Source organism: Hanstruepera ponticola (assembly GCF_002940745.1).
GTDB lineage: Bacteria > Bacteroidota > Bacteroidia > Flavobacteriales > Flavobacteriaceae > Hanstruepera > Hanstruepera ponticola.
Map to the genome: position 1 here is coordinate 1,787,816 of NZ_POTB01000001.1, position 57,671 is coordinate 1,845,486.

Here is a 57,671-nt window from a genome sequence, read left to right on the forward strand (position 1 = left end):
GGCTGATTCAATATAAATTTCTCTAGAAAATGGCACTTTTCTGAATCCAGCGCTTTCATCTTCTTGATTGTTTTCAGCTTCTAGCCATTCTTCTTTATCTTCAGGGTAATTGGTGATAACCACTTTCACAGGGTCTAAAACCGCCATAACACGAGGCGCAGTTTTATTTAAATCTTCACGAATGCAAAATTCTAAAAGCGATACATCTATTACATTTTCACGTTTTGCAACACCAACTTTTTCAATAAAGTTTCTAATAGATTCAGGTGTGTAGCCACGACGTCTTAATCCTGAAATAGTAGGCATTCTAGGATCATCCCAACCGTTTACAATGCCTTCTTCTACCAATTTTAGTAACTTACGCTTACTCATTATGGTATAGCTCAAGTTTAAACGCGCAAATTCACGCTGTTTTGGAAGCATTGGAAGTGCTTCTGGCTGATATTTATAGACTTGTTCCTTAAACCAATCGTAAAGCTCTCTATGCGGCTTAAATTCAAGCGAGCACAATGAGTGTGATATTTGCTCTATATAATCACTTTCACCATGAGTCCAATCGTACATAGGATAAATACACCAATCATTACCTGTTCTGTGGTGTGACTTTTTTAAAATACGATACATAATGGGGTCACGCATCAGCATATTCGGGTGCTGCATATCTATTTTGGCGCGCAACACATGAGTTCCTTCATTGAACTCACCATTTTTCATGCGCCTAAAAAGGTTTAAATTTTCTTCAATGCTTCTATTTCGAAATGGACCATCTACACCTGGTTGTGTAGGTGTGCCTTTTTGTTCAGCCATTGCTTCACTAGATTGCGAATCTACATAAGCCTTCCCTTCTTTGATAAGTAATACAGCCCAGTCGTATAATTGTTGGAAATAGTCTGAAGAATACAATTCATTAGCCCAATTATATCCTAACCATTTTACGTCCTGCTTGATGGCATCAACATACTCCTGCTCTTCCTTTGCTGGGTTGGTGTCATCAAAACGTAAATTTACAGGTGCATTATATTTTTCACCTAAACCAAAACTAATACCAATGGCTTTTGTGTGCCCTATGTGTAAATAGCCGTTAGGTTCTGGTGGAAATCTAAAGCGCAATGCTTTTTTATCTAGTCCGTTCGCTAAATCCTCTTCTATAATATGCTCAATAAAATTGAGTGATTTTATTTCTTCTGACATAATAATTTCTGCATCTAAAATGAGAGGCACAAAATTAGACAATTTTAGTGTAAATGTAACATAGTGATAGTTTTTCACACTAATAAATAAAACCTTTTCAATATGGAACATAGAAACTACGAATGTCCTAAATGTCACAATCGCACCTATCAAGTAGATCAGATGCAAGCTACTGGTGGTTTATTCACTAAATTGTTTAATATTCAAAATAAGCGTTTTACTTCGGTTACTTGTGAACGCTGCACATATACGGAGTTTTATAAAAGCAAAACAAGTGCCATTACCAACATCTTTGACTTTTTTACCAACTAGCCAACTTCTCGATACAAATTTCTTTTAGAAATTCACTCAAAGTGACGGCAGGAGTTTTATTTTTGCTTTATGGGAATTATAAAAGTCGAAAACATTAGAATATTCGCAAACCATGGTTGTTTGAGCGAAGAAACTAAAATTGGTAGTGATTATCGTGTGGATTTAGAAGTTAAAGCTAATTTACAGCCATCAGCTAAATCAGATTTATTGAGTGATACGGTGGATTATGTGTTTCTAAATCGCATAATAAGAGAAGAAATGTTAAGGCCATCACATCTTTTGGAAACCGTTGCTAGACGCATATTAAATCGTGTTTTTAAAGAAGATAAACTGATTAAAAAAGCAACTGTTTGCATAAGTAAATTAAACCCACCTATTGGTGGCGATGTAGAAATGGTAACGATAAAAATGACCGACAAACGAAAAAACTACAAGTAAATAGTGTGAAAACTATATTTTTTTTACATTTGCGAACGTTAGTTCTCTAATTAGAATTGATAAGATTCCTGCTTTCGTAGGAAGTTAGGGTGTCGTGGCCGAGTGGCTAGGCAGTGGTCTGCAACACCATCTACAGCGGTTCGAATCCGCTCGACACCTCTTAAAACCTTCAACATTTGTTGAGGGTTTTTTTATTTCTAATTTTTAAGAAAAATTAATTAAAAGAAACAACACCATCTACAGCGGTTCGAATCCGCTCGACACCTCAATAAGCCTTCAAACTATGTTTGGAGGTTTTTTTATATCTAATTTTTATAAAAAATTAATTAAAGATAACAACACCGTCTACAGCTAGTTCTCCCAAAGTTTCGGGACGCTCGACACCACCAAAAACCTTCAACATGCGTTGAGGTTTTTTCATTTTAAAATTTAAAGTGAGGTTGCCAGACTGTTCAAAAACAAAAACCTAATTATCAATCCAAAGGATTTATTTGTTCCAGTTTTTCTTTAAGAAGTTCTTTTTCTTTTGGAAAAAAACCTTGAATTAAGAGAAGAATACCAAATCCCATTATAACCAGAGAAACGATTTTTTTAGTTTTAAAAATACGCCTTGGTGTCAATTTATTTTTAAGGGTTTTAGCTGCTGCCATTTTTAATAAATCTACTAGGAAATAAACAGCTAATATAGTACCTAAAAACACCCAAAGATCTTTTGTTGTTTCGGTTAATGAATTACCGATAACAATAAAACCGAGCCAACCGAGTAATACACCAATGTTTATGAAATTGAGTAAAAACCCTTTGATAAAAAGTTTACCAAACTTCTTTTTAATTTCTACAGTGTGATAATCTCTAACTATTTCACGGAAGGATTTTGATGTTTTCACAAAAGAAATAAAGCCATAAACTGCTAACAAAACACCACCAAAAATTAAAAAACTTGGATCATCTTTTACCTTATCTAAAAGTTTAGTAGTACTGTAAAATGCTACAATTATGAAAAAAATATCAGCAAATATGACACCTAAATCAAATATAAAAGCGCTTTTAAAGCCTTTTGTGGCACTGGTTTCTAGTAAAACAAAAAAAACCGGTCCTATGGTGAAAGACAGAATAATTCCGAAAGGGATAGCCGCTAAAATTGCGTCAAGCATAAGTGGATAGCATTTCCACAAATTTATAAAAAATGCAGGTAATTAATTCTTTCTAACTATTTTACCGCCAAAAACAGTGTTTTCATCAACTGTTTCAGGATTTCCGTAAATATAAACGCTACCGCCTGCCCTAACTTTAGCAGTCACCTCTTTTGTAGCATAAACACTAGCTTCACCAGCTGCTCTAATTACAACGTCTGTTTTTTCAGTTTGGAGACTTTTTCCTTTATAGGTCCCACCAGTATTGATGTCAACATTTTGGTTTTTTGAGTTCCCAGTTACTTGTATAGAACCTCCTGTAATAGCTTTTATATTTAGAAAAGTTAGATCTTTTACTTGTAATTTTATTGAGCCACCTTCTTGTGCTCTTAAGTCTATTTCAAATTGCTCAAAAATATCATTAGATCCAATAAAGGTACCTTCATTAGCATCTATAATATCAATATTTTTGTAATATACTTTAACTTCAGTATCATCACCATTAAAAATTTTTTCTAGAGTCATTCTAATTTTCAAAGTTCCGTTTTTAATGACAAAAACAACGTCTTCAGTGTTTTTTCCTGAAACAACAACTTTATTCTCATCTGCTTTTACCAGCTCCACTTCTATCCTATCATAAACTTTAACTTCCTTGAAGTCACCTAAATTTTTTTCGGTTTGTGAAAACAATGCAGTTGTTAATAACATGGTCACTGCAACAAAAATATACTTCATGATTCTAAACTATTTATATAATTATTATTCGTTGTGCTTTCCAATTAAATGAAAATCTAAATGCTTTTTTACTAAATCCGTATCTTTTACTTTGACAACTACTTCATCACCAAGTTGATACATAATGTTAGAATTTTTTCCAATTAATGCAAAATGATCTTCATCAAATTGATAATGATCGTCTTTCATATCACGAACACTAACCATACCTTCACACTTATTTTCAATAATTTCTACATAAATTCCCCAATCGGTTACGCCAGAAATAACACCTACAAATTCTTCATCTTGATGGTCTTGCATAAAACGTATTTGCATGTATTTTATTGAATCGCGTTCAGCTTTTGTAGCTAAATATTCCATATTACTAGAATGGTTGCATTTATCTTCATAAACATCTTCATTAGCAGATTTTTCTCCATCCAAATACCGTTGTAGTAAGCGATGCGCCATAACATCTGGATAACGACGAATTGGTGATGTAAAATGACTGTAGTAATCAAAAGCTAGACCATAATGACCTATATTATGGGTCGTGTATTCAGCTTTACTCATTGTCCTAATAGTCAATGTATCAACCAAATTTTGTTCTTTTTTACCATTTACTTCACTTAATAAATTATTTAAAGAAGATGCAACACTTTTTCTGTCCTTAAAATTTAACTTATATCCAAAACGACCAACAACATTTTGTAAAGCTGCTAATTTACTTTCGTCTGGTTCATCATGAACCCGATAAATAAAGGTTTTTTGTGGTTTTTGTTTACCAATAAATTCAGCCACTTTTCGGTTTGCTAACAACATAAACTCTTCAATCAGTTTATTAGCATCTTTTGATGTTTTAAAGAATACACCTACAGGATTATTATCCTCATCTAAATTGAATTTTACTTCAACTTTATCAAAAGAAATAGCGCCAGAGCGCATACGTTTTGAGCGCATTATTTTTGCAAGCTTATCTAGTTTTAATACAGCGTCAGCTATAGCTTGATCTGCTTGATATTCTTTTCCTGTTAGGGATACATCTTGAGGAATGGTTGAATTAATTTGAGACCTCTCGACAGCGCTCGAGGTGACATTTGGATTATTTTCAATAATAGCTTGCGCTTCTTCATAAGCAAAACGCGCATCAGAATAGGTTACTGTTCTACCAAACCATTGATTTTTTACTTCAGCTTTATCATTCAATTGAAAAACAGCTGAAAAGGTATATTTTTCTTCATGTGGTCTTAATGAACACGCATTGTTAGATAGAATTTCTGGCAACATAGGTACTACTCTATCTACTAAATAAACCGATGTAGCACGTTCATAAGCTTCATCATCAAGAACCGTATCAGGTTTTACATAATGTGACACATCTGCAATATGAATACCAATCTCATATAATCCATTTTCTAATATTTGAAATGATAATGCATCATCAAAATCTTTAGCATCTTTTGGATCGATTGTAAAGGTTAAAACATCACGCATATCACGACGTTTAGCTATTTCTTCTTTAGTAATAGCAGTATTTATTTTGTTAGCGTAATCTTCAACTTCATGCGGAAATTCATATGGTAAACCATACTCTGCTAAAATGGAATGAATTTCGGTATTGTGTTCTCCTGGTTTACCTAAAACTTTTAGAACACGTCCGTGTGGTGAATCTGCTTTTTCAGGCCAATCATCCAGTGATACTAAAACTTTATCACCATCTTCAGCTTTGTTAATCTTATTAATTGGAACAAAAATATCTTTATACATTTTTGTACTGTCTGGTATTACGAACGCAAAATTCTTATTGTTTTGAATTTGAATTACACCAACATAATCATTTTTTGCACGTTTTAAAACCTGCGTAATTTCTCCTTCTCTTCTACCACGTTTTAAACGTTTATACGCATAGAATTCTACTTCGTCACCATTTAATGCACGATTAATATTATTTGATGCTATAAAAACATCTTCTTCAAAATCATCGCTAATAATATAACCCGATCCTTTGTGCGATAGGTCCAAAATTCCTGTGTGATACTCGGTTGTAACAATGGCTTTAAATTTACCACGTTCTACTTCTTCAATTTCTTGTTTAGCTTTTAACTGTTGGAGTTTTTTAATTATTTGATTACGACTACTCGCATCATCAACACCAATTTTAGCTGCAATTTGTTTATAATTAAAGGATTTATTTCGTTCTTTTTTTAATATACTTAAGATTGTATTAGTCAGGTTAGAAATCTTATTTTTTGATGATTTCCTTTTTTTCTTTCTTGTCATGTATTTCTTTTCATATTCTAGTTCCAAAAGACTGGAACGTTTAATTATTAATTTAATACCAAAGCGAAGTAAAGTGTATTAAACTTATACAAAGCTACGGTTTTAAAATTAAATAGTGTTAAGTAGTTGTTTATAAAGTATTAAATTATTCTATAATTAGTTTTTTAGTAGCTCTTCCTTCAATGGTTTCTATTTCTACTAAGTATACACCTGATGATAAACTACTTACATCAACAATAGATTTGGTTGTTTTTGTAACTAATTGTCCTAAATTATTATAAATAGCTATAGTTTTAATCTCTAGATTCTTTGGAACTTCAATTGTAATACTTGTATATGCAGGATTAGGAAATAAATTAAACTTTATAAGACTATTTTCATCTACTGATAAAGCTTCAGTTAAATCATACACGCGCACATGGCCTGAATCTTCACCATTAACACCATTATTTCCTTGCGCTCCTATAGCAACAACCGAACCATCTGAAGATAAACTTACACTTGATCCTGACCTATCACCTGTTGCTTCTCCATCAATATCTTGACCAATTTGAACCCACGTATTATTTTGATTTTCATAAATACGTACATGTCCTGAATTTTCTCCACTAATATCATTTAATTGCGGTATAGTAATTCCATCATTCCAATGAGCACCAATAGCAACAACCGAACCATCTGAAGATAAACTTACACTTGATCCTGACCTATCACCTGTTGCTTCTCCATCAATATCTTGACCAATTTGAACCCACGTATTATTTTGGTTTTCATAAATACGTACATGTCCTGAATTTTCTCCATTTCCATCATTACTAATAGCACCAATAGCAACAATCGAACCATCTGATGATAAGCTTACAGAATATCCAAATCTATCTCCTATTACTTCATTATTTATATCAGATCCTATTTGAATCCAATTTCCGGATAGATTTTGGTAAATACTTACATAACTAGAAAAAACTTCATTAAAAGTATAAGCTTGTCCAATAGCACCAATAGCAACAACCGAACCATCTGATGATAAGCTTACAGAATATCCAAATCTATCTCCTGTTACTTCATTGTTTATATCAGATCCTATTTGAATATAATTACCAAATAGGTTTTTAAAGACTCTTACAAAACCTGATTGTATTACATTATTACCATCCAATCCTGCTTTTCCAAATGCTATGACAGAACCATCGTCGGATAGTGAAACTGAATAGCCATAATTATCATATTCATAATCCCATTCCGGCTCATCTCCAGTTTCTATCCAAATCTGAACCCAATTTCCTGATTGATTTTCAAACACACGTATATGGCCTGAATTTTCTCCACTAACTGGGTTATATCTTTGATGACAAATAGCTAATACAGATCCATCAGAGGATAAGGAAACAGAATTACCTTCATAATCATGATCTGTTTCTCCATCTATATCCGAACCTATTTGAACCCAGCTTCCAGACACATTCTCAAATACACGTACATGACCTGAATTTTCTCCATTTACACCATTATTTCCAGTAGCTCCTATTGCGACAATTTTACCATCTGAAGATAGACTAACTGAACTACCTGAATTATCTCCTATCGCTTCACCATCAATATCTTGTCCAATTTGCACTTGACTAAATATAAATAAAGGAAAGAGAAGTAATAGTGTAAAAATATATTTCATAAACTAAAAATTTCATACAAAACTATAAAACATATGCTTATCAACATTTATATTATTAATTATATTCTTTCTTTTAAATTTAAAAAAAATATTAATGATTATTATAGCTTGTTAATAGCACGTATAACTTTTTTAGTATTTATTTTGATATGAAGTAGTTTACAAAAAGTTGATAGGTAATTAACACAACTTTTACTTATAAAGCATTCATTATGAATACTATTTTATTAACTATTAACAGCTGTTTATAACTCATGTTAATAGTTAAATATTAATATTAATTTTATTTTTTGCTGTTTATAAAGTTAGATTTCATGCTTAAAAGTCAACCAAAAAAAGATGCTAAAATTTTTGTTCCTTTCGTCTGAATTTTTGCTTGTAATTTTAATTGAATTTTAAAAATATATCTATTAGAAAATGATAAATAGATATTAACAAGTTATGAGTCTATATAGACTGTTTTATAAACACGTTAAATTTTACGATTTAAAATCTGGCATTTTGTACCTTTATAACCTTAATATTAAAGTAATCAAATTATGACAATATCTATAGGTAACGATCACGCTGGAACTGACTATAAATTTGCAATTGTTGAATATTTAACGTCTAAAGGTTATACTGTAAATAATTATGGTACAGATAGTAATGATAGTGTTGATTATCCGGATTTTGTACATCCCGTTGCTCAAGACGTTAATGATAACAAAGTTGATTTTGGAATTTTAATTTGTGGTAGTGCAAATGGTGTAGCTATGACAGCTAATAAGTATCAAAATGTACGTGCAGGAATTTGTTGGATAAACGAAATAACTGAACTAACTAGACAACACAATAACGCAAACATTATTTGTATTCCTGCTCGTTTTACAGCAATTCCGCAAGCTATAAAAATGGTTAGTACATTTTTAGAAACTAAATTTGAAGGAGGTCGTCATCAAAAACGCGTTGATAAAATTCCTGCAAGTTGCTAGATATTAATATTTAAATAGATACCAATTTTATATTGGTACATAATGGGTCACTCACATTCACATAGCCACTCACACACCAATATGAAAGATAGAAATCTCATTATTTCTATCTTATTAAACATCATTATTACAGCTTCGCAAATAATTGGTGGATTAGTTTCAGGTAGTTTAGCTTTATTGAGTGATGCGCTTCATAATTTTTCTGATGTTATTTCACTAGTGGTTAGTTTTGGAGCTTCAAAATTATCCAAACGCAAAGCTTCTATTTATAGAACATTCGGTTATAAACGTGCTGAAATATTAGCAGCATTCATTAATGCCTCCACATTAGTCATAGTTGGTATTTTGTTAATTGTTGAAGCAGTTGAACGCTTCCAAAATCCTCAAGAAATAGAATCTAATCTTGTTATTTGGCTATCAGCAATTGCTATACTAGCTAACGGATTTAGTGTGTTGTTACTAAAACGAGATGCAAATACTAACCTCAACATGCGTTCGGCGTATTTACATCTTCTTACAGATATGATGGCGAGCGTTGCTGTATTGATTGGTGGTTTGTTAATGAAGTATTATAAAATATTCTGGGTAGATAGTTTATTGACGTTACTTATAGCATTATACCTGGTTTGGGTAGGTTATGATTTGCTTAAAAAATCAACTCGAATTCTCATGTTGTTTACTCCAGATCAGGTTGATATAAAAGAAGTGCTTCGTACTGTTCATAAAATACCAAAAGTTAAAAAATTACATCATGTTCACGTATGGTGCTTAAATGATGATGAATTACATTTAGAAGCTCATTTAGATTTAAAAGAAGATATACCCATAACTGAATTCAATACTGTTTTAAAGCAAATAGAAGACATTTTACATAACGAATTTGAAATAAATCACGTGACTATACAACCGGAATTTAATAAAGCAGATCCAAAAGACATTATTGTTCAAGATTAATTATTCTCTTTAAAATGTTAAAAATTATAACCAAGGAATTTCAGGAATTAAATACTAAAGAGTTGTATGATTTATTACAATTACGATCTGAAGTTTTTGTTGTAGAACAGGATTGTGTATATCAAGATATTGATGGTAAGGATATGAAAGCTTACCATGTTTTGGGTTATAAAAACGACCAACTAGTTGCTTATACTAGAGTCTTTAAAACAGGAGATTATTTTGAACAAGCTAGTATTGGTAGGGTAGTAGTAAAAAAAAGTGAACGCCATCATAAATATGGATATGATATTATGAAAGCGTCAATTGGTTTAATAGAAAATGTTTTTAATGAAACGGAAATATTAATTTCAGCGCAAACCTATTTGGGTAATTTTTATAACAAATTAGGATTTAGAGAAATAGGAGAGGAGTACCTTGAAGATGGTATTCCACACATTAAAATGATAAAAAGTTAGTTTCCTTCTCCAACATATGTTACTAATATTTCAACACGTCGGTCAAATTTAGGATCACCACCCAAAGGAAACTTTCGCCGCATTCCAACATATTTCATACGTCGTTTATCTATTCCTTTTTTTGCTAAATAATCATAAATATATTTTGCTCTTGTAACAGATAAATTTCTTTTGTTTGTTTGCCTATCCATGGCATCTCTTCCATTTTGAGTACAACAGACATGACCTTGAATGGTGAAATAAATATCTTCTCGTTCTAACAACGTTTCGGCAATTTTTTCAAGAGTTTTTTTAGATTCTGGAAGGAGTAAACTATAACCTGTTTTAAATAAAATGTTTTCTAATAAAAATTTATCGCCTGCCTTTATATCGCCTTTTATAGCTTCAGAAAACTCTTTCTTTTTTGGTTTATTTATTTCATCTGCTGTTCTTGGCGGAGAATAGGGTTGTACACGGATTTCTACTTTACGGTTTAAGCCACGTATTTTTGCAATTTCATTCTCTTTTACAACTTCAAGAAGTACTTCTCCTTTACCATCAACATTGGTTATTTTTGATTCATCAAATTCATTATTTGAAAAAATGGTCTTAATCGAATTAGCACGATATTGTGATAACAATTGGTTGTAAGAGTCAGAACCCCTGTCATCACAAAAGCCATAAATAGAGATTTTTTCGATGTCTAGCGATTCAATTTCCGATAAAAACAGCATAAGTCTGCTTTCTTCGGTGGGTAGTACAACATATTGATCGGTTTCAAAGAAAACAATATGAGTTCGTTCTCTTTCTGCATCTGTTTGAGAAAAGAGCATATTAAAACCACACAATATGAAGAGCGCTATTAATTTATTCATTGTAGGTATTTACAAATTATCTTAAATATACTTAATTTAAGTAATTTTTATATGTAGAAGGGCTGGATAAAATTTCAGATGCTTTTTTAATTTCTAAATTATGTTCTCTGTAGAATTCGTACAAACCTTCCCTGTAAACAAAACGTTTTACTATTTCATCAGTTAATAACGCAAGAATTTCTTCTTTATTTTCGTTAATTGCTAATTCTTTAGAGTTATTAAGCTTGGAAACAAGGGCATTGTAATCGGTTTCAATATTATCATCCAAATCTTCTTTTACAGCTTTTTCTAATACTTTAGAAAGTGCTTTTTCTGTTTCAGTAACAAATGTGAAATCATTTGTTTTTAAGAAGTTTTTAAAGTCATTGAAATCTGCTGTTGTTAATTTAAAATTGTGAATATCTGTATTGGGATGTTTGTAATAATAATCAGTAGCAAAATCAAAAATCAAAAAATCATTTTGAATGGCTTTTGTGATGGCTGAATTTTTAGTTTCTGCTAATGCTTCATCTGGGAAAACACCACCACCATCAAATACTTTTCTACCGTTTTTAGTTTTAAATTCATTGTATTTATCTTTTTCAATGCGTACAGCGTTTCCTTTATCATCACGGTTCCAGTAGTCAAGAGCTTGAATACAACGACCAGATGGTGTATAGTATCTAGAAATAGTAATTTTTAATTGTGTTCCATAGGTAAGAGGCTTTGGTCTTTGTACCAAACCTTTACCAAAGCTTCTAGATCCTATTATAACTGCGCGATCCAAATCTTGAAGCGCGCCAGACACTATTTCACTTGCCGAGGCACTCGTACCATTAATAAGCACAATGAGAGGAATTTCAGTATCTATCGGATCATTTTGTGTGTAATAAGACCGATTGAATTTTTTAACTTTTGATTTGGTTGAAACTACTAGTTGACCTTTAGGAACAAATAGGTTGACAATTTTAACAGCCTCAAGCAAAAGCCCTCCTGGATTACCTCTTAAATCGAGAATAATATTTTCAGCACCTTGAGCTTTTAAGTCTTTTACAGCATATCCTGTTTGAGATGAGGCTTTATTATTAAACTTATCTAAAACAATATAACCGGTTTTATCATCAATCATAGAAAAATGAGGAACAGCATCTATTTCAACTTCAGAACGCATAATGTCTGCGTTGTATTCCTTGCCTTGTCTTAAATACGTAACAGTTACTTTGGTACTAGAAGAGCCTTTTAATAAATCACCAGCATCTTCTTTATAATTTGCCAATACAGTGTTACCTATTTTTATAATTTCATCACCAGCTTTTAAACCTGCTTTGTCTGCAGGATAGTCTTTGTAAGGCTCTATAATAACTAACTTGTCCTTCATAGTCCTTACATTAGCTCCTATACCAGTATAATCTCCTGTACGTCTTATTTTTTCAGCTTCTACGTCTTGTTCATTGTAAAACTGTGTGTAAGGATCTAAATCGCTCAACATACTTTTAATGGCAGTATCCATGAGCTGGGCTGGGTTTGTATCATCAACATAGTTCATATTGACCTCTTTGTACAAGGTGGTAAATATTTCTATTTGCTTGGCTATTTCAAAAAAATCGTTTTGAAATGCCGTACTGGATATGAATATTACAAGAGCACAAAAAGGGATAATAATGCGCTTTTTTAGTAGTTTTTTCATCATCAATTACTTTTAGATTCTTTATCTACAAATTTTTCAAACAGTTTATTCATTGGCTGTTCGAGTTCTGCATAAGTAGGTATATGTTTACCAATGTACAAAATCATTAACGCATATTGTGTTGTAATGTTGTTAAAATAATTGGTTTTGTTCAATCGGTAAACCTCACGCATAAGTCGCTTAATCCTATTTCTATCAACAGCTTTTTTAAAGTGTTTTTTTGAAACCGAAACACCAGTTTTTGCAAAGACATTTTCGTTAAAATTGGTTTTTAAATATACTAATCGTAGCGGATATGACGAAACAGACTGTCCATCAGTAAACAGTTGTTCAATGAGTTTTTTGCTTTTAAGCTTATCTTTCTTGGAATAAGTTGCCTTCATTTAATGCTATCTAATTGCGAAAATAGTAATTACAATTCATTGAAAGTCTATTTTCAGTATGACATAAATCATATTTTTTGAAAGCTCTTCACTGTAACTTACATAACTATTATAAGTAAATTTTTTTAGGTATGGGTAATTTATATGTAACACGATTGATTTCAAAAGAAGAGAAAGCAGCATTTATTCATCAATTAACACGAGATATTGAAGCGCTTGAAATCATGCTAAATAAGGGTTTAATAGAAAAAGAACCCATAAGAATAGGAGCGGAGCAAGAGTTTTGTATTGTAAACAATGATTTTTATCCTAATGACAACTCTATTGCTTTATTGAATGAAATAAACGACGAGCATTTTACGACTGAAATTGGTAATTACAATCTTGAAATTAATTCTGATCCGTTAGAATTAAAAGCAAATTGCTTTTCGCAATTGCACAAACAGCTGTCTAAACTTCTTGATAAAGCCAAAATAGTTTGCAATGCGCATAACACTAAAATTATTCTTACAGGTATTTTACCAACCTTATCACTTAAGTATATTTCAGATGATAATATGACAGAAATTCAACGCTATAAAGTTTTGAATGAAGCTATTAAAGATTCAAGAAAACAAGATTTTAGTATTCATATCAAGGGTGTAGATGAGTTGAATTTATTACACAATTCGGTGATGTTAGAGGCTTGTAACACCAGTTTTCAGGCTCATTTACAAATTCATCCTGATCGGTTTATAGATGATTATAATTGGGCTCAAGCCATTGCTGGTCCTGTTTTAGGTATTTGTACCAACTCACCTTTATTATTCGGAAAAGAGCTTTGGAATGAAACACGTATTGCCCTATTTACTCAAAGTGTTGATACACGAGCGAATTCATTTATTTTGAATGAGAAACAGTCTCGTGTAAGCTTTGGAGCCAACTGGGAAACGGGATCTGTTGTAGATATTTTCAGAGATAGTGTTTCACGATTTAGAAGCCTAGTAACCGCAGAGTATGACAAAGATAGTGTTGATATGGTGGAATCTGGTGAGATTCCAAAATTAAAAGCCTTAAGTCTTCATAATGGGACAGTTTACAGGTGGAATCGTGTATGTTATGGTGTAGGAGGAGGAAAACCGCATCTTCGTATTGAAAACCGTTATATTCCTTCAGGACCCACCTTAACTGATGAAATTGCCAATATGATGTTTTGGGTTGGTTTGATGCTTGGTAAACCAAAAGCGTTTGAAAACATTCACGAAAAATGGGATTTTAAAGATGTTAAAACTAACTTTTTTAATGCTGCCAGATATGGTATGGGCACTCAATTTATATGGAACGGAGAGTATGTTTCAAGTCAGAATTTATTACTTGATCACTTACTACCTATGGCATATAAAGGCCTGTATAAAGCAGATATTTCACCAAGAGATGCTGAAAAGTATTTAACAATAATTGAAAATCGAATAAAATCTAATTGTGGTTCTCAATGGTTGGTAAAAAGCTACCGAAATTTACAGGAAAACCATAAACCATATACTGCTGCCCAAATTTTGGTAGCTAATTTATACAATAAACAAGAACAAGATTATCCAGTTGGAAGTTGGAGTGTTTTAAATGGTCATGAGTCATTAGGTTTTGAAGCTGAAAAAACTGTTAAGCATCATATGAGTACTAAAATATTCTCGGTTGAGAAAGATGACAGCCTTAAACTGGTTTTAAATATCATGAAATGGAAGAACATTCATCATATGCCAGTGATTAATAATGATTTGAGTTTAGTAGGCTTATTATCCTGGAACGATGTTTCAAGATATATTGATAATGTAAATATTAGCAGCATTTCAATTGAAGAGGTTATGCATAAAAACCTTATAACAACTAACGAGTGGATGCCCATATCAGAGGCAAAAGCTCTAATGGATAAACATGAAATACATAGTCTTCCTGTACTTAAAAATGATAAATTAATTGGAATTATAACTTCAAAAGATATATAAATACATGGTTGAGGTTAGTAGTCCAGCACTTAAAGAAATTATAAAAACACATCGTATAATCGGAAAGATTAAAGGCAATATAGATGGCCCTACCGTAGTTTTTTTTGGAGGAATTCATGGAAATGAAACTGCTGGTGTATTTGCTTTAAACCATGTTTTTAATCAAATTAACCCGAAAGATGTTTTAGGGACAATCTTTGCTATAACTGGAAATATTCAAGCCTTAAAACAAAATAAACGCTACATAAACGAAGATTTAAATAGACTCTGGTTTGAAGAACGTATTAATAGTATAAAAAAGAAAACTAATTTAAATTATGAGGAAAAAGAGTTAATTGATTTGTACCATCTCATTCACAACATTATTGAAACTGAATCTGGACCATTTTATTTTATTGATTTTCATACAACCTCTAGTAAAACCATTCCATTTATAACTATAAACGATGCCTTAATAAATAGAAAATTCTCAATGCTTTTTCCGGTACCAATCGTATTAGGAATTGAGGAGTATTTAGAGGGACCTCTTTTAAGTTATGTTAACCAATTAGGTTATGTTTCTTTAGGTTTTGAATCCGGACAACATAATGACAAAGACGCTGTGATAAACAGTCAATCTTTTATTTATTTAGCACTTCTTTTTACAAAGGCTATAAAACCTGATGCAGATTTGGATTTTCAGGCGCATTATAAGCAATTACTTGAGCAATGTCATAATATTCAAGATGCTTTTGAGATAAATTATTTACACCGTATAAAACCAGAAGATAATTTTAAAATGGTTGAAGGTTTTAAGAGTTTTGAAAAAATAAGAAAAGAAATGGTTTTAGCAACTGACGTAAACGGCAAAATCACCCCAAAACAACGTGGTAGAATTTTCATGCCATTATATCAAAAAATTGGTGCAGAAGGCTTTTTTATAATAAAACCTATAAAACCATTCTTCTTAAAATTATCCGAGTTTTTAAGACGTGTAAAATTTGATAATTTTTTAGTGATTTTACCTGGCGTTTCTTGGGAAAGCAAACATAAACAGGTATTAGTTGTGAATCTAAAAATAGCAAGGTTTTTAGCGAAATCGTTTTTTCATTTGTTGGGTTATAGAACTCAAAAAATAGATGCCACACATTTAAGACTCTCAAACCGAGAATGGGCTTCAAAAAACATAATGTATAAGAATGAAGACTGGTACTAAAAAAAAGCCACTCGTTAAAGTGGCTTTTTTTAGTACTAGTTTTAATATGGCTATTTTTCCATTACATTATTCTCACGATTAACATCCGCAATACCTTGTTTAGGGTCTATATTAACCGATTTTACAGTTTTTGAAGCTTCAAATGAATAATTAGGATTCGCCCAGGCCCAGTCTGCAATAATGGTTGCTGAAGTTGGCTTCTCACCACGCATCATTTGCAAAGGGATATAATAGTCTTCGGTCGTGCCATCAGTATATGTTACTGTTACATCTAAAGGCATTGGCATTAAACCTATACGCTCTAAATTAATGGTTTTATCTTCAACACTTTTCACACCATAATCAATTGTATTTGTGGTTTGAGTAAAATCTATTAGATACCAATCCAATTCAAAGTCTGTTACCTTTTCAGCAGATCGGATAATATCAATTGGCCTTGGGTGTTTAAAAGCAAAATCATTAAAGTACTTTTTAATAGCTTTTTTAAGGTTTTCCTCACCAATAACATACCCTAATTGAGCTAAAAATACTTCACCTTTACTATAAGCCGAAATACCATAGGCCTGATTAAACTCATAGCGATCAGCGTGCGTAGAAAGCGGTTGTTCCTTACCAGATTTAGCCAGATATAAATAACCTCTATAAGCGTTAACTGTTGGGTTTTCTTTACCTTCATCCATAACTTCATTCATTGCATAATCGCTAATGTAGCTTGTAAACCCTTCGTCCATCCATTCGTGTTTTGCTTCATTTGTGGCTAACAGAAATTGAAACCATGTGTGAGCCAACTCATGAGCAGTTACTCCAACTAGACTACCAAATGAGCGATTACCAGTAATAAGTGTACACATGGCATACTCCATACCGCCATCACCACCTTGAATTACGGAATATTGATCATAAGGGTACTTACCAATATGCTCGCTGAAATACTGCATCAACTCTACTGTTTTTGGTTGAAGCTTTTTCCAACTTTCTTTCTTTTCTTCATCCAATGTGCTCTTGTAGTAAAAATTGAGCATTGGACCATTTGGAACTTGCATGGTATCGTGAATGTACTCTGGATCTGCAGCCCATGTAAAGTCATGAACTTTAGGCGCTACAAAATGCAATGTTTTTTTATCACCTTTTGTTTTTATATCATCTTGCAAGTATCCAGTCCCTCCAACAACATAATCTTTGTCGATAGTTAGTTTGACATCAAAGTCACCCCAAACGCCATGAAATTCACGACCTATATAAGGATCTGCATGCCAGCCTTCAAAATCATATTCAGCTAATTTAGGATACCATTGTGTCATTGATAGTGCCACACCTTCAGCATTATTTCTTCCTGAACGACGAATTTGAATAGGGACTTGCGCATCAAAATCCATATTAAACGTCACAGATTCTCCAGACTGAATAGGTTTTGCAAGTTCAACCTCCAGCACTGTTCCAACGGTTTCATATTTTATTAATTTTCCATTTTGCTTTAATGAATTGACCTTGATATAGCCAATTTCATTGGGTTGTAGTTTACTGATTCTATCTCCTACACGACCATCAGGATCTGCGATGGTTCTCGAACGAATATCCATCTCGCTACCAGGCTGAAAAGCATTAAAATATAAATGGTAGTAAACACGATTTAAAACATCTGGAGAATTGTTAGTATAAACCAAAGTTTGTTTCCCTTTGTATTGATACGACTCCACATCCATATCAATTTCCATTTTATAATCTACATGTTGTTGCCAGTAGCAATTATCATTTGAATTTGTTGGGTTTTGCGCAATGGCTTTATTGCTTGTACCACAAGATAGGATAAGCACAAAGCAGGATGCGATTAAGAATAAATTTTTCATTTGATTGAAGTTTAAAAAAAATCCTATCACTTTAGGATAGGATTTTTTAAGATTTTGAATTGTTTTATTTCATTTGGCTTGCCATAATTAATGCGTTGTAAGCATTAACCATTTTAGCTGATTTAGTTAAGTCTCCAAACGGTCTAACATCTTCAGGATTTCCGCCAACAACAACGTTGGTTTTTACAGGTAATCCAGAATCTAAAATAACCTGCTTCACTTGTTCGGCAGATAACTTCGGATAGTATGATCGAATTAATGCAGCTACACCAGCTACTGCAGGAGCAGCCATGGATGTTCCACCCTTTGTATCGTATTCATTTTCTGGAGTTGTAGAATACACTTTGGCTCCTGGAGCAAAAACATCAACATTATACTTTCCATAATTTGAGAATCCTGCAATCATTCCTGAACCGTATTTTGGTTCTAGCGCTCCAACTGTAATAAAGGTTTTTGAAACTTCAGGACCTGTTCCGATAGCATCGTTTGGATACACATCTTTTTTGTCAATATCAATTCCTTCGTTTCCAGCTGCGTTAATGAACAACACATCGTTATCACTAGCATAAGCAATAGCATCACGAACCCAATCACTATGTGGTGAGTAATACTTCCCAAAACTTCCGTTTATAATTTGAGCGCCATTATCAACAGCGTAACGTATAGCTAGTGCAATATCTTTATCATATTCATCACCATTTGGAACCGCTCTTAAGCTCATTATTTTTACATTATTAGCCACGCCATTTGCGCCCAAACCATTGTTGCGTTCTGCGGCAATAATTCCAGCAACGTGTGTCCCGTGACTTTCACCTTTTTCAGAAGGCATAACGTTGTTGTTTCCATAACCAACATCAGATAAATTATCAGGATCATCACCAGTTGTTCTTCCTTTCAACTCTTTGTTTAAATTGGCATTTAATTGATCAGTATAATACTCAACGCCTCCTTTTATAGCTTTTAATGCAGCATCAGTATTATCAAAACCATTACCATACATGTTTTGAAGCATCGCTTTGGCTTGATTTACTGTAGCGTCGTCAGATTTAATAGCCTCAACATCTTCTTTTGAATAGTCTTCTTTCTTTAAATGTTTTGAAACAGTTTCGTCAGCGCTTTTTACCATTTCATAAATTTGGTCGTAACGTTGTTTATTTGATAAAGCTTCTTGGTATTTCTCTTCGTATTCGGCAACAGCAGCATCATATTGTGGATTACTTTTATCACCTTTAACTATTATACGAACAAATTCTAACTGCTCATCATAGGTGTCTCCTAAAAAGTTCCAACCATGGATATCATCAACATAGCCATTTTTATCATCGTCAATTCCATTTCCTGGAATTTCATCTTCATTGGTCCAGACAACACCATCTAAATCTTCATGTTCGATATCAATACCTGAATCGATAACAGCTACAATTACTGTTTTTCCTTTTTTATCTTTAATAATTTCAGCATAAGCCTTATCAACACTCATTCCAGGGATGGTGTCAGCAACCAGGTCTAAATGTCCCCAATTGTGTTTTTCACTTTCAGTTAGCTCTGTTTCTTTTAACGGGACGTTGTCTATATTTTCAACAGGAGTTGATAATACTGCTGACCCACCACCACAACTTGTTAAGATTATCGCTGTAAAAGCAATAAAAAAGAAGGATTTAATTAATTTCATTGTATAATTTATTTTAGTTAAATATATCATTACAGCTAAAAACTTCGTTTAAACGCACGCCTTTTTCAGTGTTTTTTACTGTAATTATTTCATTATGTGCATCGTGTTCCAAAAATAAGTAATAATTATTATCTGCCGCCATTTTAAGAAACTTTTCTTTCTCGTCCAATGTCAACAACGGTCTTGTGTCATAACCCATTACAAATGGTATTGGTAAATGTCCAGCAGTTGGTAATAAATCGGCCATAAAACATATGATTTTTCCTTGGTATTTAATCATAGGAATCATTTGTTTGTCGGTATGTCCATTTACAAAGAAAATATCAAAACCCAATTTTGAGTTTTGTAATAAATCTAATTTTGGAAGCGATGTGAATTTTAACTGACCACTTTCTTCCATGGGTAAAATATTTTCTTTTAAAAAGGAAGCTTTCTCTCGCTTATTGGGTTTTGTTGCCCATTGCCAATGATCTTGATTACTCCAAAAATGGGCATTTTTGAAAGCAGGCTCATATCCTGTTCGGTCTTTATTCCATTGAATGCTACCACCACAATGATCAAAGTGTAAATGAGTCATAAAAACATCAGTAATATCATCTCGATGAAAACCGTGTTTCTTAAGCGATTTATCAATAGAATCATCTCCCCAGAGAAAATAATAACCAAAGAACTTTTCACTTTGTTTGTCTCCCATTCCAGTATCAATTAATGTTAATCGATTACCATCTTCAATTAATAAGCAGCGCGCTGCAATATCAATCATATTGTTGTTGTCCGCTGGGTTGGTTCTTGTCCAGAGTGATTTTGGTACCACACCAAACATGGCACCACCATCTAGTTTAAAATTACCAGCATTTATAGGGTATAGGTTCATATTTGAATGAAATATTGCTTTGCAAATTACTAAAAGCAACAAACATTATCTGGTGTAAACATCATTAATTAGAGCTTTTTTAACATTTTTAATAAATTTTGTATCTTAATGATATACTTTTATAATAGAAATTTTTGCCAAATGAAATCTACTCCCAAAATAAAAAAAATGAAATTATTGAGGTTTGGTCGAGACTTCAATCCAGACGAACAGGTTATATTGAGAGATTATTTAGCAATTGAGCGAACCCGATTAGCTAATGAGCGAACGCTATTGTCTTATATACGATCATCACTGTATTTGCTTTTGGGTGGCATTGCGTTTTTTCAGCTAAAAGAATTTACAAATTTTAAATATTTGGCCATTTTATCATTGATTTTTAGTGGTATTTTTTTTGTAATAGGAATATACCGATTTACCTTACTTAAGAAGAGTCTGAAAAGAGTATACTATAAATCTGAAGAAAAAGCTAAAGAGGTAGATTAATACTACTAATTACGGTCAACAATGGATTTATTTATAACATTTGCTATAATTCTAGTTGGTGTTTTTCTGTTTGTGAAAGACTACTTTTCAATTGATACAACTTCAATACTAATTATGGCAATGTTTATTGTCGCTGGTGTTTTAAGTCCAGAAGAAGGCTTTTCAGGATTTAATCACCCAGCAACCATTACGCTAGGCTGTATTTTTGTAGTTAGTGCAGGCGTTTTTAATTCAGGAATATTAGATGGATTAAGTTATAAAATTATTAAAGTAGCAAAAACACATTATAGTGTTGCGCTCATGGTGTTTTGTTGTATTTCAGGTTTATTTTCAGCGTTTATTAATGATACAGCTGTTGTTGCGTTGTTACTTCCTATTGCTTTAACTGTTTGTAGAGAAACAAATATCAAGCCCAGCAGGCTTTTAATACCTATTTCTTTTGCAGCCTTATTTGGTGGCACATGTACCTTAATAGGCACATCTACAAATATTTTAGTAAGTAGTTATGCAAAGAAGCATGGCGTTGAAGAGTTTGGAATGTTTGAATTTAGCGGTGCGGCTTTATGTCTTTTAGCTATTGGATTTACTTATATTTTTATCATTGGCCCTCTGTTATTGCCTAAAAACAGAGGCGAAAACAATGAGCTTACAAAACGAGCAGAGTCATATATAACTGAACTTTTTGTTGAGGAAAACTGTGTAGATATTAATACACTACTAGGAAAATCACAACTTGTAAGTGATTATCATGTTAATGTACTTTCAATTCTTAGAAATGAAGTTTTAAAACACAATTTTAGTTTAGACACAAGAATATTAAAAGGAGATATCTTAAAAATAATTGTCCCTCCCGAAACACTGTCTAGGCTTTTAGATTTAGATGGTTATAGTATTAAAGGCTCAAATCGCATGAAGCTTGCTGAAGAAAAATTTAAATCTTTCAATCTTTATGAGGTTATTATTCCTTTTGGATCCAGCTTATCTGGTATGTCTCTAAAAGGAATTAATTTTAGGAATCAATATAATTCTTCAGTGATTGCAATACGTCATAGAGGGCAGAATAAGTATGATAAATTGAGCCATATTTTATTAAAAGAAGGAGATATGCTTCTTATTTTGGGACAAGAAGAGGAAATAAATAATTTAGAATCCAATAAAATCATTGTAAGACTTTCAGAGTATAAGAAGAAAAAAACAAACTATACAAAAGCTATTCCAGCTGTCATGATAGGTATTGGCGTAGTTTTGGCAGCATCATTAAATATAACATCTATATTGATTAGTGCTATGGTTGGAGCTTTGTTAATGATTATAACTGGAATTTTAAAACCAGTTGAAGCCTATAAAGCTGTTGAATGGAAAGTGATTTTTATGATGGCTGGTGTTTTATCTATGGGAACAGCTCTGGAAAAAGTAGGAGGCGCCACATTAATAGCAAACAACATAAAAGAAACCTTGGGACAATATGATGCTCAAATTACATTGAGCTTAATTTATTTAGTTACTTTTATTTGTACTAATTTAATTTCTAGCAAGGCAACAGCAGCTTTGATGACTCCAATAGTAATTAGTCTATCTGAAGCTATGCAAATTAGTAATCGCCCTTTTTTAGTTGCAGTAATGTTTGCTTGTTCTTTAACATTTATGACACCAATGAGCTATCCTACTAATACAATGGTCTATGCTCCTGGGAATTATAAATTTACTGACTTTCTTAAATTTGGAACTCCGTTAAACTTTCTTATTTGGATTGCTGCTACATTTATAATTCCACAATTTTTTCCGTTTTAACAGGAATACTTTGTTATAAAGATGGGTTGTTATTATAAATCATTTTTAAAAAAGTGTCATTTTAAATTTTTATTCATATTTTTCCCTAAAACTTAATAGCATGGTAGAATTAGCTGGTATAATCATTTTAGGAATTTTAGCGCAATGGTTTGCATGGCGATTAAAAATTCCTGCAATTTTACCTCTAATCCTTATTGGACTTTTGGTTGGTCCAATAGCTGCTGAATTTTTAAGTGAAGACGGGACAAAATGGATTGAACCTATTTGGAACGGTAAAAAAGGTCTTTTTCCAGGTGATGGTTTATACTATTTTGTGTCATTAGCCATTAGTGTGATTTTATTTGAAGGAGGATTAACACTCAAGAGAGATGAAATCAGGAATGTCGCTCCATCTATTACAAAGCTTATAACACTTGGATCTATTATTACGTTTTTTGGAGGAGCAATTGCTGCGCATTACATATTTTATCTAAGCTGGGAAGTTTGTTTTTTATTTTCAGCTTTGATTATAGTTACAGGACCAACAGTTATAACACCTATTTTAAGGAATATTCCTTTAAAGAAAGATGTTTCAGCAGTTTTAAAATGGGAAGGAATCTTAATAGATCCTATTGGTGCTTTAGTGGCAGTATTGGTATTTGAATTTATAAGTGTAGGAGGTGATAGCGGTTTTACTAAAACAGCTTTTATTGAGTTTGGTAAGATTATATTATTCGGTACAACGTTTGGCTTCACATTTGCTCACGCCTTAAAATTTGTGATTAATAAAAATTTGATTCCTCATTATTTATTAAATGTTGTATCGCTTTCAACAGTTTTATTGGTGTTTGTAGAGTCGGATATATTTGCTCATGAGTCAGGCCTCTTGGCTGTTGTTGTTATGGGAATGGTTTTAGGCAATAGTAATCTTCAAAACCGAAAAGAACTTCTTTACTTTAAAGAATCTTTAAGTGTACTTCTCATATCTATTTTGTTTATTTTACTAGCAGCAAATATTAGCGTTGAAGATTTATTGCTATTATATAATTGGAATACTGCTGTATTGTTTGCCATAGTTGTTTTTGTAATAAGACCACTTGCGGTTTTTTTGAGTACTGCAGGTTCTAAACTTAAATCAAATGAAAAGGTATTTATTAGTTGGGTTGGTCCAAGAGGTATTGTAGCAGCGGGTATTGCTTCATTATTTGGAACAAAGCTTATTAAACAAGGTGTGGAAGGCGCTGAATATATTACGCCGTTGGTGTTTATGATTGTTTTAGGAACAGTTCTTTTAAATGCAACGACGGCTAGAATGGTAGCGCGAGCTTTAGGTGTTTTCTTAACAAAAAGCGAAGGTATTTTAATTGTTGGGGCTTCAAAATTTGCTCGTATAATTGGCAATTATTTAGAGTCTAATCAAAGACACGTTGTATTAATTGATAACAATCAATCAAATATTGATGCAGCTCATGAACTAGGGCTTGAAGCTTTAAATGTTAATATATATTCAGAAACTTTAACAGATAACATTGAGTTGAATGATGTTGGATATCTTATGGCAATGACTGCCAATGCTGATATTAACAAATACACTATAAATAAATTTAGTAAACAGTTTGGTGAAAATGGTAGTTTTAGATTGGTAACACGTGAGGAAATGCAGAATAACGAAAACAGTCCTAAAGAGGGCTTATTTTCACATACAGACGATTATGTAAGAATAACGGAAGTCACTAGAAAATATCCTTTAATTCATGAAATACCAGTCAAGGATAAAGCGCATTATGACAAACTTATAGAAATTACGAATAAAAATAATGATATGATTCCTCTTTTTGTAAAAGATGAAGAAGGTGAGTTGCATATCATTTCTTCATACAGTAAAGAAACCGATAAAATAAATAATAAATGTCAGTTGGTTTATTTAGGCAAAGCATTAGATATCAAAACAGAATCTAAAGCTCAAGAAGAAACTTAATCATTAAGCTTCAGTACTGCCATAAATGCCTGTTGCGGAATTTCCACATTTCCTACTTGACGCATTTTCTTTTTACCTTTTTTCTGCTTTTCAAGAAGTTTACGTTTTCTTGAAATATCACCTCCATAACATTTTGCAGTAACATCTTTACGTAAAGCTTTTATGGTTTCACGAGCAATAATTTTAGCGCCAATGGCAGCTTGGATTGGGATATCAAATTGCTGTCTAGGTATTAACTCTCGAAGTTTTTCTGTTATCTTTTTACCAATATTATATGCATTATCAGCATGAATTAGAGCCGACAAAGCATCAACTGGTTGAGAATTTAAAAGAATGTCCACACGAACCAATTTTGAAGATCGCATTCCAATAGGCGAATAATCGAATGAGGCATAACCTTTAGAAACTGTTTTTAATCTATCATAAAAATCAAATACAATTTCGGCCAGAGGCATATCAAAGGATAGTTCAACACGTTCCGTTGTTAAATACGTTTGATTAGTAATTACACCGCGCTTATCAATACAAAGCGACATGACATTACCAACAAAATCTGATTTTGTGATAATAGTAGCTTTTATGTATGGTTCTTCAACACGATTTAATGTTGAAGGCTCTGGTAAATCACTAGGGTTATTAACTATAATAATTTCATCTGGATTTTTATTTGTAAAGGCGTGATATGACACGTTAGGAACTGTTGTAATAACAGTCATATCAAACTCACGTTCCAATCGTTCTTGAATAATTTCCAAGTGCAACATCCCTAAAAATCCACAACGAAATCCGAATCCTAAAGCTGCAGAACTTTCTGGTTGAAATACTAAAGACGCATCGTTTAATTGCAATTTTTCCATTGAAGCACGCAAGTCCTCATAATCTTCGGTATCAACAGGATATATTCCAGCGAAAACCATTGGTTTTACATCTTCAAATCCGCTAATTGCATTTTTAGTTGGGTCTTTAGCATCAGTAATGGTATCACCAACTTTCACTTCTTTTGCTTCTTTTATACCAGTAATTAAATAACCTACATCGCCAGCTTTTATTTCTTGTTTTGGAAGTTGTTTTAGTTTGAGTGTCCCAACTTCATCAGCAAAATAATTTTTATTTGTCGCAATAAATTTAATTTGCTGTCCTTTTTTAATAGAGCCGTTAATGACTCTAAAATATGTCTCTACACCACGAAATGGATTATAAACAGAATCAAATATCAGTGCTTGAAGCGGCTCATCAACATTACCTTTTGGAGCAGGAATACGCTCTATGATTGCAGAAAGAATTTCTTCTATACCAATACCAGTTTTAGCACTTGCAGGAATAATTTCATCACGATCACAACCTAATAAATCAACAATATCGTCTTTAACCTCTTCAGGGTTAGCGCTTGGTAAATCGATTTTATTGAGAACTGGGATAATTTCTAAATCGTTTTCTAAAGCTAAATATAAATTTGAAATAGTTTGCGCCTGAATACTTTGAGCAGCATCGACAATAAGTAAAGCGCCTTCACAAGCCGCTATAGATCGAGAAACTTCATAAGAAAAATCCACATGACCTGGCGTATCAATTAAGTTTAAAACAAACTGCTCTCCTTTATAAACATAATCCATTTGGATGGCGTGAGATTTTATGGTAATACCACGTTCACGTTCCAAATCCATATTATCTAATAACTGATTTTGTTTCTCACGCTCGGTTACTGAACCTGTAAAATCCAATAAGCGATCAGCAAGAGTACTTTTTCCATGATCAATATGCGCAATAATGCAAAAATTTCTAATGTGCTTCATAATCTCTAATCTAGCATAACAAAACTAGTTTGCAAATATAATTGTTTTATTATGCTTTAAATATTTATACTAACAATATTGCAACACAAATTTCATTTACTGTAAAACCGTAAACAAAAGTTTAAAACAATTTTTATATTGCAATTCCAAAAGAACTCAATGAATCTTAAAATAAAACGTGTAGTACTGTTATTCAGTATTTTAACCTCTGGGTTTATATTCGGGCAAGATTTATCCGTTTCAGGTTTTATTAGTGATGTAGATGACAACCCTATTTCTTTTGCAAATATTGTGCTACTTTCAACCGCAGATTCTACTGCAATAAAAGGAACCACATCAAATGATAAGGGTTTTTTTCTAATCGAGAACGTTACGCCAAACAACTATCTTTTACAAACAAGTTTTATAGGATTCAAGCCAAATTATCAACTTATCAGTGTTGATGATTTAAGTGTAGAAGTAGGTAATGTAATACTGGAAGAATCAGCCGAAGCACTTGATGAAATATCTATAATTGCCAAAAAACCAACGGTAAAAAAAGATGCGGATAGATTGGTTTTTAATGTTGAAAATACCGCTTTAAGCGAGGGCAATGTTATGGAAGTAGTAAGAAATACACCAGGCGTTTTAGTTTTAGATGGTTCCATTTCGGTAAAAAATACCACACCTACAGTATATATTAACGACAGAAAAGTACAGCTCTCTAATGCTGAACTGATGAATTTATTGGAAGGATCGCCTGCCAGTAGTATAAAATCTGTTGAAGTTATAACAAACCCTGGAGCAAAATACGACGCTTCTGATGGTATTGTAATCAACATCGTGATGGGAAAAAACCTTATAACAGGTTATCGTGGAACTGTTTATGCAAATTACACCCAAGGGTTTTACCCTAGATACAACGCAGGTATTACTAATTATTACAAAAACAATAAAATAAATGTTTTTGCCAGTTATAGTTATAATAATGAAAAAATAGGACGCCTAAATGATGAGCAAGTAAATTTTATAAATGATAGTGATGCTATTTATGAACGTTGGGATTCAGATTTTGATAGAACTACAAAATCACAAACGCATACTATAAACACTAATTTTGACTATTTTATTAATGACAATAATACCTTAAGTTTCTCTTCTAACTTACTATTTCTACCAAAGTTTGATTATGTTACAAACGGTCAAACCAATGTTTTTGACCAGAATTACAGTGGGCTTTATAATTTTGATAATATAAATAACACCAATGACAATAAATATAATTTGGGTTTTGATCTAGATTATGTTAGTAATTTTGATAGTGGAAGCAGTTTATCACTAAACATACACCTAACGACCTATGATTACAATAGAGATCAAAAGGTTAACAGTAATTATTATTTTTCAGATAACAGTTTGAATTTTTCTAATGCTTTTGAAACGGTTTCTAAACAAAACACTATAATTAACACAGCTCAAGTTGATTATAGCTTGCCTCTTTCAGAAAGTAATAGCTCCTTTTCTTTTGGTGCCAAAAGTTCTTTTGTGAATACAGATAGTGAAATTAATCAGTTTGATATTGAAAACGGAAATCTAGTTTTTGATTCTAATAATTCTAATGCGTTTGATTATAAAGAAAGTGTATTTGCTGCCTATAGTTCATTTGAAAAGAGTTGGGAAAAGTTTGATTTAAGCATAGGTCTTCGCGTTGAGCAATCAAATATTGAAGGAAAGTCCTTAATTACAAATAATACTCTTACACAAGATTATTTTAATTGGTTCCCAATTGCCAGTTTAAGTTATCAAGCCTCTGAAAAAGTAAGTTTATATACTAACTATAAGCGCAGTATTCAAAGACCAGACTATCAATCTTTAAATCCCTTTAGGTTCTTTTTGAACGACAATACTATTGTGACGGGAAACCCTAACTTACAACCAGCGTTAACGGATTTTGTTGAAATAGGCACTTCATTAAATGGTAATATTTATGTCCAAGCTTATTATAAAGACACCGAATCAAACTTTATGGAATTGCCATTACAGGATAACGATAATAATTTATTGATTTATACACCAACAAATCTAGAAAACACTACAGAGTATGGGTTTGATTTTATAACATTTTTTGATTTAACCTCAAGGTGGAATGTTTATTTTGTAACGTCTGTTTACAACTTGGAGGAACAGGCCATTATTAACGAAAGTCTTTTAAATAGAAATATGTGGTCAAATTATTCAGAATTGAGTAATTCCCTTTCCTTATTGAAAGACAACAGTTTATCTGTTACCCTTTCCCTTGTGTACATAAGCAAAAATCAACAAGGCTTTCAAACTGTTGACGCACAACTTTACAGTGATTTAGCTATAAAAAAGACTATTTTTAATAAACACGGTGTGCTAACTTTATCCGCGGGTGATTTGTTTAACCAACAAGACTATAGTGTTAGAACAAAATATTTAAGACAAGATAACTATCGATTCATGAATATTGATAACCGATTTGTAAAACTAGGCTTTAGCTACAAATTTGGTAATACGGGTCTTGAAACTAACCAAAGAACCAAAGAGAAAAACGAGCGTGACCGTTTAGAAAAATCTGGAAACTAATCCTGCCATTCAGCAATAAATAAATTGGTGTCGCGTCCACCTCCATTATTTCTATTAGATGAAAAGACTAACTTTTTCCCATCGTTTGAAAAAACAGGAAACGCGTCAAACGTATCGCTATGTGTAACACGTTCTAAATTTTTTCCATCAATATCAATCAGGTATAAATTAAATGGGAATCCGCGTTCAGATTCAAAATTTGAAGAGAATAAAATCTTTTCACCACTAGGGTGAAAAAACGGACTCCAATTGGCATTTCCTAAATCGGTAAGTTGGCGCAAATCACTACCATCTGCATTACAAATATAAAGCTCCATTTGTGTTGGTTGTACAAGACCTTCCGACAAAAGATCTTGATATTCTTTTATAGCTTCTTTAGTTTTTGGACGTGATGAACGGAAGATAATTTTGGTTCCGTCAGGCGAAAAGAAAGCTCCGCCATCATAACCTAATTCAAAAGTAATTTGCTTAACATCACTGCCATCAAGATTCATAGTGTATAATTCTAAATCACCACTTCTATCTGAAGTAAAAACTATTTTATCGCCTTTAGGAGAAACAGTTGGCTCAGCATCATAGCCCTTTTCGTTGGTTAATTGAGCTGTAATGTTGCCTTCCAAATCAGCTAAAAAAATATCATAGGTGTCATAAATTGGCCAGATATATTTACCGTTTTTACGTAATGGTGTCTCTGGACATTCTTCTCCACCCAAGTGTGTTGAAGCATATATAATGTGTTCGTTGTCAGGTAAAAAATAAGCACAAGTTGTACGGCCTTTACCCGTGCTTATCATTGGTGGTATGTTGTCTTTAAACGTTTCATCAACATTCATTAAAAACATTTGATCGCAATTTACATTCCAAGCTTTGTTATTTGATTGAAAAACCAGTTGCTTATCATCAAAGCTCCAATAAGCTTCAGCATTATCACCACCAAAAGTAATTTGTTTAATGGACTTAAAATGTGTCTCTTCAGGATATATTAAAGAGTCAACCCATTTTGTAGCACCAGAATCAGCATCAGTAGCTTGGTTTTTATCCGTTTTACATGAAATGGTTATGAGTAAGATGAAGATGTAAATATAACTTTTCATTGTGTTTACAATATATAAATGTGGCAATTATTGCTTAATTTCGCCAAAAATAAGATTATTAAAATGAAGAAAATATCGCTACTAGTTCTTTTTATAACGCTACTAGGTTGTAAAAATGAGCATACCTATGAGAATAAAATAAAGAAAGATGTTATGTTTTTATCCGATGATAAGCTTGAGGGAAGAGAAACAGGAACAGATGGCGAACTCAAGGCTGCAGAGTATATTTCGCAGCGATATGCTGAAATAGGCATCGAGCCTAAAGGTACTGAAGGATATTATCAAACATTTAGTTTTAAACCCACAAATGATCCTCATGGCGAAGTAGCATTTACAAACATTGCTGAAGATGGTACAGTAACAGGAACCAATGTAGTTGGATATATTAATAATAATGCAAAAAACACTGTTGTTATTGGTGCGCATTATGACCATTTGGGGTACGGAGGTGATGGCTCATTACATAAAGGTGAAAAAGCCATCCATAATGGCGCTGATGACAATGCTAGTGGTGTAGCTGTTATGTTAGATTTAGCAGGAAAACTGAAAAATGTAAATACATCAAACAATTATCTTTTAATAGCTTTTTCTGGTGAAGAAATGGGTTTATTGGGCTCAAACTATTTCGTAAAAAACCCAACTATTGACACTAAAGCGGTAAGCTATATGATTAACATGGATATGGTTGGTCGTCTAAAGCAAGACAGTACATTAGCTGTTTACGGAACAGGAACATCGCCAATTTTTAAGCAGGTTTTAAACTCGCACAACGATAACTTTAAACTTATAGAAAAAGAATCTGGGGTTGGTCCAAGTGATCATACGTCATTTTATTTAGCTGACATTCCAGTATTGCATTTTTTTACAGGTCAGCATGAAGACTACCATAAACCAGGAGATGATTTTGATAAGCTTAACTACAAAGGAATGGCAACCATTTCAAGCTATATTTTTGAAATTATCTCTGATTTAAATGATAATGGAAAATTAGCCTTTAGAAAAACTAAAAATGAAAGTGAAGAGACACCACGCTTTAAAGTAGGTTTAGGTGTTGTCCCAGATTACCTATACGACGGAACAGGCATGCGTATAGATGGCGTTAGTGAAGATAAACCAGCTCAAAAAGCAGGTCTACAAAAAGGGGATGTCGTTGTCAAACTTGGCGATAGTACTGTGACAGATATGATGAGCTATATGCGAGCGCTATCTGCGTTTGAACCAGGTGATTCCACCGTAGTTCGTGTTGAACGAAAAAAAGACACATTAGACTTTAATTTAATTTTCAAATAATTGGTTAAAATAGGCGACATAGAACTTCCAGATTTCCCTTTGCTATTAGCACCAATGGAAGATGTTAGTGATCCGCCTTTTCGTGCGTTGTGCAAAGAGCAAGGTGCAGATGTGGTCTACACAGAATTTGTTTCTAGCGAAGGTCTTATTCGTAATGCGGCTAAAAGTGTTATGAAATTAGACATTTATGAAAAGGAACGCCCAGTTGGCATTCAAATTTTTGGTGCTAACCTAGACAGCATGTTGCAGACCATTGATATTGTTGAAAAGTCCAACCCAGACATTATCGATATCAACTTTGGTTGTCCTGTTAAAAAGGTAGTAAGCAAGGGTGCTGGAGCAGGCATTCTAAAAGACATTTGCTTAATGGAAAGCTTAACAGCAGAAATGGTTAAGCGTACAAATTTACCAGTCACTGTTAAAACACGTTTAGGCTGGGATCATGATTCCATAAAAATTGTTGAGGTTGCTGAACGTTTACAAGATGTAGGCTGTAAAGCTATTTCTATTCATGGTCGTACGCGTGCTCAAATGTACAAGGGTCAAGCCGATTGGAAACCTATTGCAGAAGTTAAAAACAATCCTAGAATGCACATTCCAGTATTTGGAAATGGCGATGTAGACTCACCTGAACGCGCTATGGAAATGCGTGATAGTTACGGGTTGGATGGTTGCATGATAGGTCGTGCCACTATTGGCAACCCTTGGTTTTTTAAACAAGTCAAGCATTACTTTAAAACCGGAGAGCATCTTGCGCCTATTTCGTTAGAGGAACGTGTTGAAGCTGCTAGACGTCATTTACAAATGTCAATTGATTGGAAGGGTGAAAAATTAGGTGTGTTTGAAACCAGACGTCATTACACAAATTATTTCAAAGGTATTCCAAACTTCAAGGAATATAGAATGCGTATGGTTACAAGTGATGATTCAAAAGATGTATTTAAAGCTTTTGATGATGTTCTTAAAAACTTTTCAGATTATCAATTTGCCTAATTAGAAACTAGGTTTCTAGTGATTCTTGACGAAGCAATTTTAGCAGCACCAATTCCTAAAATAGAAATGGTAACATAAACAAGAAGAATATTCTCAATTTTAATTGACATCGGGTAAGGTAAAGAAGCTGTTAGCATAACCAAACCAAAAGTTTCCTGCAACCAAACCAAAATCAACCCTAAAATCAACCCAATTAATCCACCAAATAAAGTCATTAAACTTCCCTGAAGAAAGAAAATTCTCCTAATGTCTTTTAATGTTGCTCCTAAGTTGTAAAGAGTATGCAAGGTTTTTTTCTTATCAAGTATCATCATGATAATAGAACCAATGACATTGAACAGCGCAATGATTAGGATTAGAGTGAATATTAAATAAACCGCTAAATTTTCGGTGTTTAGCATTTTATGTAAAGCATCATTGAGTTGAGACTTGTTTTTTAAAATAATTTTATCACCTAAAACTTTCTGAATTGAAGTTCTTATTTCCTCTTCATCAAAACCATCACGAAGTTTAAATTCTAATGCAGAAATTTGATTAGCTTCATAATTTGTTAAATGTTGAGCCATTTCAATCGGGACATATATGTATTTCTCATTTAAAGCTTCGTTAACATCAAATATGCCAACATTTACTGCTCTCACAGAATTGAAAGCTTGTTCTATTGAAGAAATTTGGCCTTTACCAGGCTTTGGAACATATAAGTTGACAGCTTTACCATAGTCTAAAACGCCTATTGATAAACGGTTGGCTATTCCCCAACCAGTAACAACTTGATTTGTTTTTTCCGAAAACCAGCTTCCTAAAGGAACAATAGAGTCAACAGCATGTATGTTGGTATAGTTAGAATCAACCCCTTTTATGAAAGCGTTATGATTTCTGCCTTCAAAAGAAATAAAAACACGCTCTTCAACAATTTTCGCAAATGAAACAACATCAGGAATATTTTCAAGATCTTTCAGTTCAGAATCACTTATGTAGAATGATTTCCCTTGATAAGGTTCTGCCTTTAAGTCAGGATCTATAATCGAAGTAAATTGCAGCGTAAAATCTTTGAGGCCAGCAAAACCAGAGAGTACAATAAAAAGCGATAAAGCGCCAATGATTACACTTATTGCGGCAATAATTGTAATAAAATTAATAGCATTGTTAGAGCTTTTTGAAAGCAGGTATCGTTTTGCTATATATAACGAGAAGTTCAATTAAGACTTTTTACGTTTATCTAAAAGATTAGGATCAGAAATAGGGTTATCACTGCCTTTTAAAGATTTTTCAATTTTGTCAATGTACTCCAAAGAATCATCAACAAAAAACTCCAATTGAGGCATGCGTCTTAACTGGTTTTTTGTGCGTTGAGCCAACTCATGCTTAATTAAAGGCGCATTAGATCGAATGCCTAGAATAAGTTCTTTAGCTTTATTATTTGGGAAAATACTTAAATAGACTTTCGCCACAGATAAATCTACGGTAACTTTTACTTTAGAAACAGAAATCAGTATACCTTGCATGCCACCTTGAGTAGCTGCTTTTTGTAATATATCTACAAGGTCACGTTGTAAAACCGAAGCTATTTTCTTTTGTCTTTGACTTTCTTCCATGATGCAAAAATAACGCATATTTGAAGATTATCTTACTTTTGCAATCAAAATTCGTAACTTACTTATCATGAATAAGATTGAACACATTGGTATTGCAGTAAAAGACTTAAAAAATTCTAACGATTTATTCGAAAAGTTGTTTGGCAAATCACATTATAAAATAGAAGAAGTGTTAAGTGAAGGTGTGAATACTTCTTTTTTTAAGATTGGAGAAAGTAAGATAGAGCTTTTAGAAGGCACAAATCCTGATAGTCCAATTTCAAAATTCATTGAAAAAAGAGGAGAGGGCATTCACCATATTGCTTTTGATGTAGATTGTATTGAATCTGAAATTGAAAGATTGGAAAACGAGGGTTTTACAGTTCTAAATAAAATACCCAAAAAAGGAGCCGATAATAAGTTGGTTGTGTTTTTACATCCTAAATCAACTAACGGTGTTCTTATTGAGTTATGCCAAGATATAAAGAAATAAAAAATCTTGTAGAGTTTTAAAATATGTAGTAATATTGCACACTCTTTAAGCAAGAGTGTATTAGCAAAACGCTAATAGGTCCTATAACTCAGTTGGTTAGAGTATCTGACTCATAATCAGAAAGTCCCTGGTTCGAGCCCAGGTGGGACCACAAGTAAAACAAAGCCTTTCACCTTTTTTGAAAGGCTTTGTTTTTTCTTCATATTCTATTTTTCCTTTTAAAAACCAAGTTCGTAAAAACATCGTATGTAATTTAGAATATGAAGGTAATTAACAACATTCCAACTACTTAAAAAAACTGAAAATTATTTTTTTTGTTTTAGTTATTTAAAAAAACATATATTTGAATTTCTAAATGCTATTTAAATTTTTTAACCATATACAAGTGTTTTTTGACGATTAATTTTGTTATTTAATATGGATATAAAGCATTTTTATTTTGTTAAATGCCTTTTTTTTATACATTTACGGACTGATGAAAATACAAAACAGTAAAATAGTTGCCTCAATCTTATTTTTATTAATAAGTTTTGTATGTGTTGCCCAAACGGGTCCACCACCACCGCAACCACCACCACCGCCTGGGCTTCCAATAGATGGAGGTGTAATTTTTGCTTTGATAGCGGGTTTGTTTTACGGAATCACAAGATTATTAAAATCAAAATAAGGTGATAACCAGACTATTGGTTGTTTTCGAATAACTTCTTTACATATTTACCAACCACATCAAATTCTAAGTTCACAACATTTCCGGGTTTAATATATTTGAAAGTAGTATTTAAGAATGTATAAGGAATAATGGCAACACTAAACGAATTAGTTTTTGAATTAACTACCGTAAGGCTCACACCATTAACAGTAATAGACCCTTTTTCAATTGTAATATTGTTGAGAGATTTGTCATAAGTAAAGGTGAAAATCCAACTACCATCAGATTCTTCTATGCTTTCGCAAATAGCAGTTTGGTCCACATGACCTTGTACAATATGGCCATCTAGTCTATCACCAAGTTTCATGGCACGTTCTAAATTAATGGCACTTCCTTTTGATAGCATATAAAGGTTTGTTTTTGCTAAAGTTTCATCAATTGCTGTAACAGTATATGTGTCATCTTTTATAGAAACAACGGTTAAACAAACGCCGTTATGCGCAACGCTTTGATCAATTTTAAGCTCTGAAGTGATATTAGACGCAATGGTAATGTGAATATTTGATTGATCTTGCTTTAATTCTTTAACCTCTCCAATAGTTTCAATGATTCCTGTAAACATCTGTAAGAATATTTAGTTAAATTTGTCTCGACAAAATTACAAACTTAAGTTGCAAACTAAATGAAGAAAGACGGAAATGTTATAGTTGGAATATCAATAGGTGATTTAAATGGTATTGGTGGAGAAATTGTTTTAAAAACATTGGAAGACAATCGAACCTTGGATATTTTTACACCTGTTATTTTTGCATCGGTAAAAACAATATCTTTTTTAAAAAATCATTTCAACTTTGAGTTATCATTTAACGGAATCAACAAATTAAGTGATTTAGTACCCGGGAAAATAAATGTTTTTAACGCTTGGAATGAAAAAGTTGCTATACACTTTGGCGAAGAAAACCCAAAAATGGGAGAGTTATCTATTAAATCACTTGAACAGGCCACAAAAGCTTTAAAAGATGACCAAATAGATGTGTTGGTTACTGCTCCAATTAATAAGCATAACATACAGTCTGAAAAATTCAAGTTTCCTGGACACACAGATTTTTTGGCGAAAGAATTAGAAGGTGATAGCTTGATGTTTATGGTGTCTAACGATTTGAGAGTTGGTTTGTTAACTGACCATGTGCCGGTCAAAGAGGTTTCAAACCATATTACAAAAGAATTAATTGATAAAAAAATCAATACTATTTACAATACACTTCAAACCGATTTTAATATCAGAAGACCAAAAATTGCAGTTTTAGGCATTAATCCTCATACTGGTGATAATGGTGTAATAGGAAAAGAAGACGATACAGTTTTAAGACCTGCTTTGAAAGAATTGGTTGAAAATGGTAAATTGGTTTATGGGCCCTATGCAGCAGATAGCTTTTTTGGATCAGGAAATTACAAAAATTTTGATGCCATTGTTGCAGCCTATCATGACCAAGGCTTAATCCCTTTTAAAACACTGTCTTTTGGTAAGGGAGTAAATTATACTGCGGGTTTATCTAAAATTCGGACGTCACCAGACCATGGAACAGCCTATGAAATTGCTGGAAAAGGCGAAGCAAACGAAAGTTCTTTTAAAGAAGCAATTTATTTAGGTATTCAGCTTTATAAAAACAGAAAAGAGAACAAATTGTTGAGTCAAAACCCTTTGAAAAAAGGTCAAAAAAAGATATAAACAAAAAAATGTTTATAAGTGGTTTAAGCTGAAAATTATTTTATATATTTGCAGGCTCAAAATAGATGGAGAATGAAGGAATTGAAAACATTTACAATACCTTTTGTAGGGCTAAAAGAAGGAAAACATCAATTTGAGTTTAAAATAGATAAAACGTTCTTTGATTTTTTTGATTATCAGGATTTTAACGATGCTTCAGTAGCAGTTAATCTAGAATTGAACAAAAAATCAACTTTGTTGGAATTAAATTTTAAAATTTCTGGTTATGTTAATGTTCATTGTGATGTAACAAACGAACCCTACAATCAGGAAATTGAAAGTGATTTTGATTTGGTTGTGAAATTTGGAGAAGAATTTAATGATGAAGAAATTGATTTACTCGTTTTGCCACATGGTGCATATGAGGTTAATGTTCAACAGTATATCTACGAACTTATTGTTTTAGGCGTACCTAGAAAAAGACTCCACCCAGGAATTAAAGATGGCTCTATTGGCTCTGAAATACTTGATAAATTAGAAGAATTAAGCCCAAAAGCTGAAAAATTAAACGATTCTGCTTCAGAAGAAACGGACCCTCGTTGGAATACATTAAAGAAACTATTAACGGATAAATAATAATAAAATGGCACATCCTAAAAGAAAAATCTCGAAAACAAGAAGAGATAAAAGAAGAACACATTACAAAGCAACTGCTCCGCAAATTGCTACGTGTCCTACTACAGGAGAGGCGCACTTATATCACAGAGCGCACTGGCATGAAGGTAAACTATATTACAGAGGTCAAGTATTAATTGATAACTCTGAAGAGGCTGAAAATTTAGCATAGTTGTTATGCATGCATATAATAAAACGCTCATTCATGAGCGTTTTTTTTATGATAAATTTTTATAGAACATAAAAACCACTTAATTTGCATTAAATTAGACTGAAATTAGCTGATTTTGTCATTTTTTGTGCAGAATCAGTATTTTTTATACGATTTTAGTGAAATATTATAACGGTATGAGTAAAATCTCAGCAGCCATTACAGCTGTAGGTGGCTATGTGCCAGAGTACGTATTGACCAATCAAATTCTTGAAACAATGGTTGATACAAATGATGAATGGATAACTACAAGAACAGGAATTAAGGAAAGGCGCATATTAAAAGAAGACGGAAAAGGAACTTCTTTTCTTGCTATAAATGCTGCCAAAGACCTATTAAATAAAACAGGATTAGACCCAAAGGAAATAGATCTAGTAATTGTCGCCACAGCGTCACCAGACATGAAAGCTGCATCAACCGCTGCTTATACAGCTACTCAAATTGGAGCCACAAATGCCTTTTCTTTTGATTTAGAGGCAGCTTGTTCAAGTTTTTTATTCGGGATGTCAACAGCTTCTAGTTACATAGAGTCTGGAAAATACAAGAAAATACTACTTATAGGTGCTGATAAAAACTCATCATTTATAAATTATAAAGACCGAGCAACCTGTATCATTTTCGGAGATGGTGCTGGCGCTGTTTTATTTGAACCGAATAATGAAGGTTTAGGGTTGCAAGATGAATATTTACGTAGTGATGGTTCTGGAAGAGAATTTTTACAAGCAACTTACGGAGGTTCATCTTACCCATCTACGCCTGAAGCTGTAGCAGAAGGGAAACACTATGTTTTTCAAGATGGTAAAACTGTATTTAAAAATGCAGTTTTTAACATGGCTGATGTTGCCGAAAAAATAATGACAAGAAATAATTTGTCTAAAAGTGATGTTGCATGGCTAGTAGCTCATCAAGCCAATAAACGTATCATTGATGCCACTGCGAACAGAATGGGTTTGGATGAAAAAAAGGTCATGATGAATATTGAGAAATATGGCAATACCACATCTGCAACTCTACCATTGTTGCTTAACGATTACGAAACACAATTAAAAAAAGGAGATAACCTCATATTTGCTGCTTTTGGCGGTGGATTTACTTGGGGATCTATATATTTAAAATGGGCTTATAACTCCTAACTAACAACTAACAAATTCTAAAAAATTAAATTATTATGGATTTAAAAGATATTCAAAATTTAATAAAATTTGTAGCAAAATCAGGCGCTAGCGAAGTTAAATTAGAAACTGATGATGTTAAAATTACAATCAAAACAGGAAGTGACGAAAAGGAATCAACCACATACGTTCAGCAAGTCCCAGTTAGTGCTCCAGTAGCTCAAGCACCGGTGTCAGCTGCAACACCAGCTGCTCCAGCTCCAGCGCAAGCACCAGCTACTGAGACAACAGCCAGTTCAGATGATTCAAAATACATAACCATTAAATCACCCATTATTGGAACGCTTTATCGCAAACCATCTCCAGACAAACCAGTGTTTGTTGAAGTTGGTCAAACCGTAAAAGAAGGTGATGTGCTTTGTATTATTGAAGCAATGAAGTTATTTAACGAAATAGAATCTGAAGTTTCAGGTAAAATAGTTAAGGTTTTAGTTGATGACTCGTCTCCAGTAGAATTTGATCAACCATTATTTTTAGTTGATCCATCATAACCAAATTAAAGATTCCAATTCTCATCTCAAAATTAGAATAATTGGGACTCAAAAATCCAATAGATGGAATTTGAGGCTTGGAATTAGAAATTTTTAAGACTGTAAGTTATGTTTAAAAAAATATTAATTGCCAATAGAGGGGAAATTGCACTTCGTGTGATAAGAACCTGTAAAGAAATGGGCATTAAAACCGTAGCAATTTATTCTACTGCTGATGCCGAAAGCCTTCATGTGAAATTTGCTGACGAAGCCGTTTGTATAGGACCTCCGCCAAGTAGTGAATCCTATTTAAAAATGTCCAATGTAATAGCTGCAGCTGAAATAACAAATGCTGATGCTATTCATCCAGGTTATGGGTTTTTGTCTGAAAATGCAAAATTTTCTAAAATTTGTGAAGAACACGGAATCAAATTTATTGGTGCTTCGGCAGAAATGATAGCCAAAATGGGAGACAAAGCTACAGCTAAAGCGACTATGAAAGCAGCTGGCGTACCTTGTGTTCCTGGAAGCGATGGCATTATTGCTGATTTTGAAGAATGTGAAAAACTAGCCAAAGAAGTTGGTTACCCTGTGATGCTAAAAGCAACAGCAGGAGGAGGTGGTAAAGGCATGCGAGCTGTATGGAAACCAGAAAAGCTTAAAGATGCCTGGGATTCAGCTAGACAAGAGTCTAAAGCTGCTTTTGGAAATGACGATATGTATATGGAAAAACTTATTGAAGAGCCACGACATATTGAAATTCAGGTAGTAGGAGATTCAACTGGAAAGGCATGTCATTTATCTGAAAGAGATTGTTCCGTACAAAGAAGGCATCAAAAGTTAACAGAAGAAGTCCCATCTCCGTTTATGACAGATAAACTTCGAGATAAAATGGGTAAAGCAGCTGTAAAAGCAGCTGAATATATAAAGTATGAAGGAGCAGGAACCGTAGAGTTTCTTGTTGATAAGCATCGGAATTTCTACTTTATGGAAATGAATACACGTATTCAAGTTGAGCATCCAATCACTGAACAAGTTATTGATTTTGATTTGATTCGTGAGCAAATATTAGTCGCTGCTGGTGTTCCAATTTCAGGAAAAAACTACACACCTAATTTGCATTCAATTGAATGTAGAATTAATGCTGAAGATCCATTCAATGACTTTAGACCTTCGCCAGGTAGAATAACAACCCTACATGCGCCAGGCGGACATGGTGTTAGACTAGATACTCATGTTTACGCTGGTTATATGATTCCGCCTAATTACGATTCAATGATAGCTAAACTTATAACTACGGCTCAAACAAGAGAAGAAGCTATTAATAAAATGAAACGTGCTTTAGATGAGTTTGTGATTGAAGGCATTAAAACAACAATACCTTTTCACCGCCAATTGATGGAACATCCTGATTATTTGGCAGGCAACTATACAACAAAATTTATGGAAGATTTTGTTATTAAAAAAACAGAAGAAGAATAAGAAAGAAGCCTCTAAATTTAGAGGCTTTTTTATATTGTTTAATTTTCAATTATTGTTACATGAGCTTATCATATTGGGAAATAAAAACATGGTTTAGTAATGTTGATTATACGATAGTTGGTAGTGGAATAGTAGGTTTAAGTTGTGCGATTCAATTAAAGTATAAATATCCCAAAGCAAACGTGTTAGTATTAGAGCGCGGTGTACTGCCTCAAGGTGCAAGTACTAAAAACGCTGGTTTTGCCTGCTTTGGAAGCTTGAGTGAAATTCTTGACGACCTTAAAACACACACAGAAGAAGAGGTTTTTAAAATTGTGAAAAAGCGAAAGGAAGGTTTAGACTTATTACGTAGAAATTTGTCAGACTCAAATATTGACTACAAGCAATTTGGTGGTTTTGAATTATTCAACTGCGATGATGATGAGTTATTTGAAGAATGCTTATCTCATAGAGAAACAATTAACAAGCTATTAAAACCAATTTTTAAGGAATCTGTTTATAGTATTAAATCAAATATTTTTGAATTTCAGAATATCAAACCAAAGTATCTATTAAACCAGTTTGAAGGCCAGATTGATACTGGTAAAATGATGCAGGCATTACTCTCTAAAGCACAATCTAATGGAATTAGAATTTTAAATAGTATAACAGTTGAAGATTTTGTAGGCACAAATACTCACGTTGAAATTATAACCAATTACTTTAATTTCAAAACTAATAAATTATGCATCACAACAAACGGATTTGCCAAACAGTTGTTAGATGAAGAAGTCAAACCCGCTAGAGCTCAAGTTTTAATAACTAAACCTATTGACAAGCTCCTTATTAAAGGAACTTTTCATTTAGACAGAGGCTATTATTACTTTAGAAATATAGATAACAGAGTATTATTTGGTGGTGGTAGAAATTTAGACTTTAAAGGAGAAGAAACAACTGATATGATTGAAACAAAACGGATTCAGGATAAACTTGAAGACCTATTAAAAACGGTTATATTACCTGATAAACCATTCGAAGTAGATTATCGTTGGAGCGGAATCATGGGTATTGGTAATCAAAAAAAACCTATTGTAAAACAGGTTAGTAATCACGTTTATTGTGGTGTTAGATTAGGAGGTATGGGAGTTGCAATAGGAAGTTCTGTTGGTGTTGATTTAGCGAATTTACTAGATTAAAAATGCAAAAAATAATTAGATTTTTCTGGCGACTTTTTTTAGGACTGATTTTATTTTCTTTATTTCTGGTCTTTCTCTATAAATGGGTTCCAGTTAAATTAACTCCTTTAATGGTTATTAGAAGCATTGAAAGTTATCAGAGCGGAAGTGAAATTAGAATCAATCATAATTGGGAACCGATAGAGAACATATCCAAAAACTTGCAATTAGCAGTTATTTGCAGTGAAGATCAAAATTTTTTAATTCATAGCGGTTTTGATCTGAAGGCCATAGAAAAAGCTATAGAAAACAATAAAAAAGGTAAGCGTGTAAAAGGAGGCAGCACCATAAGTCAACAAACAGCTAAAAATGTATTTTTATGGCCAGAACGTAGTTGGTTAAGAAAAGGTTTAGAAGTGTATTTTACATTTTTGATTGAACATATTTGGGGTAAAGAGCGTATAATGGAAGTTTATTTAAACAGTATTGAAATGGGTAATAGTATTTATGGAGCAGAGGCAGCATCTCAATATTGGTTTAAAAAGTCAACATCAAAATTATCACAGTCAGAAGCGGCTAGTATTGCTGCTATTCTACCTAATCCTAGAAAATACAAGGCACGACCAGCTTCAAATTATATTCAGAGTAGAGTTAATTGGATTGTTAAACAAATGGGGTATTTTGGAAAACTTAATTATGAAATAGCCCATGTCAAGTAGTTCAGGAATAAAAGTAAAATTATTTGAACAATGTTATAGGTTTTGTCAAGACAGATTAAAGATTGTCCTATCCCAAATAGAAGATACAAATAAAGCCTTAACAGCAGAAACTAAAAGTAGTGCAGGCGATAAGCATGAAACTGGGCGAGCTATGTTACAATTGGAGCGCGAAAAACTAGGAAATCAATTAGCCGAACTAGAGAAACAGCAAGAAATCCTCTCTAAAATACAAACTGATAAAATTTCTATAAATATTAGTTTAGGAAGTATTGTTCATACAACGCAATCAAATTATTTTATAGCAATTAGCGCAGGAAAATTACAAGTTAATGATATGGTGTTTTATGGAATTTCCTCACAAACGCCTATTGGTAAATTGCTGCTAGGCAAAACAGTAGGCAGCGAAGTTGAATTCAATAACCTAAAATTTTTAATTGAGAAGGTTAGTTAGTTTCTTTAATGAAAACACAATCATTTATACCTAAAGTTTCGTGATGCTGAAAGTAGACCTTATTTTCGTTGTAGTTGGCTTCAATTAAATAATAATCGCCTTTAAAATAACAATTTGCTACGACTACTTCAATATCAGAGTTGTCGACAACTTGTAATTGATGTGCATAAATAATCCCATAGGGCTCAATAACACTATATTCTCCAAAAAATGCAGCTATTAATGGCAATTTTGGGTTTCTGTATAGTTCTTCTGGTTTTTCAGTTGCAATCACTCTTGAGTCATGGAGTGCTATTATGTTATCAGCGTATCCTAAAACATCTTCCTTATCATGTGTTGCAACTACGCATGTTATTTGTTTTTGTTTTAAATATTTGAAAAGCCGTCGTCTTAATTGGTGCTTTTTAAAATTATCGATATGACTAAACGGTTCGTCTAATAAAATTAATTCAGGGTCTTTGGCCAATGCTTTGGCTAGTGCAACACGTTGTTTTTGTCCACCACTTAACAAATTTGCTTTTGTCTGAGCAAAATCTGTTAACTCTACGACTTCTAGTAGTTCTAAAATGCGCTCTTCTTTTTGTTCAGGAAAGAAATTAGATAGGTAATGGCCAATGTTTTCAGCAACACTAATAAAAGGCATTAACTCAAATTCTTGAGCCACGTATTTCATAAAGTCATAACCAATAACAAGATTGTATTTAGGACCTAATATTTCGGTTTCTCCCCAAAAAATTTGACCTTCATCTAAATCATACGTACCATATATAAGTTTCAACAATGTACTTTTTCCAGAGCCACTTTCACCAATGATAGATACATGCTCTCCTTTTTGTATCGATAAATTAAGGTTGCGCAGAACAGGTTTTGTTTGATAACTAAAAGTTATTTTCTTTATTTGAAGCATGGGACAAAAATAAAGCAAAAAAAATTCGCTCGAAGTTAGAGCGAATTTTTTTTTACTTGAAATTTAAGTAGTTATTCCTTTATAAATTTTCTTGTGACAACTCTACCTTCATTTTCTATTCTTAAAACATAGAAACCACTATTTAAAGTTGAAACGTTAAGTGAGTTCGTTTCTAGTTTTACATTTAAAACACGTTTACCATTAATGTCAAATACAGTAGCAATTCTACCAGTTACACTTACTTGCGATTCTAGGTTTATAACTTCTTTTGCAGGATTAGGATAAATTACTAAATCTGATACTTCATAGTCTTCAACAGATAATGATTCGCCTTCAATGATAACTACGCCTTCATTAATAGGAGGGTTTTGAATGTTGTCTATAATTCCTGAAGGCCAATAAACAATAATATTATCAATTGTGTCTTCTGTCCCCAATCCAACATGTGTGTTTAACGAACTCATGAAACGAAATCCCTCACCACTACGAACATCTCTGATACGTACTCCAGAAGCAGTGTGAACTTCAACTCGCGCTCCAATACCATTAATATTACTATCAGTTCCAACCGTAGTTATTTTAATCCAATTATTATCATTGCCTTCATTTCTGTAAAAGGTACTTCCATTAAAAGCATCAATAAAACCATCATTATCTAAATCACCAAATGATCCGTTTGATAGTTGATTGGTATAAACTGTGAATGTCATATCACCACTACCAAACAAGATATTGCCATTTGATGCAATATCTAAATTTCCATCATTGTCAAAATCGTAAGTAGCATTTTCAATTCCAGTAGCAGTTAGCGTATTAACACCAGAAGATGCCGTAACATTTTCAAAAACACCATTATTATTACGCATTAATTTATGAGATCCTGAACTGGCACCTACGAAAACATCCATATCACCATCATTATCAAAATCACCCCATGCGGAAGACCATGTTTGCATAGGATCGGCTAGTCCAATTTCAGCAGCATTTTCGGTGTAGCTAATAATGGTATTATCTGTTTCATATTTACCATTGTTTGTATGCATTTGGTTGGTGCGTCTAGCTTCTTCACCACCACATTTAGCAATGAACATATCCAAATCCCTATCGTTATCATAATCAATCCAAATAGAGCCGTAATTTCCTCCAGAGTTATAATCTCCTAAATTATAAGGAGCATCAGATCCCGTGGTTTGATAATAATTTAAATTACCATTTCCATCATTTATATAGTACACGTTGGGATCGACATCATGGCAAACAAAGGCATCTAAATGTCCGTCATTATTGATATCGACAAAATTTGAACGTTGAGAAAACACATATTCTGTACCAGAAAACTCTGTAAACGTAAAATCACCATTTGAACGCATGAAAGTTACACCACTTCCACTACCGTATAATAAGTCAGTAAATCCATCTGCATTATAATCTCCAGCTGCTAAGCTCCAACCTGGTGTGAAATCAGCGTTTGATGTCGTAATATTGGTTTCTGTGAATCCACCAGATCCATTTTGTAAATGAATATTAACATTAGTGGCAGTTATACTCACAATGTCATCTAGATAATCACCATTCATATCAACGACTGCCCTACTAGAACCTGTAACGCTTATGTTACTAGTTGTAAACGTAACAGGTGCAGGATCTGGACCTGGAGGAGGATCGCCCTCATAAATCTCAAAATCAAATCCATTGGCATTCCATTTATCATCAAATACAATGTAATATGTCTGCCCACCAACAACATCTAGTGAAGCAATTGACAAATAACCGTTACCAATATCGCCACTATCATCATCACCTCCTTCACAAACCAATGCGCCACAATTACCACTGTAAATATGTACACGCGTATCACCTCCTGAATTTTGAGATAATTCAGTAGTGACAGTCATATAGGTATCTTCAGAAGGAATGTACCTATACCATTCACCAGCGGTAACATTGTTTCCGTTACCAACACAAAATTCAGGAGGCATTTCGCTACCATTTATAGCGTCAACAGTATATAGACCAGGACCGGTTATAGGTGTATCAGCATCAGCTTCTGCACAGGTATCTGAATTAGTTTGCGAATAGTTAAGTAGGGTAGAAAATAGGGTCACTAAGAGTAATATTTTTTTCATATTCGCTATTAATTTGATTAACAATTCTTTAGAAAAGTCCCCTAAAATACTAAATTTTATTAAACCATTGAAGATAAACAAGATATTAATTAAAATCAAAAAAAGACTCATGTGTTTTAAACATGAGTCTTTTTGAATTAACATATTTGTTAAAATTAAATCTTAATAATTTTTTTCACTACTTGTTTACCATTTGATTCTAGTCGTAAAAAATATGTACCCGAAGATAAACCAGAAACATTTATTGTGTTATTAACAATAAAACCATTTAAAACACGCTTTCCGTTTATATCAAAAATAGTTGCCACTCTATCTGACAAATCATCATTCGTTTTAATTGAGAGGATATTGTTAACAGGATTAGGATATATAATCATTTCAGAAATAGATTGATCAACTACACTTAAAGGGAAGTCACCTTCTGTAATAGTTAGTGATTGGTTAATTGCAGGATTATCAATTTGATCAATAAACCCTGATGGCCATCTAACAATAATTTTAGTAATAGAGGTATCAGTGCCTAAACCAACGTGAGTATTTAAACTGCTCATAAAAGCAAATCCTTCGCCACTGCGTACATCTCTTATTTGTGTCCCAGAGTTTGTATAAACTTCAACACGAGCTCCTATACCATTTCCATTACTTGTAGTTCCAACAGTATGAATTTTAATCCAGTTATTCGCTGTACCATCATTCATATAAATAGTTCCAACACCATTATTTTGTGTAACAGCATCAATAAACCCATCATCATTAAGGTCTCCAAAAGAACCGTTGATATATGGAATAATATTTTCTATGGAATAGAAAGTTAAATCACCATTTCCAAAAAGAATATTTCCGTTAGAGACAATATCAAGGTTTCCATCATTGTCAAAGTCAAAAGCTAAATTTTCGTGACCTGTAGTTGTCAGATCTGTAACGTGAGAGCCAACGGTAACATTTGTAAAAACACCTGATGTATTTACATCATTTCTCATTAGTTTATGAGTACCTGTACTAGCACCAACAAAAACATCCATATCACCATCATTATCAAAATCCCCCCAAGCTGATGACCAAGTTTGCATAGGGTCATCAAGACCTAGTGAGGCTGCAACTTCTGTATAAGTGCTATCGCCATTATTTCTTAGCATTTGATTTTTTCTCCGCTCTGTTTCACCCCCACATTTTGCAATAAACATGTCTAAATCACCGTCATTATCATAATCTATCCAAATTGAGCCGTAATTTCCACCAGAAGCATAATCACCTAGACCACCCTGGTTAAATGTTAAATTCCCGGACCCATCATTAATATAAAATACGTTTGGAGCTACATCATGGCAAACGAAAGCATCTAGATGACCATCATTATTAATATCAGCAAAATTAGACCGTTGCGAAAACACATCTTCAGGTCCTGAAGATTCTATAAAGCTTGTTACATCATCAAATGGATTCCCATTATTTAGGTTAGTTGAATTTATTTCTGCTTTCATAAAAGTCACACCACTGCCATTCCCATAAACTAAATCAGTATAACCATTTTTATCATAATCTGCTGCGGCTAAGCTCCAAGAAGGGGTGAAATCAGCATCAGGAGTGTCTATGTTTATACTAGTAAAATTACCAGAAGCATTTTGAAATTGCACATTTATTTCAGATGACGTATAAGTTCCAACGGTCACTATATCATCAAGAAAATCACCATTCATATCAACAACAGCCCATTTTATTTGGTTTATACCTAATGAGGTGAAGTTTTGAGTTGTGAATGAGATAGGTGAGGGTTGAGGAGGCGCAATATTGTTAATCTCTAGACAAAAAGTAACATCCGACAAGGCTGTTCCTTCAAAGTCATAAATTTGAATGATTAGTTCATCACCTAATTCCCAACCACTTACAGTTTCATTAGCAAAAGTATCAGTGCAGTCATAATGAATAGTTCCATTTGCATTCCACACAGTTATTCCAGGGTTACCAGGAGCTTGTGATGAGAATGAAAGCCCTAAAGATGTAGCTGTCCAAGTAAAAAATTGATCTAATCCAGATGTACTGCAATTGCCTTGTAGTTCACTATCCGTCGTTCCATCTGTTGAAAAAGGCAGAACAAAAGTTGGCGTATCACAACCTGTTCCTTCAGGAGAAGGCGTAATTGGAATAGCGCCTCCAATAACATCATTACTAGGTTGTGCAAAAGTTTGAGTTATTACAAAGCAACCAATGATTATTGAAAAAAGTAATTTAGTTTTCATAGTTTTTATGTTAATATTATTCACATCTGTCAGGTAAAGAATTCATCCATTCACGGATTAGTTCAACACCCTCTATGTGCTGTAAGGTTCTGCCAAGAAGAGGCATTCTATATTGTTCTTCAATGGAGCTTATTCGGAACATAACGACAGAAGCGTCTGCATCTCCAGGATTCATTATAAATGGGTAATCGTTTCCAATGTTGGTATCTGGTTCTACACATACACCCATATTGGTTAAGTCATCATTAGTGTTGTAAGCAAATCGCATAGGTCTGTATTCACAATAACTTTGTTCAGCATGACAATGCGCACAGTTTATGTCAATATAAGAGCGAACCCTTAAATTAATCGGTTCATTAGGATCGTCCCAAGCGACAGTAGTTTCAATATCATTAGGGTAAGAATCTTCTAAATATCCAAAATCTGCCCATTTAGCCATTTGATTCATGACACCTGAATTATAAGGGTAATCTTTATTAAGATTCTGCGGTTTTGGTCCAATTGCTTGTGGTTCCCCAAACTTATTATGGCAGGTAAAGCATTCTGCACGAGACGGAATTCGGTAATTAACACTTTTTGTTTCTGAATCTTCAACCCAATCAAAACTAACAAAACTTCCATCATTTGTAAAAGTTGCTTCTGTTTGGTTATCATTCCAAACGTATTTTGCAAACTCCCACCCTTCATCTGTCATGTACATTATTCGAGTTTCAATAATTTTGGTTTCATTTTCTGGGAGCACATTGTCATAGTAAAAGTTCTTTATCAAAAAGGATCCAACGGGAAAATTTAAGGATGAATAATCATTTTCGTAACTGGCTTTAGAGCCGTTTGGCATCCAAACAAAACGTTTTTTATGAGCGTAATCACTAAAAAGTGCAGAATTTATATCGTAAGGAATAACACCATAAACAGGGTTTAAATCTTTTAAATCACCTTCAAAAAAATTGTATTCAGAGAGGGTGCTATAAGGAAAAGCTGTTGGGTCATAATTTACAGGAGTCACTGGGCGAACCAATACCGTTACAGTTCCTGTTGCACAATTTTGGTTGTCATTACATATAGTATATTCAAAGACATCATTCCCAGAAAATAGGCCATTGGGAGTATATAAAATACTATCATCACTAGGGTTGTTGGGTGTGTTATTTGTGAGTACTTCAATTGCTGCGTTTGTTGATGATGATATGGTAAGCACACCATTATTCGGAATATTTATATCATTTGCAAGTACATCTATTTCTACAAAAGTATTTTGAAAAACTTCACTAGAATCTGAATTGGCCTGTATTACCAAAGGTGAATAATTAGAATCATCATCACTACAAGAAAAATAAACTAAAACTAGCCCAACGATGCATAAAGATTTCAAGTAATTTTTCATCATGTATGGTAAAAATTTGGATAGTAAATATAAATACAAAGCTAAAATCTTTATAATTAATTAGTTGTAATACGCTTTTTATCAGACAAGAAGGCTCAAAAAAATAAGCGCTTGTCCATTATCCTTTAAAACCCTTGACGACTTCTAATAACTAAACAGTTAAACAACAAAAAACCCTACTTAACTAAATAAAAATTAAATCAAGCTGTTATTCAATAAATATTCAGCAATTTGAACCGTATTTGTAGCAGCCCCTTTTCGTAAATTATCACTTACAATCCACATGTTTAGAGAGTTGGGTTGTGATTCATCACGTCTAATTCTGCCCACAAAAACATCATCTTTTCCATTGGCATAAATGGGCATAGGATAGGTGTTTGTGTTTGTATTATCTTGGACAATAACACCAGGTGTATTATGTAAGATTTGTCTAACTGTATTTATGTCAAAATCATTTTCAAAAGCTATATTCACTGATTCACTGTGACCACCTGCTGTAGGAATTCTCACAGCCGTTGCTGTTACAGCAATTGTTTTATCGTCGAGAATTTTTTGAGTTTCACGAACTAATTTCATCTCCTCCTTGGTATAACCGTTGTCTTCAAAAATGTCACAATGCGGTAGGGCATTTTGATGAATTGGATATGGATAGGCCATTTCCCCTGAAACACCAGCTAATTCATTCTCTAACTGCTTAACAGCCTTTAAGCCTGTTCCAGAAATAGATTGATAAGTTGAAACAACAATACGCTTGATTTTGTACTTTTTATGAAGAGGTGCCAAAGCCATTACCATTTGTATGGTTGAGCAATTTGGATTTGCAATTATTTTATCAGATTTCGTTAATGTATTGGCGTTGATTTCTGGAACTATGAGTTTTTTATCCTGATCCATACGCCAAGCGGAAGAATTATCTATTACTGTTGTGCCAGCTTCTGCAAATTTAGGAGCCCATTCTAAAGAAGTACTTCCGCCTGCAGAAAATAAAGCTATTTGTGGTTTTAATGACACAGCAGTTTTTAGTCCGACAACCGTGAGTATTTTTCCTTTAAAAGGAATTTGTTTCCCAACCGATTTTTCTGATGCTACAAGAATTAATTCTGTTATAGGAAAATCACGCTCCTCAAGAACCTTTAACATAACTTCGCCAACCATTCCAGTGGCGCCCACAACTGCTATTTTCATATGATTTAATTTGTTACAAAAGTAGCAATAATCAAAGATTGAATTTAAAAAAAGTATAAAAAAAACCACTTCGCTTCAGGAAGTGGTTTAGGGTTAAAATTATGTATTGTAGCGGTGTGCTAACTTACTTTTTTAACGAGTCTCTGATTTCTTTTAATAAATCGATTTCAGATGGTCCTGCAGGTTCTTCTGGAGCTGGCTCTTCTTTCTTTTTCATTTTATTCACAGCTTTTACAATCATGAACATAACAAAAGCCACGATAATAAAATCAATCACATTAGTTACAAAAGCACCCCAAAGTACAGCAACTTCACCTTCTGCAACACCTTCAGCATTAACAGTGCCTTCGGTAATAATGTATTTGAGGTCTTTGAAATCTGCATTGAAAATCAAACCAATTAATGGAGATACGATTCCTCCGGTAAAGGCTGTAACTACTTCTTTGAAAGCAGCACCCATTACAAAACCTACTGCAATGTCAACAAGGTTTCCCTTCATTGCAAATTCCTTAAATTCTTTTAGCATTTTAATAGTTTTTAGTTAATGTTCTGATTTCTAATTTAGAAAAAAGTTTTTAAAAATAATATATGCAATTAGCTATTTTAAATAAACACGCTTAATACGCTGTGAAATTGCGGTAATTATTTCATAAGAAATACTGTTAACTGTTTTTGAAAACTCAACAGCAGTTGGTGATTTGCCAAAAACAACAACCTCATCACCTTCTTGACAATCAATTTCAGTGACATCAACCATAATCATATCCATACAAACATTGCCTAAAATAAATGCAGGTTGATTATTAATAGTTACGAATCCTCTCCCATTACCATATTGTCTGCCTATACCATCGGCATGACCAATAGGTATAGTCGCTGATCGTAGATTTTTAGTTGCTTTAAAAGCTCGGTTGTATCCAACGCTCTCACCAGATTCAATACTATGAATTTGAGAAACCACTGATTTTAAAGTTGCTACAGGTTTAAAATTAGAATCTTCTTTTTCAGAATTTCCAAAGCCATAAAGACCGATCCCTGATCGAACCATATCTAGATGAGCTTCAGGATAATTTAAAATTCCCGAGGTATTGCACATATGATAAATAGGCTGATAATTTAACTTGGGTGCTATTTTTGAAACAATTGAGTCAAAACTTTTAATCTGATTGTTTGTGTATGTTTTTTCATTTAAGTCCTCGCTGGCACCAAGATGCGAGAAGACAGATTTTATTTTTATGGATTCTGTTGTACCAATTTTTGACATAACTGTTTCAACATCATTTGTATTGAAACCTATTCTGTTTAGACCTGTGTTAAACTTGAGATGAATAGGATAATTATTCTGGCTTTCCTCTTCTGAAGTGTTTATAAAAGCATTTAAAATCTTGTGGCTATAAATACTGGGCTCCAAACAACGTTCAATTATAGTTTTAAAATTTATGGGCTGTGGATGTAGCACCAAAATAGGCGTTTTTATGCCTGCATCACGCAGAGCGACACCCTCATAGGTGTAAGCAACAGCAAAATAATCAACTTTTAATTCTTCAAGATATTTAGCAATTTCATTGGCATCACTTCCATATGCATATGCCTTAACCACTGCGAGTAGTTTGGTGTTAGATTGTAATTTAGATTTTAAGAAATTAAAATTGTGTTTTAAAGCCTTTAAATCTATTTCAAGAATGGTTTCATGCACTTTTCCCATTCGCTTTATCTGTATTGGAATCTATTTCTTCAGCATCGTTAACCTTCATATTACGAACCTTATCTCGAAGCATGGATTTATAGAATGCCGCGCGACTTAATGGTTCGTACTCATCAACTTCACCCAACAAAACTAAATCGTCACTTTTAGCTTTTCGGTAACTATACTGTGCTAGATTTCCTGTTTTTGTACAAATGGCATGTACTTTCGTCACATATTCTGCAGTAGCCATAAGGTTAGGCATGGGACCAAACGGATTACCCTTAAAATCCATATCTAAACCCGCTACAATGACACGTACACCTTTGTTGGCTAAATCATTACAGACGCGAACAATTTCATCATCAAAGAACTGTGCTTCATCAATACCAACCACATCACAACCATCAGCTAAAATAGGAATGTTAGCTGCTGCAGGAACTGGCGTAGAACGGATCTCATTAGCGTCATGAGACACAACCATGTCTTCATCATACCTTACATCTACAGCAGGTTTGAAGATTTCCACTTTTTGTCTTGCAAATTGGGCGCGTTTCAGCCTGCGAATCAATTCTTCGGTTTTGCCAGAGAACATAGAACCGCAAATGACCTCAATCCATCCAAATTGTTCTTTATGATTTACTGTATTTTCGAGAAACATTTTGTAATTTTAACACTAAAACAAAGCAATCCTTCGTTTTGTATAAAGGTGGCGTAAATTTATTAAAAATCAAAAGCATAAATTCGTTTTAAATATAAAAAGTTATGAAGAAGAAATTGGAAGCTGAATTAATGAGTATTGCACATAAAATACTTAAACTAAAAGGCCAAGATGATATTGAAAAAATGCACAGTGAAGTAGCAGCTCTTTATGAAAAACTAACTGTATTGAAATTTGCCAAAGAGAATTTAGAAGATGATTTACCAACCATTGGAAATGATTCTTCATTTTTTGATATGCTAGATGTGGCCTTTAACAACAAAGTAAGTGACAATATAGAGTTTGAAGACAAGGTTTATATTAACCTTGATGAATCTGAACATGAAGAAATTATGGAGCCTGCTATAGAAAAAATAAAAGACATGGTTGCTCAAATGCCTCAAGAGGCTCAAGCTGTGGATGCCATATTTGAAAAAGCGGGAACAACTACCAAGGTCCATAAAAGTAATTTGGATGAACTGACTGCCGACTTCATTGAGGAACCTATTTTTGAACCTGTAAAGAAATCTGAAAAACAAGCACCAAAGTCTCTAAATGATAGACTTAAAAAAGGTATTACCATAGGTCTTAATGATAAAATTGCTTTTATAAAGCATTTGTTTGAAGGCAAAAGTGAAGATTATGATCGTGTACTTTCACAAATAAATACAAAAAGTACATTTGAAGATTCAAAAACGTTTATTCAAAATATGGTTAAGCCTGATTACAACAACTGGGAAGGCAAAGAGGATTATGAATTACGCTTTATGGAAATTATTGAAAGTAAGTATGACGCTTAATTAATAATTTAAGTAAACCCAACCAACCAAAGGGCTTTCGTTTTTGATTTCTAAAGCATAATAGTATGTTCCAACAGGCAAAGGCTTATCTGTTTGGTGTAGCAGTCCGCTATTAGGTCTGCCATCCCAAGTGTTTATGTAGTTGTTTTGCTGAAAGACCAATATTCCGTGACGGTTATAAATTTTAAGCTGGTTTTCCGGAAAATCTTCAATACAAGGAATTACAAACAAGTCATTGAAATTATCATTATTAGGAGTGAAAACTTGTGGAATTTTTAAACAGTCATTTTCAATTTGAGTTTGTTGAATAACTTCTAAAGTAGCAAAAACTGCTGATGTGTCAATGTTGTTTTGATTGGTAAAGTTTGTGTGATTATTTGTATATACTCCTGGATTGGATGATGTTACTCTTGCCGAAAATGTGCATTCAGTTGCACTTTGCGGAATGTTTAAATTGGTAATACCAACAAAATCATCTCCAGCATTGCCTAAAAACGTTCCTGTGCTTCCATTGCTATTAACCCAAACAGGTTCAGAGGTTAAAACAAGCCCATCGGGTAAATTATCAGTAAATGAAATATTACTTTCTGTATTGCCAGAATCAACACTATATACCGTAAATGTTAACGTGCTTTCTTCGTCCGTATAAATAATTTCTGGGTCAAACCATTTTTCTAAAGTAGGCGCTAAAACCTGCACACTACTTATTGATATATTAGTTTCTGGTGTTAATTCTTCATTATTAATTGGGCTGGGTATGGCTTCCGATGTATTTACAAATGCACCACCTATATTGGGAGCTTCAACAGGAATAAAGATTCTAACAGTTGAACCAATAGCCATTTGCGGAATAATCCCAGAAATAGTGTTTCCTGTAATATCAAATGATTGAACACATGTTGCATTACCAGAGGTTACTTGACAAGTTGGTGTTCCAGATATAGTAAATCGGTTATCTAAAGTATCAACAAATTCAGCATCAATTACTTCATCACTGGTGTTACTATTAGTGATATCAACAACCCAATTAAAAGGTTGATTAACAAAAACGGTTGGAGTTTCTGGAAAAGTTTGTACTACCAAATCTACACAAGGTGCAAGGTAAGTGGTTGCAAATGACCCTACTTCAGTTCCGTCAGATTGAGAACCAATTGCAGATAACAGTACCTTATTTGTTCCTTTTATTTCGTTGGCTACACAAACAGGCAGCCAATTGATTTCAACATGAAAGGTTACCGAACTCATACCAGGAAGCAGCCAATTATCTTCTTCCAAAATTTCCCAAAATACATCAGGATCTCCAGTGGTATCAGGTATGCCATCTAAAACGACTCCAATATTAGCATGCTCAATATTAAAACAAGAGGCGCTTCCCGAAGTGGATACGCAGGTTACAGACTCAAGTACTGCCTCTGGAATATTGGAAGTTGCATCGAGCTCATAATAATCGCTTAAAACTATATTAGTATCAATGGTACTTTCATTAGAAACAACAATTTCGTAAGTAATTGTTGAGTTCCAGGCGGTTGTATTATCAGGAGAACTTCCTTCTGGTAGTTGTGGAGAAATCTGGGTTTTGGTAACTTGTAACTCGACAATTTCGCATTGTGGTATATCCATTTGGAGGTCTATATTATCAAAATCAGAATTATTGAGTGGAAAGCTATCTTCAATATCTGGCGATTCAATACTAATGTTACTTCTCGCAATACCATTAATAGCCCCAATCACGCATTCAGGTTCTATAAAATGAAGCGTTGTTCTAACAGTTAGTATTTCACCCACAGGCATATTAAACGTGCCACTTACCCAGTATTGCCCAGCATTGGCAAACGTGGTTGTGCTACATGGTATGGTTGATTGCCCTTCTATACACTCTATTGAAGTAATTTGCCAAAGCACATTGTTTGACGTATTTCTAAAACTGGCTAAAACATCAGCGTCTAAAGGGCCATTATTACAAATTGTTGTTTCAAAAATGATATCCTCTCCCCAATTCACCAAATCGCCAATAGTAGGAGATATTTGAATGGTTTCAATACATACATCAGTTTCTTGGCATATCGCAGCTTCAATTAATAAGCTTTCAATAGCATTGGATTCATTTGAAGATTCATTGACATGATCCAATGCAATTTCTATATGACTGGTAACTTCCAACGTAGCAGGATCCAGTGTGCATTCAGGTTCTAAGAACTGATAAACCATTTCAAAGGTTAGCGTACTATTAGATTCAAACTCATGATTAATAGAGAAGTCATAAACTGTTACTGGTGTAGCTGCGAAAATAGTTGTAGGTTGAGGGTTCACATTAAAGTCATTATAACAAACAGAACCATTGGTTGCGCCAATACAAGACATAGAGATTAATTGAACGACAGGAAGACCATTTACAGCTAAGGAGTTTAATTCCAAAATTCCGCCAAAACCTGCCAAAGGATAGGTAATATCACTATGATTGGTAATGGTTACATGATAAGTAATTGTGTCGTCCCAATTGTTAATGGGTGTGCCAGGGGCTGGTGAAATCTGCTCGTGTGATATGGTGAAATCGACAATAATGTCGGTAATATCTATGGATATAATAGAGATATTATTTCCTTCATTGGTATCTGTAACGGTTTCAGGTGGCGTAATAGTCACAGTGGTAGCAATTCCACCAACAGCTGGAGGTGCCCTAAGCACCACCTTCACTTGAATGCTAGCGGAAGCTGGAAAGTTTCCAATGGTTCCAGTTATTTGATTGCCAACTTCGTTTAAATCGGTAATTAAAGTTGTGCCACCTGTTGGGTTTTGACTGACAAAAGATATTATTGTAGCTCCCGAATTAATGGTTTGATTAAATACGGCATTTTGAACGGCATCACCGGAATTAGTTATGGTTACCAAATATTGAAATTCTTGATAAATATGAGCTTGTGAAATATCACTGCCTGATAAATCTTGTGCTTCCACCGATATAGCTAAATCTGTTGTTTGACAATAACCAATTAGCGTAATGTAATAGAGAAAAAAAAGAATTATTTTTTTGTTTAGCATAGATTGGTTTCTAATGAGATGCACAAAACAATAAAAGGTTGCGTGAATATAGTTGAAAAGTATGTAAATTTGGATGGAAATCCCTATAATTTATGAAATTGTACATTGTTCCAACACCAATAGGAAACTTACAAGATATGACGTTTCGAGCTGTTGAAATCCTAAAGGAAGTCGATTTAATTTTGGCTGAAGACACGCGTACTTCTGGGAAGCTACTCAAGCACTTTGAAATTGACACACCTTCGCAATCACATCACAT

General features: G+C 33.3%; 51 protein-coding genes and 2 tRNA genes (2 of these 53 running past the window's edge). 28 read left to right on the top strand and 25 right to left on the bottom strand.

Going from position 1 to position 57,671, the window contains the following annotated elements; translation table 11 throughout:
• On the bottom strand, positions 1-1,191 hold the 5' portion of the coding sequence (locus C1S72_RS08145; RefSeq protein ID WP_104735833.1) for a glutamine--tRNA ligase/YqeY domain fusion protein. Its footprint begins 813 nt before the window's first position; 1,191 of the gene's 2,004 nt are visible here — the first part of the coding sequence; it begins with the start codon at positions 1,189-1,191; the stop codon falls past the left edge of the window.
• A 102-nt stretch (positions 1,192-1,293) separates the two neighbouring features.
• Between C1S72_RS08145 and C1S72_RS08150 the strand changes: the two genes are divergently transcribed.
• The 3 genes from C1S72_RS08150 to C1S72_RS08160 all read left to right on the top strand — a co-directional run bounded on the left by C1S72_RS08150 (position 1,294) and on the right by C1S72_RS08160 (position 2,100).
• Positions 1,294-1,503 carry a zinc ribbon domain-containing protein gene (locus tag C1S72_RS08150; RefSeq protein WP_104735121.1) on the top strand — a complete coding sequence of 70 codons (210 nt, stop codon included), beginning with the start codon at positions 1,294-1,296 and terminating at the stop codon, positions 1,501-1,503.
• Between the two features lie 69 nt (positions 1,504-1,572).
• Entirely contained in the window at positions 1,573-1,941 is a 369-nt protein-coding gene (gene folB / locus C1S72_RS08155) for a dihydroneopterin aldolase (protein WP_104735122.1), read from the top strand.
• 88 nt (positions 1,942-2,029) lie between these two features.
• A tRNA-Cys gene (locus C1S72_RS08160) sits at positions 2,030-2,100 on the top strand.
• 314 nt (positions 2,101-2,414) lie between these two features.
• Here C1S72_RS08160 and C1S72_RS08165 read toward each other — a convergent pair.
• The 4 genes from C1S72_RS08165 to C1S72_RS08180 form a co-directional block, all read right to left on the bottom strand.
• Positions 2,415-3,095: a LysE family translocator gene (locus tag C1S72_RS08165; RefSeq protein ID WP_104735123.1), complete on the bottom strand. Its 681-nt coding sequence runs from the start codon at positions 3,093-3,095 to the stop codon at positions 2,415-2,417.
• Between the two features lie 42 nt (positions 3,096-3,137).
• Positions 3,138-3,809 carry a head GIN domain-containing protein gene (locus tag C1S72_RS08170; RefSeq protein ID WP_104735124.1) on the bottom strand — a complete coding sequence of 224 codons (672 nt, stop codon included), beginning with the start codon at positions 3,807-3,809 and terminating at the stop codon, positions 3,138-3,140.
• 24 nt (positions 3,810-3,833) lie between these two features.
• On the bottom strand, positions 3,834-6,071 hold the full coding sequence (gene rnr / locus C1S72_RS08175) for a ribonuclease R (RefSeq protein ID WP_104735125.1): 2,238 nt from the start codon (positions 6,069-6,071) through the stop codon (positions 3,834-3,836).
• A gap of 145 nt (positions 6,072-6,216) precedes the next feature.
• On the bottom strand, positions 6,217-7,743 hold the full coding sequence (locus C1S72_RS08180; protein WP_104735126.1) for a T9SS type A sorting domain-containing protein: 1,527 nt from the start codon (positions 7,741-7,743) through the stop codon (positions 6,217-6,219).
• A gap of 539 nt (positions 7,744-8,282) precedes the next feature.
• Between C1S72_RS08180 and rpiB the strand changes: the two genes are divergently transcribed.
• Genes rpiB through C1S72_RS08195 form a run of 3 tightly spaced genes read left to right on the top strand, consistent with a single transcriptional unit; the run spans position 8,283 to position 10,129 of the window.
• Entirely contained in the window at positions 8,283-8,717 is a 435-nt protein-coding gene (gene rpiB / locus C1S72_RS08185; protein ID WP_104735127.1) for a ribose 5-phosphate isomerase B, read from the top strand.
• 42 nt (positions 8,718-8,759) lie between these two features.
• Complete coding sequence (locus tag C1S72_RS08190) at positions 8,760-9,671, top strand: cation diffusion facilitator family transporter (RefSeq protein WP_104735128.1); 912 nt, start codon at positions 8,760-8,762, stop codon at positions 9,669-9,671.
• 14 nt (positions 9,672-9,685) lie between these two features.
• Complete coding sequence (locus C1S72_RS08195) at positions 9,686-10,129, top strand: GNAT family N-acetyltransferase (RefSeq protein ID WP_104735129.1); 444 nt, start codon at positions 9,686-9,688, stop codon at positions 10,127-10,129.
• Here the strand turns inward: C1S72_RS08195 and C1S72_RS08200 are convergent.
• The 3 genes from C1S72_RS08200 to rnpA are packed head-to-tail and all read right to left on the bottom strand — an operon-like array spanning position 10,126 to position 13,032.
• Positions 10,126-10,983, bottom strand: coding sequence for an OmpA family protein (locus C1S72_RS08200; protein WP_104735130.1), 858 nt, complete (start codon positions 10,981-10,983; stop codon positions 10,126-10,128). The two genes, C1S72_RS08195 and C1S72_RS08200, sit on opposite strands and share 4 nt — an antisense overlap.
• Positions 10,984-11,014: 31 nt before the next feature.
• Complete coding sequence (locus C1S72_RS08205; RefSeq protein ID WP_104735834.1) at positions 11,015-12,649, bottom strand: S41 family peptidase; 1,635 nt, start codon at positions 12,647-12,649, stop codon at positions 11,015-11,017.
• Positions 12,650-12,651: 2 nt separating this feature from the next.
• Positions 12,652-13,032, bottom strand: a complete 381-nt coding sequence (rnpA, locus tag C1S72_RS08210; protein ID WP_104735131.1) for a ribonuclease P protein component — start codon at positions 13,030-13,032, stop codon at positions 12,652-12,654.
• Positions 13,033-13,163: 131 nt separating this feature from the next.
• Between rnpA and C1S72_RS08215 the strand changes: the two genes are divergently transcribed.
• Together C1S72_RS08215 and C1S72_RS08220 are read left to right on the top strand one after the other, a co-directional pair.
• Positions 13,164-15,014 (top strand): CBS domain-containing protein, encoded by a 1,851-nt coding sequence (locus C1S72_RS08215; protein WP_104735132.1) that lies wholly within the window; start codon positions 13,164-13,166, stop codon positions 15,012-15,014.
• A gap of 4 nt (positions 15,015-15,018) precedes the next feature.
• Positions 15,019-16,209, top strand: a complete 1,191-nt coding sequence (locus C1S72_RS08220) for a succinylglutamate desuccinylase/aspartoacylase family protein (protein WP_104735133.1) — start codon at positions 15,019-15,021, stop codon at positions 16,207-16,209.
• 50 nt (positions 16,210-16,259) lie between these two features.
• On the opposite strand, the gene C1S72_RS08225 is transcribed toward C1S72_RS08220, so the two are convergent.
• From C1S72_RS08225 to C1S72_RS08235, 3 genes are all read right to left on the bottom strand, one after another.
• Entirely contained in the window at positions 16,260-18,056 is a 1,797-nt protein-coding gene (locus tag C1S72_RS08225; RefSeq protein ID WP_104735134.1) for a M1 family metallopeptidase, read from the bottom strand.
• Between the two features lie 64 nt (positions 18,057-18,120).
• Positions 18,121-19,728, bottom strand: a complete 1,608-nt coding sequence (locus C1S72_RS08230; protein WP_104735835.1) for a S8 family peptidase — start codon at positions 19,726-19,728, stop codon at positions 18,121-18,123.
• Positions 19,729-19,741: 13 nt separating this feature from the next.
• Complete coding sequence (locus C1S72_RS08235; protein WP_104735135.1) at positions 19,742-20,602, bottom strand: MBL fold metallo-hydrolase; 861 nt, start codon at positions 20,600-20,602, stop codon at positions 19,742-19,744.
• Between the two features lie 168 nt (positions 20,603-20,770).
• On the opposite strand from C1S72_RS08235, the gene C1S72_RS08240 reads away from it, so the two are divergent.
• From C1S72_RS08240 to C1S72_RS08250, 3 genes are all read left to right on the top strand, one after another.
• On the top strand, positions 20,771-21,088 hold the full coding sequence (locus tag C1S72_RS08240) for a DUF202 domain-containing protein (protein WP_104735136.1): 318 nt from the start codon (positions 20,771-20,773) through the stop codon (positions 21,086-21,088).
• A 21-nt stretch (positions 21,089-21,109) separates the two neighbouring features.
• Positions 21,110-22,879: a sodium:proton antiporter gene (locus tag C1S72_RS08245; RefSeq protein WP_104735137.1), complete on the top strand. Its 1,770-nt coding sequence runs from the start codon at positions 21,110-21,112 to the stop codon at positions 22,877-22,879.
• A gap of 100 nt (positions 22,880-22,979) precedes the next feature.
• The gene (locus C1S72_RS08250; protein ID WP_104735138.1) at positions 22,980-24,836 is read left to right on the top strand and encodes a cation:proton antiporter; all 1,857 of its coding nucleotides are present in this window, start codon (positions 22,980-22,982) and stop codon (positions 24,834-24,836) included.
• Here the strand turns inward: C1S72_RS08250 and lepA are convergent.
• A complete protein-coding gene (gene lepA / locus C1S72_RS08255) occupies positions 24,833-26,629 on the bottom strand; it encodes a translation elongation factor 4 (protein WP_104735139.1) in 1,797 nt (598 codons plus the stop codon). The two genes, C1S72_RS08250 and lepA, sit on opposite strands and share 4 nt — an antisense overlap.
• Positions 26,630-26,788: 159 nt before the next feature.
• Here lepA and C1S72_RS08260 point away from each other — a divergent pair, with 159 nt between their 5' ends.
• Entirely contained in the window at positions 26,789-29,215 is a 2,427-nt protein-coding gene (locus C1S72_RS08260; protein WP_104735140.1) for an outer membrane beta-barrel family protein, read from the top strand.
• On the opposite strand, the gene C1S72_RS08265 is transcribed toward C1S72_RS08260, so the two are convergent.
• The gene (locus C1S72_RS08265) at positions 29,212-30,309 is read right to left on the bottom strand and encodes a TolB family protein (protein ID WP_104735141.1); all 1,098 of its coding nucleotides are present in this window, start codon (positions 30,307-30,309) and stop codon (positions 29,212-29,214) included. The two genes, C1S72_RS08260 and C1S72_RS08265, sit on opposite strands and share 4 nt — an antisense overlap.
• 63 nt (positions 30,310-30,372) lie before the next feature.
• Here C1S72_RS08265 and C1S72_RS08270 point away from each other — a divergent pair, with 63 nt between their 5' ends.
• Together C1S72_RS08270 and dusB are read left to right on the top strand one after the other, a co-directional pair.
• Positions 30,373-31,599 (top strand): M28 family peptidase, encoded by a 1,227-nt coding sequence (locus C1S72_RS08270; RefSeq protein WP_104735836.1) that lies wholly within the window; start codon positions 30,373-30,375, stop codon positions 31,597-31,599.
• The gene (dusB, locus tag C1S72_RS08275) at positions 31,600-32,592 is read left to right on the top strand and encodes a tRNA dihydrouridine synthase DusB (RefSeq protein WP_104735142.1); all 993 of its coding nucleotides are present in this window, start codon (positions 31,600-31,602) and stop codon (positions 32,590-32,592) included.
• Here dusB and C1S72_RS08280 read toward each other — a convergent pair.
• Positions 32,589-33,791: an ABC transporter permease gene (locus C1S72_RS08280; protein ID WP_104735143.1), complete on the bottom strand. Its 1,203-nt coding sequence runs from the start codon at positions 33,789-33,791 to the stop codon at positions 32,589-32,591. The two genes, dusB and C1S72_RS08280, sit on opposite strands and share 4 nt — an antisense overlap.
• Positions 33,792-34,187, bottom strand: a complete 396-nt coding sequence (gene rbfA, locus C1S72_RS08285) for a 30S ribosome-binding factor RbfA (protein ID WP_104735144.1) — start codon at positions 34,185-34,187, stop codon at positions 33,792-33,794. It abuts the gene before it with no gap.
• A 67-nt stretch (positions 34,188-34,254) separates the two neighbouring features.
• Between rbfA and mce the strand changes: the two genes are divergently transcribed.
• The 3 genes from mce to C1S72_RS08300 all read left to right on the top strand — a co-directional run bounded on the left by mce (position 34,255) and on the right by C1S72_RS08300 (position 35,326).
• A complete protein-coding gene (gene mce / locus C1S72_RS08290) occupies positions 34,255-34,659 on the top strand; it encodes a methylmalonyl-CoA epimerase (RefSeq protein WP_104735145.1) in 405 nt (134 codons plus the stop codon).
• 77 nt (positions 34,660-34,736) lie between these two features.
• Positions 34,737-34,810, top strand: a tRNA-Ile gene (locus tag C1S72_RS08295).
• A 324-nt stretch (positions 34,811-35,134) separates the two neighbouring features.
• Complete coding sequence (locus C1S72_RS08300; RefSeq protein WP_104735146.1) at positions 35,135-35,326, top strand: PID-CTERM protein-sorting domain-containing protein; 192 nt, start codon at positions 35,135-35,137, stop codon at positions 35,324-35,326.
• A gap of 13 nt (positions 35,327-35,339) precedes the next feature.
• On the opposite strand, the gene C1S72_RS08305 is transcribed toward C1S72_RS08300, so the two are convergent.
• On the bottom strand, positions 35,340-35,930 hold the full coding sequence (locus tag C1S72_RS08305) for a riboflavin synthase (RefSeq protein ID WP_104735147.1): 591 nt from the start codon (positions 35,928-35,930) through the stop codon (positions 35,340-35,342).
• A 60-nt stretch (positions 35,931-35,990) separates the two neighbouring features.
• Here C1S72_RS08305 and pdxA point away from each other — a divergent pair, with 60 nt between their 5' ends.
• From pdxA to C1S72_RS08350, 9 genes are all read left to right on the top strand, one after another.
• Entirely contained in the window at positions 35,991-37,037 is a 1,047-nt protein-coding gene (gene pdxA, locus C1S72_RS08310; RefSeq protein ID WP_104735148.1) for a 4-hydroxythreonine-4-phosphate dehydrogenase PdxA, read from the top strand.
• Between the two features lie 72 nt (positions 37,038-37,109).
• Positions 37,110-37,652: a YceD family protein gene (locus C1S72_RS08315; protein ID WP_104735149.1), complete on the top strand. Its 543-nt coding sequence runs from the start codon at positions 37,110-37,112 to the stop codon at positions 37,650-37,652.
• Between the two features lie 7 nt (positions 37,653-37,659).
• The gene (rpmF, locus tag C1S72_RS08320; protein WP_092574979.1) at positions 37,660-37,863 is read left to right on the top strand and encodes a 50S ribosomal protein L32; all 204 of its coding nucleotides are present in this window, start codon (positions 37,660-37,662) and stop codon (positions 37,861-37,863) included.
• 176 nt (positions 37,864-38,039) lie between these two features.
• Entirely contained in the window at positions 38,040-39,035 is a 996-nt protein-coding gene (locus C1S72_RS08325; protein ID WP_104735150.1) for a beta-ketoacyl-ACP synthase III, read from the top strand.
• Positions 39,036-39,070: 35 nt separating this feature from the next.
• Positions 39,071-39,565 carry an acetyl-CoA carboxylase biotin carboxyl carrier protein gene (accB, locus tag C1S72_RS08330; RefSeq protein WP_104735151.1) on the top strand — a complete coding sequence of 165 codons (495 nt, stop codon included), beginning with the start codon at positions 39,071-39,073 and terminating at the stop codon, positions 39,563-39,565.
• Between the two features lie 108 nt (positions 39,566-39,673).
• Positions 39,674-41,026 (top strand): acetyl-CoA carboxylase biotin carboxylase subunit, encoded by a 1,353-nt coding sequence (accC, locus tag C1S72_RS08335; RefSeq protein WP_104735152.1) that lies wholly within the window; start codon positions 39,674-39,676, stop codon positions 41,024-41,026.
• Positions 41,027-41,085: 59 nt separating this feature from the next.
• On the top strand, positions 41,086-42,201 hold the full coding sequence (locus C1S72_RS08340) for an NAD(P)/FAD-dependent oxidoreductase (protein ID WP_104735153.1): 1,116 nt from the start codon (positions 41,086-41,088) through the stop codon (positions 42,199-42,201).
• A gap of 2 nt (positions 42,202-42,203) precedes the next feature.
• On the top strand, positions 42,204-42,899 hold the full coding sequence (mtgA, locus tag C1S72_RS08345) for a monofunctional biosynthetic peptidoglycan transglycosylase (RefSeq protein ID WP_104735154.1): 696 nt from the start codon (positions 42,204-42,206) through the stop codon (positions 42,897-42,899).
• Positions 42,889-43,350 (top strand): 3-oxoacyl-ACP synthase, encoded by a 462-nt coding sequence (locus C1S72_RS08350; protein WP_104735155.1) that lies wholly within the window; start codon positions 42,889-42,891, stop codon positions 43,348-43,350. Before mtgA ends, C1S72_RS08350 begins: the two co-directional genes overlap by 11 nt.
• Here C1S72_RS08350 and C1S72_RS08355 read toward each other — a convergent pair.
• From C1S72_RS08355 to C1S72_RS08390, 8 genes are all read right to left on the bottom strand, one after another.
• Positions 43,343-44,257: an ABC transporter ATP-binding protein gene (locus tag C1S72_RS08355; protein WP_104735156.1), complete on the bottom strand. Its 915-nt coding sequence runs from the start codon at positions 44,255-44,257 to the stop codon at positions 43,343-43,345. The genes C1S72_RS08350 and C1S72_RS08355 overlap by 8 nt on opposite strands.
• A gap of 71 nt (positions 44,258-44,328) precedes the next feature.
• The gene (locus C1S72_RS08360; RefSeq protein ID WP_230401602.1) at positions 44,329-46,383 is read right to left on the bottom strand and encodes an FG-GAP-like repeat-containing protein; all 2,055 of its coding nucleotides are present in this window, start codon (positions 46,381-46,383) and stop codon (positions 44,329-44,331) included.
• 155 nt (positions 46,384-46,538) lie between these two features.
• The gene (locus tag C1S72_RS08365; RefSeq protein WP_104735157.1) at positions 46,539-48,620 is read right to left on the bottom strand and encodes an FG-GAP-like repeat-containing protein; all 2,082 of its coding nucleotides are present in this window, start codon (positions 48,618-48,620) and stop codon (positions 46,539-46,541) included.
• Positions 48,621-48,636: 16 nt separating this feature from the next.
• Positions 48,637-50,007, bottom strand: coding sequence for an Ig-like domain-containing protein (locus C1S72_RS08370; RefSeq protein WP_230401603.1), 1,371 nt, complete (start codon positions 50,005-50,007; stop codon positions 48,637-48,639).
• Between the two features lie 192 nt (positions 50,008-50,199).
• Positions 50,200-51,189 (bottom strand): aspartate-semialdehyde dehydrogenase, encoded by a 990-nt coding sequence (locus tag C1S72_RS08375; protein ID WP_104735158.1) that lies wholly within the window; start codon positions 51,187-51,189, stop codon positions 50,200-50,202.
• Positions 51,190-51,313: 124 nt separating this feature from the next.
• Positions 51,314-51,715 (bottom strand): large conductance mechanosensitive channel protein MscL, encoded by a 402-nt coding sequence (gene mscL, locus C1S72_RS08380; protein WP_104735159.1) that lies wholly within the window; start codon positions 51,713-51,715, stop codon positions 51,314-51,316.
• A gap of 72 nt (positions 51,716-51,787) precedes the next feature.
• Positions 51,788-52,894 carry an alanine racemase gene (alr, locus tag C1S72_RS08385; RefSeq protein WP_104735160.1) on the bottom strand — a complete coding sequence of 369 codons (1,107 nt, stop codon included), beginning with the start codon at positions 52,892-52,894 and terminating at the stop codon, positions 51,788-51,790.
• Entirely contained in the window at positions 52,878-53,534 is a 657-nt protein-coding gene (locus C1S72_RS08390) for a thymidine kinase (protein WP_104735161.1), read from the bottom strand. Before C1S72_RS08390 ends, alr begins: the two co-directional genes overlap by 17 nt.
• A 104-nt stretch (positions 53,535-53,638) precedes the next feature.
• Here C1S72_RS08390 and C1S72_RS08395 point away from each other — a divergent pair, with 104 nt between their 5' ends.
• A complete protein-coding gene (locus C1S72_RS08395; RefSeq protein WP_104735162.1) occupies positions 53,639-54,373 on the top strand; it encodes a hypothetical protein in 735 nt (244 codons plus the stop codon).
• Here C1S72_RS08395 and C1S72_RS08400 read toward each other — a convergent pair whose 3' ends face one another.
• The gene (locus C1S72_RS08400; RefSeq protein ID WP_104735163.1) at positions 54,374-57,412 is read right to left on the bottom strand and encodes a gliding motility-associated C-terminal domain-containing protein; all 3,039 of its coding nucleotides are present in this window, start codon (positions 57,410-57,412) and stop codon (positions 54,374-54,376) included. It lies immediately after the preceding gene.
• Between the two features lie 92 nt (positions 57,413-57,504).
• Here C1S72_RS08400 and rsmI point away from each other — a divergent pair, with 92 nt between their 5' ends.
• Positions 57,505-57,671: the beginning of a 16S rRNA (cytidine(1402)-2'-O)-methyltransferase gene (gene rsmI, locus C1S72_RS08405; RefSeq protein WP_104735164.1), read on the top strand. Its footprint extends 502 nt past the window's final position; the window shows 167 of its 669 coding nt (coding positions 1-167); the start codon lies at positions 57,505-57,507; its stop codon lies off the right edge, out of view.

Coding starts and splice junctions, on each gene's coding strand:
- C1S72_RS08150 (WP_104735121.1), top strand. CDS start 1,294: ATGGAACATAGAAACTACGAATGTCCTAAATGTCACAATCGCACCTAT.
- folB (WP_104735122.1), top strand. CDS start 1,573: ATGGGAATTATAAAAGTCGAAAACATTAGAATATTCGCAAACCATGGT.
- C1S72_RS08165 (WP_104735123.1), bottom strand. CDS start 3,095: ATGCTTGACGCAATTTTAGCGGCTATCCCTTTCGGAATTATTCTGTCT.
- C1S72_RS08170 (WP_104735124.1), bottom strand. CDS start 3,809: ATGAAGTATATTTTTGTTGCAGTGACCATGTTATTAACAACTGCATTG.
- rnr (WP_104735125.1), bottom strand. CDS start 6,071: ATGACAAGAAAGAAAAAAAGGAAATCATCAAAAAATAAGATTTCTAAC.
- C1S72_RS08180 (WP_104735126.1), bottom strand. CDS start 7,743: ATGAAATATATTTTTACACTATTACTTCTCTTTCCTTTATTTATATTT.
- rpiB (WP_104735127.1), top strand. CDS start 8,283: ATGACAATATCTATAGGTAACGATCACGCTGGAACTGACTATAAATTT.
- C1S72_RS08190 (WP_104735128.1), top strand. CDS start 8,760: ATGGGTCACTCACATTCACATAGCCACTCACACACCAATATGAAAGAT.
- C1S72_RS08195 (WP_104735129.1), top strand. CDS start 9,686: ATGTTAAAAATTATAACCAAGGAATTTCAGGAATTAAATACTAAAGAG.
- C1S72_RS08200 (WP_104735130.1), bottom strand. CDS start 10,983: ATGAATAAATTAATAGCGCTCTTCATATTGTGTGGTTTTAATATGCTC.
- C1S72_RS08205 (WP_104735834.1), bottom strand. CDS start 12,649: ATGAAAAAACTACTAAAAAAGCGCATTATTATCCCTTTTTGTGCTCTT.
- rnpA (WP_104735131.1), bottom strand. CDS start 13,032: ATGAAGGCAACTTATTCCAAGAAAGATAAGCTTAAAAGCAAAAAACTC.
- C1S72_RS08215 (WP_104735132.1), top strand. CDS start 13,164: ATGGGTAATTTATATGTAACACGATTGATTTCAAAAGAAGAGAAAGCA.
- C1S72_RS08220 (WP_104735133.1), top strand. CDS start 15,019: ATGGTTGAGGTTAGTAGTCCAGCACTTAAAGAAATTATAAAAACACAT.
- C1S72_RS08225 (WP_104735134.1), bottom strand. CDS start 18,056: ATGAAAAATTTATTCTTAATCGCATCCTGCTTTGTGCTTATCCTATCT.
- C1S72_RS08230 (WP_104735835.1), bottom strand. CDS start 19,728: ATGAAATTAATTAAATCCTTCTTTTTTATTGCTTTTACAGCGATAATC.
- C1S72_RS08235 (WP_104735135.1), bottom strand. CDS start 20,602: ATGAACCTATACCCTATAAATGCTGGTAATTTTAAACTAGATGGTGGT.
- C1S72_RS08240 (WP_104735136.1), top strand. CDS start 20,771: ATGAAATTATTGAGGTTTGGTCGAGACTTCAATCCAGACGAACAGGTT.
- C1S72_RS08245 (WP_104735137.1), top strand. CDS start 21,110: ATGGATTTATTTATAACATTTGCTATAATTCTAGTTGGTGTTTTTCTG.
- C1S72_RS08250 (WP_104735138.1), top strand. CDS start 22,980: ATGGTAGAATTAGCTGGTATAATCATTTTAGGAATTTTAGCGCAATGG.
- lepA (WP_104735139.1), bottom strand. CDS start 26,629: ATGAAGCACATTAGAAATTTTTGCATTATTGCGCATATTGATCATGGA.
- C1S72_RS08260 (WP_104735140.1), top strand. CDS start 26,789: ATGAATCTTAAAATAAAACGTGTAGTACTGTTATTCAGTATTTTAACC.
- C1S72_RS08265 (WP_104735141.1), bottom strand. CDS start 30,309: ATGAAAAGTTATATTTACATCTTCATCTTACTCATAACCATTTCATGT.
- C1S72_RS08270 (WP_104735836.1), top strand. CDS start 30,373: ATGAAGAAAATATCGCTACTAGTTCTTTTTATAACGCTACTAGGTTGT.
- rbfA (WP_104735144.1), bottom strand. CDS start 34,187: ATGGAAGAAAGTCAAAGACAAAAGAAAATAGCTTCGGTTTTACAACGT.
- mce (WP_104735145.1), top strand. CDS start 34,255: ATGAATAAGATTGAACACATTGGTATTGCAGTAAAAGACTTAAAAAAT.
- C1S72_RS08300 (WP_104735146.1), top strand. CDS start 35,135: ATGAAAATACAAAACAGTAAAATAGTTGCCTCAATCTTATTTTTATTA.
- C1S72_RS08305 (WP_104735147.1), bottom strand. CDS start 35,930: ATGTTTACAGGAATCATTGAAACTATTGGAGAGGTTAAAGAATTAAAG.
- pdxA (WP_104735148.1), top strand. CDS start 35,991: ATGAAGAAAGACGGAAATGTTATAGTTGGAATATCAATAGGTGATTTA.
- C1S72_RS08315 (WP_104735149.1), top strand. CDS start 37,110: ATGAAGGAATTGAAAACATTTACAATACCTTTTGTAGGGCTAAAAGAA.
- rpmF (WP_092574979.1), top strand. CDS start 37,660: ATGGCACATCCTAAAAGAAAAATCTCGAAAACAAGAAGAGATAAAAGA.
- C1S72_RS08325 (WP_104735150.1), top strand. CDS start 38,040: ATGAGTAAAATCTCAGCAGCCATTACAGCTGTAGGTGGCTATGTGCCA.
- accB (WP_104735151.1), top strand. CDS start 39,071: ATGGATTTAAAAGATATTCAAAATTTAATAAAATTTGTAGCAAAATCA.
- accC (WP_104735152.1), top strand. CDS start 39,674: ATGTTTAAAAAAATATTAATTGCCAATAGAGGGGAAATTGCACTTCGT.
- C1S72_RS08340 (WP_104735153.1), top strand. CDS start 41,086: ATGAGCTTATCATATTGGGAAATAAAAACATGGTTTAGTAATGTTGAT.
- mtgA (WP_104735154.1), top strand. CDS start 42,204: ATGCAAAAAATAATTAGATTTTTCTGGCGACTTTTTTTAGGACTGATT.
- C1S72_RS08350 (WP_104735155.1), top strand. CDS start 42,889: ATGTCAAGTAGTTCAGGAATAAAAGTAAAATTATTTGAACAATGTTAT.
- C1S72_RS08355 (WP_104735156.1), bottom strand. CDS start 44,257: ATGCTTCAAATAAAGAAAATAACTTTTAGTTATCAAACAAAACCTGTT.
- C1S72_RS08360 (WP_230401602.1), bottom strand. CDS start 46,383: ATGAAAAAAATATTACTCTTAGTGACCCTATTTTCTACCCTACTTAAC.
- C1S72_RS08365 (WP_104735157.1), bottom strand. CDS start 48,620: ATGAAAACTAAATTACTTTTTTCAATAATCATTGGTTGCTTTGTAATA.
- C1S72_RS08370 (WP_230401603.1), bottom strand. CDS start 50,007: ATGATGAAAAATTACTTGAAATCTTTATGCATCGTTGGGCTAGTTTTA.
- C1S72_RS08375 (WP_104735158.1), bottom strand. CDS start 51,189: ATGAAAATAGCAGTTGTGGGCGCCACTGGAATGGTTGGCGAAGTTATG.
- mscL (WP_104735159.1), bottom strand. CDS start 51,715: ATGCTAAAAGAATTTAAGGAATTTGCAATGAAGGGAAACCTTGTTGAC.
- alr (WP_104735160.1), bottom strand. CDS start 52,894: ATGGGAAAAGTGCATGAAACCATTCTTGAAATAGATTTAAAGGCTTTA.
- C1S72_RS08390 (WP_104735161.1), bottom strand. CDS start 53,534: ATGTTTCTCGAAAATACAGTAAATCATAAAGAACAATTTGGATGGATT.
- C1S72_RS08395 (WP_104735162.1), top strand. CDS start 53,639: ATGAAGAAGAAATTGGAAGCTGAATTAATGAGTATTGCACATAAAATA.
- C1S72_RS08400 (WP_104735163.1), bottom strand. CDS start 57,412: ATGCTAAACAAAAAAATAATTCTTTTTTTTCTCTATTACATTACGCTA.